54 protein-coding genes, 2 tRNA genes and 1 pseudogene (2 of these 57 cut by a window edge) are annotated in these 55,078 nt (G+C 70.2%); 44 read left to right on the top strand and 13 right to left on the bottom strand.

The genetic code is table 11. The annotated features are described in order from the left end of the window. Nucleotides 1-1,573 carry the 3' portion of a recombinase family protein gene (locus tag M1105_RS17945; protein WP_249581759.1) on the top strand. 119 nt of this gene lie to the left of the window's left edge, so the window shows 1,573 of its 1,692 coding nt (coding positions 120-1,692); its start codon lies beyond the left edge, outside the window; the stop codon is at nucleotides 1,571-1,573. Nucleotides 1,574-1,934: 361 nt separating this feature from the next. Here M1105_RS17945 and M1105_RS17940 read toward each other — a convergent pair. Further along, nucleotides 1,935-2,024, bottom strand: a tRNA-Ser gene (locus M1105_RS17940). Nucleotides 2,025-2,293: 269 nt separating this feature from the next. On the opposite strand from M1105_RS17940, the pseudogene rplU reads away from it, so the two are divergent. The 6 genes and pseudogenes from rplU to M1105_RS17910 all read left to right on the top strand — a co-directional run. Further along, a pseudogene (gene rplU, locus M1105_RS17935) lies at nucleotides 2,294-2,602 on the top strand (50S ribosomal protein L21); the annotation flags it as partial. Between the two features lie 19 nt (nucleotides 2,603-2,621). After that, nucleotides 2,622-2,891, top strand: a complete 270-nt coding sequence (rpmA, locus tag M1105_RS17930; protein WP_249581758.1) for a 50S ribosomal protein L27 — start codon at nucleotides 2,622-2,624, stop codon at nucleotides 2,889-2,891. Nucleotides 2,892-2,992: 101 nt separating this feature from the next. Continuing rightward, complete coding sequence (locus M1105_RS17925) at nucleotides 2,993-3,556, top strand: GNAT family N-acetyltransferase (RefSeq protein WP_249581757.1); 564 nt, start codon at nucleotides 2,993-2,995, stop codon at nucleotides 3,554-3,556. Beyond that, nucleotides 3,543-4,577, top strand: coding sequence for a GTPase ObgE (gene obgE / locus M1105_RS17920; protein ID WP_249581756.1), 1,035 nt, complete (start codon nucleotides 3,543-3,545; stop codon nucleotides 4,575-4,577). The genes M1105_RS17925 and obgE overlap by 14 nt, the downstream gene beginning before the upstream one ends. Beyond that, entirely contained in the window at nucleotides 4,565-5,707 is a 1,143-nt protein-coding gene (gene proB, locus M1105_RS17915) for a glutamate 5-kinase (RefSeq protein ID WP_249581755.1), read from the top strand. The genes obgE and proB overlap by 13 nt, the downstream gene beginning before the upstream one ends. After that, nucleotides 5,707-6,978, top strand: coding sequence for a glutamate-5-semialdehyde dehydrogenase (locus tag M1105_RS17910; RefSeq protein WP_249581754.1), 1,272 nt, complete (start codon nucleotides 5,707-5,709; stop codon nucleotides 6,976-6,978). The genes proB and M1105_RS17910 overlap by 1 nt, the downstream gene beginning before the upstream one ends. 68 nt (nucleotides 6,979-7,046) lie before the next feature. On the opposite strand, the gene M1105_RS17905 is transcribed toward M1105_RS17910, so the two are convergent. Then, nucleotides 7,047-7,592: a YcbK family protein gene (locus tag M1105_RS17905; RefSeq protein WP_264759718.1), complete on the bottom strand. Its 546-nt coding sequence runs from the start codon at nucleotides 7,590-7,592 to the stop codon at nucleotides 7,047-7,049. 334 nt (nucleotides 7,593-7,926) lie between these two features. Here M1105_RS17905 and M1105_RS17900 point away from each other — a divergent pair, with 334 nt between their 5' ends. The 4 genes from M1105_RS17900 (at nucleotide 7,927) to M1105_RS17885 (ending at nucleotide 12,470) form a co-directional block, all read left to right on the top strand. After that, nucleotides 7,927-9,642 carry a L,D-transpeptidase family protein gene (locus tag M1105_RS17900; RefSeq protein WP_249581752.1) on the top strand — a complete coding sequence of 572 codons (1,716 nt, stop codon included), beginning with the start codon at nucleotides 7,927-7,929 and terminating at the stop codon, nucleotides 9,640-9,642. 191 nt (nucleotides 9,643-9,833) lie between these two features. Further along, nucleotides 9,834-10,910, top strand: a complete 1,077-nt coding sequence (lpxD, locus tag M1105_RS17895) for a UDP-3-O-(3-hydroxymyristoyl)glucosamine N-acyltransferase (protein ID WP_249581751.1) — start codon at nucleotides 9,834-9,836, stop codon at nucleotides 10,908-10,910. Between the two features lie 79 nt (nucleotides 10,911-10,989). Further along, nucleotides 10,990-11,253 (top strand): acyl carrier protein, encoded by a 264-nt coding sequence (locus M1105_RS17890; protein WP_249581750.1) that lies wholly within the window; start codon nucleotides 10,990-10,992, stop codon nucleotides 11,251-11,253. A 2-nt stretch (nucleotides 11,254-11,255) separates the two neighbouring features. Then, nucleotides 11,256-12,470 (top strand): beta-ketoacyl-[acyl-carrier-protein] synthase family protein, encoded by a 1,215-nt coding sequence (locus M1105_RS17885; protein WP_249581749.1) that lies wholly within the window; start codon nucleotides 11,256-11,258, stop codon nucleotides 12,468-12,470. A 36-nt stretch (nucleotides 12,471-12,506) separates the two neighbouring features. Here M1105_RS17885 and M1105_RS17880 read toward each other — a convergent pair whose 3' ends face one another. Next, the gene (locus M1105_RS17880) at nucleotides 12,507-13,034 is read right to left on the bottom strand and encodes an invasion associated locus B family protein (RefSeq protein WP_249581748.1); all 528 of its coding nucleotides are present in this window, start codon (nucleotides 13,032-13,034) and stop codon (nucleotides 12,507-12,509) included. Nucleotides 13,035-13,541: 507 nt separating this feature from the next. Here M1105_RS17880 and M1105_RS17875 point away from each other — a divergent pair. The 9 genes from M1105_RS17875 to M1105_RS17835 all read left to right on the top strand — a co-directional run bounded on the left by M1105_RS17875 (nucleotide 13,542) and on the right by M1105_RS17835 (nucleotide 20,995). Further along, nucleotides 13,542-15,095: a helicase HerA-like domain-containing protein gene (locus M1105_RS17875; protein ID WP_249581747.1), complete on the top strand. Its 1,554-nt coding sequence runs from the start codon at nucleotides 13,542-13,544 to the stop codon at nucleotides 15,093-15,095. Further along, a complete protein-coding gene (locus tag M1105_RS17870; RefSeq protein WP_249581746.1) occupies nucleotides 15,092-15,733 on the top strand; it encodes a DUF5671 domain-containing protein in 642 nt (213 codons plus the stop codon). Before M1105_RS17875 ends, M1105_RS17870 begins: the two co-directional genes overlap by 4 nt. Further along, the gene (locus M1105_RS17865; protein ID WP_249581745.1) at nucleotides 15,733-16,167 is read left to right on the top strand and encodes a hypothetical protein; all 435 of its coding nucleotides are present in this window, start codon (nucleotides 15,733-15,735) and stop codon (nucleotides 16,165-16,167) included. The genes M1105_RS17870 and M1105_RS17865 overlap by 1 nt, the downstream gene beginning before the upstream one ends. Further along, nucleotides 16,164-17,204 carry a phosphotransferase family protein gene (locus M1105_RS17860; protein ID WP_249581744.1) on the top strand — a complete coding sequence of 347 codons (1,041 nt, stop codon included), beginning with the start codon at nucleotides 16,164-16,166 and terminating at the stop codon, nucleotides 17,202-17,204. The genes M1105_RS17865 and M1105_RS17860 overlap by 4 nt, the downstream gene beginning before the upstream one ends. Nucleotides 17,205-17,349: 145 nt before the next feature. Further along, entirely contained in the window at nucleotides 17,350-18,852 is a 1,503-nt protein-coding gene (locus tag M1105_RS17855) for a CoA-acylating methylmalonate-semialdehyde dehydrogenase (RefSeq protein ID WP_249581743.1), read from the top strand. A 55-nt stretch (nucleotides 18,853-18,907) separates the two neighbouring features. After that, a complete protein-coding gene (locus M1105_RS17850; protein ID WP_249581742.1) occupies nucleotides 18,908-19,531 on the top strand; it encodes a 5-formyltetrahydrofolate cyclo-ligase in 624 nt (207 codons plus the stop codon). A 263-nt stretch (nucleotides 19,532-19,794) separates the two neighbouring features. Next, a complete protein-coding gene (locus tag M1105_RS17845) occupies nucleotides 19,795-20,103 on the top strand; it encodes a hypothetical protein (RefSeq protein WP_249581741.1) in 309 nt (102 codons plus the stop codon). Nucleotides 20,104-20,212: 109 nt separating this feature from the next. Then, entirely contained in the window at nucleotides 20,213-20,644 is a 432-nt protein-coding gene (locus M1105_RS17840; protein WP_249581740.1) for a YqaA family protein, read from the top strand. A gap of 66 nt (nucleotides 20,645-20,710) precedes the next feature. Next, complete coding sequence (locus M1105_RS17835; RefSeq protein ID WP_249581739.1) at nucleotides 20,711-20,995, top strand: Atg14 domain-containing protein; 285 nt, start codon at nucleotides 20,711-20,713, stop codon at nucleotides 20,993-20,995. A gap of 30 nt (nucleotides 20,996-21,025) precedes the next feature. Here the strand turns inward: M1105_RS17835 and M1105_RS17830 are convergent, their stop codons facing one another. Both M1105_RS17830 and uvrB read right to left on the bottom strand, forming a co-directional pair. Then, nucleotides 21,026-21,379, bottom strand: a complete 354-nt coding sequence (locus tag M1105_RS17830) for a hypothetical protein (RefSeq protein ID WP_249581738.1) — start codon at nucleotides 21,377-21,379, stop codon at nucleotides 21,026-21,028. Continuing rightward, nucleotides 21,376-23,550: an excinuclease ABC subunit UvrB gene (uvrB, locus tag M1105_RS17825; RefSeq protein WP_249581737.1), complete on the bottom strand. Its 2,175-nt coding sequence runs from the start codon at nucleotides 23,548-23,550 to the stop codon at nucleotides 21,376-21,378. The genes M1105_RS17830 and uvrB overlap by 4 nt, the downstream gene beginning before the upstream one ends. A 577-nt stretch (nucleotides 23,551-24,127) precedes the next feature. Between uvrB and M1105_RS17820 the strand changes: the two genes are divergently transcribed. From M1105_RS17820 to M1105_RS17735, 18 genes are all read left to right on the top strand, one after another. After that, nucleotides 24,128-24,439: an ETC complex I subunit gene (locus tag M1105_RS17820; RefSeq protein WP_249581736.1), complete on the top strand. Its 312-nt coding sequence runs from the start codon at nucleotides 24,128-24,130 to the stop codon at nucleotides 24,437-24,439. 79 nt (nucleotides 24,440-24,518) lie between these two features. Continuing rightward, entirely contained in the window at nucleotides 24,519-25,943 is a 1,425-nt protein-coding gene (locus tag M1105_RS17815) for a mannose-1-phosphate guanylyltransferase/mannose-6-phosphate isomerase (RefSeq protein WP_249581735.1), read from the top strand. Nucleotides 25,944-26,099: 156 nt separating this feature from the next. Continuing rightward, nucleotides 26,100-26,510: an MAPEG family protein gene (locus tag M1105_RS17810; protein WP_249581734.1), complete on the top strand. Its 411-nt coding sequence runs from the start codon at nucleotides 26,100-26,102 to the stop codon at nucleotides 26,508-26,510. Beyond that, complete coding sequence (locus tag M1105_RS17805; RefSeq protein ID WP_249581733.1) at nucleotides 26,507-27,853, top strand: TldD/PmbA family protein; 1,347 nt, start codon at nucleotides 26,507-26,509, stop codon at nucleotides 27,851-27,853. The genes M1105_RS17810 and M1105_RS17805 overlap by 4 nt, the downstream gene beginning before the upstream one ends. Beyond that, entirely contained in the window at nucleotides 27,846-28,640 is a 795-nt protein-coding gene (locus M1105_RS17800; RefSeq protein ID WP_249581732.1) for a 3'(2'),5'-bisphosphate nucleotidase CysQ, read from the top strand. Before M1105_RS17805 ends, M1105_RS17800 begins: the two co-directional genes overlap by 8 nt. Before the next feature lie 69 nt (nucleotides 28,641-28,709). Further along, complete coding sequence (locus M1105_RS17795) at nucleotides 28,710-28,958, top strand: DUF4170 domain-containing protein (protein WP_249581731.1); 249 nt, start codon at nucleotides 28,710-28,712, stop codon at nucleotides 28,956-28,958. 7 nt (nucleotides 28,959-28,965) lie between these two features. After that, complete coding sequence (locus M1105_RS17790) at nucleotides 28,966-29,745, top strand: lysophospholipid acyltransferase family protein (RefSeq protein WP_249581730.1); 780 nt, start codon at nucleotides 28,966-28,968, stop codon at nucleotides 29,743-29,745. Continuing rightward, on the top strand, nucleotides 29,742-31,028 hold the full coding sequence (locus M1105_RS17785; protein WP_249581729.1) for a 3-deoxy-D-manno-octulosonic acid transferase: 1,287 nt from the start codon (nucleotides 29,742-29,744) through the stop codon (nucleotides 31,026-31,028). Before M1105_RS17790 ends, M1105_RS17785 begins: the two co-directional genes overlap by 4 nt. Further along, on the top strand, nucleotides 31,028-32,020 hold the full coding sequence (gene lpxK, locus M1105_RS17780) for a tetraacyldisaccharide 4'-kinase (protein WP_249581728.1): 993 nt from the start codon (nucleotides 31,028-31,030) through the stop codon (nucleotides 32,018-32,020). Before M1105_RS17785 ends, lpxK begins: the two co-directional genes overlap by 1 nt. Before the next feature lie 118 nt (nucleotides 32,021-32,138). After that, entirely contained in the window at nucleotides 32,139-33,206 is a 1,068-nt protein-coding gene (gmd, locus tag M1105_RS17775) for a GDP-mannose 4,6-dehydratase (protein WP_249581727.1), read from the top strand. After that, on the top strand, nucleotides 33,199-33,864 hold the full coding sequence (locus tag M1105_RS17770) for a class I SAM-dependent methyltransferase (protein WP_249581726.1): 666 nt from the start codon (nucleotides 33,199-33,201) through the stop codon (nucleotides 33,862-33,864). The genes gmd and M1105_RS17770 overlap by 8 nt, the downstream gene beginning before the upstream one ends. After that, entirely contained in the window at nucleotides 33,861-34,823 is a 963-nt protein-coding gene (gene fcl / locus M1105_RS17765; protein WP_249581725.1) for a GDP-L-fucose synthase, read from the top strand. Before M1105_RS17770 ends, fcl begins: the two co-directional genes overlap by 4 nt. Then, nucleotides 34,820-35,572, top strand: coding sequence for a glycosyltransferase family 2 protein (locus tag M1105_RS17760; RefSeq protein WP_249581724.1), 753 nt, complete (start codon nucleotides 34,820-34,822; stop codon nucleotides 35,570-35,572). Before fcl ends, M1105_RS17760 begins: the two co-directional genes overlap by 4 nt. 4 nt (nucleotides 35,573-35,576) lie before the next feature. Then, nucleotides 35,577-36,422 carry a glycosyltransferase family 2 protein gene (locus tag M1105_RS17755; protein WP_249581723.1) on the top strand — a complete coding sequence of 282 codons (846 nt, stop codon included), beginning with the start codon at nucleotides 35,577-35,579 and terminating at the stop codon, nucleotides 36,420-36,422. A 91-nt stretch (nucleotides 36,423-36,513) separates the two neighbouring features. Continuing rightward, entirely contained in the window at nucleotides 36,514-37,377 is an 864-nt protein-coding gene (locus M1105_RS17750) for a sulfotransferase (protein ID WP_249581722.1), read from the top strand. Beyond that, complete coding sequence (locus tag M1105_RS17745) at nucleotides 37,370-38,668, top strand: lipopolysaccharide biosynthesis protein (protein ID WP_249581721.1); 1,299 nt, start codon at nucleotides 37,370-37,372, stop codon at nucleotides 38,666-38,668. Before M1105_RS17750 ends, M1105_RS17745 begins: the two co-directional genes overlap by 8 nt. Nucleotides 38,669-38,742: 74 nt before the next feature. Further along, the gene (locus M1105_RS17740) at nucleotides 38,743-39,534 is read left to right on the top strand and encodes a sulfotransferase domain-containing protein (protein WP_249581720.1); all 792 of its coding nucleotides are present in this window, start codon (nucleotides 38,743-38,745) and stop codon (nucleotides 39,532-39,534) included. Between the two features lie 6 nt (nucleotides 39,535-39,540). After that, nucleotides 39,541-40,860 (top strand): O-antigen ligase family protein, encoded by a 1,320-nt coding sequence (locus M1105_RS17735; protein ID WP_249581719.1) that lies wholly within the window; start codon nucleotides 39,541-39,543, stop codon nucleotides 40,858-40,860. A gap of 4 nt (nucleotides 40,861-40,864) precedes the next feature. Here the strand turns inward: M1105_RS17735 and M1105_RS17730 are convergent, their stop codons facing one another. After that, nucleotides 40,865-42,643, bottom strand: coding sequence for a glycosyl hydrolase family 28-related protein (locus M1105_RS17730; protein WP_249581718.1), 1,779 nt, complete (start codon nucleotides 42,641-42,643; stop codon nucleotides 40,865-40,867). A gap of 224 nt (nucleotides 42,644-42,867) precedes the next feature. Between M1105_RS17730 and M1105_RS17725 the strand changes: the two genes are divergently transcribed. Further along, nucleotides 42,868-45,081, top strand: coding sequence for a GumC family protein (locus M1105_RS17725; protein ID WP_249581717.1), 2,214 nt, complete (start codon nucleotides 42,868-42,870; stop codon nucleotides 45,079-45,081). Nucleotides 45,082-45,163: 82 nt separating this feature from the next. Here M1105_RS17725 and M1105_RS17720 read toward each other — a convergent pair whose 3' ends face one another. Next, nucleotides 45,164-45,712 carry an LbetaH domain-containing protein gene (locus M1105_RS17720; protein WP_249581716.1) on the bottom strand — a complete coding sequence of 183 codons (549 nt, stop codon included), beginning with the start codon at nucleotides 45,710-45,712 and terminating at the stop codon, nucleotides 45,164-45,166. A gap of 150 nt (nucleotides 45,713-45,862) precedes the next feature. Between M1105_RS17720 and M1105_RS17715 the strand changes: the two genes are divergently transcribed. After that, nucleotides 45,863-47,095: a glycosyltransferase gene (locus M1105_RS17715; protein ID WP_249581715.1), complete on the top strand. Its 1,233-nt coding sequence runs from the start codon at nucleotides 45,863-45,865 to the stop codon at nucleotides 47,093-47,095. A 117-nt stretch (nucleotides 47,096-47,212) separates the two neighbouring features. Here M1105_RS17715 and M1105_RS17710 read toward each other — a convergent pair. Then, nucleotides 47,213-47,289, bottom strand: a tRNA-His gene (locus M1105_RS17710). A gap of 149 nt (nucleotides 47,290-47,438) precedes the next feature. On the opposite strand from M1105_RS17710, the gene M1105_RS17705 reads away from it, so the two are divergent. The 4 genes from M1105_RS17705 (at nucleotide 47,439) to M1105_RS17690 (ending at nucleotide 50,210) form a co-directional block, all read left to right on the top strand. Then, on the top strand, nucleotides 47,439-47,666 hold the full coding sequence (locus tag M1105_RS17705) for a DUF6324 family protein (RefSeq protein ID WP_406600641.1): 228 nt from the start codon (nucleotides 47,439-47,441) through the stop codon (nucleotides 47,664-47,666). A gap of 45 nt (nucleotides 47,667-47,711) precedes the next feature. Continuing rightward, on the top strand, nucleotides 47,712-48,407 hold the full coding sequence (locus M1105_RS17700) for a hypothetical protein (protein ID WP_249581713.1): 696 nt from the start codon (nucleotides 47,712-47,714) through the stop codon (nucleotides 48,405-48,407). Next, entirely contained in the window at nucleotides 48,323-48,751 is a 429-nt protein-coding gene (locus M1105_RS17695) for a hypothetical protein (RefSeq protein ID WP_249581712.1), read from the top strand. The genes M1105_RS17700 and M1105_RS17695 overlap by 85 nt, the downstream gene beginning before the upstream one ends. 139 nt (nucleotides 48,752-48,890) lie before the next feature. Continuing rightward, nucleotides 48,891-50,210, top strand: a complete 1,320-nt coding sequence (locus M1105_RS17690) for a serine hydroxymethyltransferase (RefSeq protein ID WP_249581711.1) — start codon at nucleotides 48,891-48,893, stop codon at nucleotides 50,208-50,210. A 145-nt stretch (nucleotides 50,211-50,355) separates the two neighbouring features. Here the strand turns inward: M1105_RS17690 and M1105_RS17685 are convergent, their stop codons facing one another. From M1105_RS17685 to M1105_RS17665, 5 genes are all read right to left on the bottom strand, one after another. Then, on the bottom strand, nucleotides 50,356-50,793 hold the full coding sequence (locus M1105_RS17685; RefSeq protein ID WP_264759708.1) for an MmcB family DNA repair protein: 438 nt from the start codon (nucleotides 50,791-50,793) through the stop codon (nucleotides 50,356-50,358). A gap of 65 nt (nucleotides 50,794-50,858) precedes the next feature. Beyond that, a complete protein-coding gene (locus tag M1105_RS17680) occupies nucleotides 50,859-52,478 on the bottom strand; it encodes an ABC transporter ATP-binding protein (protein ID WP_249581710.1) in 1,620 nt (539 codons plus the stop codon). 7 nt (nucleotides 52,479-52,485) lie between these two features. Further along, the gene (locus M1105_RS17675) at nucleotides 52,486-53,625 is read right to left on the bottom strand and encodes an ABC transporter permease (protein WP_249581709.1); all 1,140 of its coding nucleotides are present in this window, start codon (nucleotides 53,623-53,625) and stop codon (nucleotides 52,486-52,488) included. Between the two features lies 1 nt (nucleotide 53,626). Beyond that, nucleotides 53,627-54,733: a microcin C ABC transporter permease YejB gene (locus tag M1105_RS17670; protein WP_249581708.1), complete on the bottom strand. Its 1,107-nt coding sequence runs from the start codon at nucleotides 54,731-54,733 to the stop codon at nucleotides 53,627-53,629. A gap of 7 nt (nucleotides 54,734-54,740) precedes the next feature. Next, a protein-coding gene (locus tag M1105_RS17665) for an extracellular solute-binding protein (protein ID WP_249581707.1) crosses the window boundary here: on the bottom strand, nucleotides 54,741-55,078 show its final stretch. Its footprint extends 1,531 nt past the window's final position; 338 of the gene's 1,869 nt are visible here — the last part of the coding sequence; its start codon lies off the right edge, out of view — the gene reads right to left on this strand; the stop codon is at nucleotides 54,741-54,743.

Below are 55,078 nucleotides of genomic sequence, written 5' to 3'. Positions count from 1 at the left end.
TAGCCAGCGCCACGAGGGCTGGCGGCTCGTCCGCGAGGACTATGACGATGGCGGCGTCTCGGGCGGCACGCTGGAGCGCCCGGCGCTCCGGCGCCTTCTCGCCGATATCGAGGCCGGCCGGGTGACCATGGTCGTGGTTTACAAGATCGACCGGCTGACAAGGTCCCTCGCGGACTTTGCGCGGCTCGTCGAGCGCTTCGACCGGGCAGGCTGCTCCTTCGTCTCGGTCACCCAGGCCTTCAACACCGCGACCTCGATGGGCCGGCTCACGCTCAATGTGCTCCTCTCGTTTGCCCAGTTCGAGCGCGAGGTCACGGCCGAGCGGATCCGGGACAAGATCGCCGCCTCGAAGAAGAAGGGCCTGTGGATGGGCGGGCTGGTGCCGCTCGGCTATGACCGGCATCCGGACCCCAAGGTCCGGGGCCTCGTCGTCAGCGAGGCAGAGGCCGAAGCCGTCCGGACGGTCTTCCGGCTCTACGACGAGCATGGCTGCCTGCGGGTCGTCGCCGGGGAGGCCGCCCGGCTCGGCATCCGGTCGAAGCGCCGCCTGTTCGCCGATGGCAGGACGCGTGGGGGCGGCGTCCTCTCGCGCGGGCAAGTCCACTTCCTCCTGACCAACCCGATCTACACGGGCCGGATCCGGCACAAGCGCGAAGTCTGGCCGGGACAGCACGAGGCGATCGTCGACGATGCGCTCTGGCAGCGGGTGCAGGCGAAGCTCGCGGAAGCATGTGGCCGGCCGCGCGCAGCCGCTCGTGGGCCAGGGGTGGCTGGTGCACGAATAACCTCTGCGCCGCTCAGGGGCAGGTTGCGCGACGAGACGGGCGATCGCCTCACGCCGACCCACACCCGGCGCCGTGGCCGGCAGCTTCGCTACTACGTCTCGAACCGGCTGGTCACCGGCAAGGCGCCCGCGGATCCCTCGGCCTGGCGGCTTCCCGGACCGCAGCTGGAGCGGGTCGTCGCGCGGATCCTCGCGAGTCATCTCCATGCTGCTGCGCGGCGCCACACGATGCTGTCCGAGCCGGATGCCCGAAGCGCCGCGGATCTCGCTGTGAAGGTCGACACCCTCTGCGACAGGCTCCGCAGCGACGAACCGGGTCTTCTCCAAGCACTCATGGCCTCGGGACAATTGACCCCGGGCCAGATCGATCTCGCGCTCGACAGGCACGGTCTCGCGGACGCGCTCGGCCTCGATCCGGCGGTGATCGCCGACGAGATCCTGTGCATTCGCGCATCGTTCGACCTGCGCCGCCGCGGCGTCGAGACCAGGATCGTCGCGGGCGACATCGCGGGTGCGGTCGACGATGTACTCGTCCGGCGGCTCGCCGAGGCGCATGGCTGGCTCGATCGGATCCGGGCGGGCCAGCCTCTGACGCGGGTCGCCGCGGAGGCGGGACATTCGCCCGCCTATCTCCGGACCCGGCTGCAGCTCGCCTTCCTCTCGCCCCGCATCCAGCAGGCGATCCTCGATGGCCGCCAGCCTCCCGATCTCAGCCTCGAGCGCCTCGTCCGGACCGGCATCCCGCTCGACTGGGCCGAGCAGGAAACGCGCTTCGGCATCTCCGGCTGACCTGGGCGGCGACGGTTCCATGGATGCCAGGCATCAAGACCTCTGACCTCCCTCGTTTCCCCCCTGGTTCCCTGTTCATCCGCGCAGGGAAATGGACATCATGTCATTGATGTCCTGGGTCCTTTGCCCCCGGCCGAATGCCACATCCACCCAGGAACCGAAAAATTCCCTGTTAATTCCCGCAAAACAGGGAAATCCGGCCTGAGGGAACCGGGCGATGCAGCGAAGCGAGACGCAGGGGGAAAATTGGCCTGACCGTGGCCAGCACGAGTGTCTCAGGCGAGCGGGGAGACCTCTAATAGACGGATATCCCCCGACATTCCGGGAGAAGTCCGAGATGTCAAATCGAGACTGGTCTGGGTGGCGGAGAGGGTGGGATTCGAACCCACGGTACCCGCAAAGGTACAACGGTTTTCGAGACCGCCCCGATCGACCACTCCGGCACCTCTCCGCAGGGGGTATCTTTCGGGTGGGCGGAACCTAGACAGGTCCACGCCGTTCTGCAAGCAGGATTTCCGGGAATCTTTCACATCTCTCGCGCCTTGACTTGGGCGCGAGATCTCAGCATAAACGCGGCTCTCCGGCCCGGCGCGACGTCTGGCCGGTGGTTGGTATCGCCCCTTGGAGGGCGCGCTGTCCGAAGGCGCGGGGTGGTTATATGCCTCGCATCAAGTGCCCCTCGCAGGGCCGCCACAGGGCGCGGCGGAAAAGGACGAGACGATGTTCGCAGTCATCAAGACCGGCGGCAAGCAGTACCGCGTTGCGGCCGGTGACGAGGTGACGGTCGAGAAGCTTGGCGCCGAGCCGGGCGAGACCGTGGAATTCAACGAGGTCCTGATGCTGGGCGGAGACAGCGTCACCGTGGGCGCGCCCACGGTCGAGGGGGCTTCGGTCAAGGCCGAGGTGGTCGAGCAGACCCGCGGCCCCAAGGTGGTGACGTTCCACAAGCGTCGCCGCAAGCACAGCTCGAAGCGCATGCGCGGTCATCGCCAGCACCTCACCACGGTGCGCGTGACCGAGATCGTCGCCGGCTGAGGAGGAATACGAGATGGCACACAAGAAGGCAGGCGGTTCGTCCCGCAACGGCCGCGACTCGGCCGGCCGGCGCCTCGGCGTCAAGAAGTTCGGTGGCGAGGCGGTGGTCTCCGGCAACATCCTGGTCCGCCAGCGCGGCACCAAGTGGTGGCCCGGGCAGAACGTCGGCCTCGGCAAGGACCACACGATCTTCGCGACCGCCGAGGGCAACGTGAAGTTCCACAAGGGCCTCAAGGGGCGCACCTTCGTGTCGGTGATCCCGGCCGCCGAGGCTGCGGAGTAATCCGGCCCATCCCGGACAGGGCGATCCAGGGACCGGCCGGTCGGCCGGTCCTTTTGTTTTTGGGGAAACCTCCCCGGGGCGCTGCAAGGAGGCGCCGCGTCATGAGACCGCAAGCCGTCGCGACCAAGCGCCTGATCCTGCGCCCCCTGCGTCCCTCGGACGCGGGGCCGATGACGCTCTATGCTTCCGACCCCCGGGTTGCGCGCATGACGACTTCGATCCCGCATCCCTATCCGCCGGGCGCGGCCGAGAGCTACATCGACACGCGGATGAACGGGCGGATCGACGAGGCGGTCTGGGCGATCGACGCGACGCCCGAGGGTGGCGCCGAGCTGATCGGCCTGATCGTCCACAGGCCGCGGACGGGCAAGATCGGCTACTGGGTCGGGCCGCCGTTCTGGAACACGGGCTTCGCGTCCGAGGCGCTCGGCGGCCTGATCGCGCATCTGCTGGCGTCGGGCGAGGAGACGCTGACCGCAAGCGTGATCGCCGAGAACGCGGCATCGGCCCATGTGCTCGAGAAGGCGGGTTTTGCCGAGACCGGGACGGGCGAGATGTTCTCGGTCGCCCGTGGCTCGATGGTTCCGGTGCGCCGGTTTGCGCTGGACCGCGCGGGTTGGATGGAGGCCCGGCGCAAGGCAGGGACGAGCGATGAAGTTTCTTGATCTCGCCAAGGTCTATGTCCGCTCGGGCGCCGGCGGGCCGGGCTGCGTCAGCTTCCGGCGCGAGAAGTTCGTCGAGTATGGCGGCCCCGACGGCGGCGATGGCGGGCGCGGCGGCGACGTCTGGGTCGAGGCGGTCGACGGGCTCAACACGCTGATCGACTTCCGCTACCAGCAGCACTTCTTCGCAAGGAACGGCGAACACGGCATGGGGCGCCAGCGCACCGGCAAGGACGGCGAGGACATCGTGCTGCGCGTGCCGGTGGGCACCGAGATCCTCGACGAGGACGAGGAGACCGTGATCGCCGATCTGACCGAGCGGGGCCAGCGGGTGCTGGTCGCCGGGGGCGGCAATGGAGGCTGGGGGAACCTGCACTTCAAATCCTCGACCAACCAGGCGCCGCGGCGGGCGAACCCGGGCCAGCCGGGGGTCGAGCGGACGCTATGGCTGCGCCTCAAGCTGATCGCGGATGCGGGGCTCGTGGGGTTGCCGAATGCCGGGAAGTCGACCTTCCTCGCGGCGGTGTCGAATGCCCGGCCGAAGATCGCGGACTATCCGTTCACGACGCTGCACCCGAATCTCGGGGTTGCCGAGATCGACGGCGTCGAGCTGGTGCTGGCCGACATTCCCGGCCTGATCGAGGGCGCGCACGAGGGCAGGGGGATCGGCGACCGCTTCCTCGGGCATATCGAGCGCTGCGCGGTGCTGCTGCACCTGGTCGACGCGACCTCGTCCGATGTGCTGGGCGACTACGAGACGGTGGTGGACGAGCTCGAAGCCTATGGCGGCGGCCTTGCCGAGAAGCCGAGGATCGTCGTCCTCAACAAGTGCGACGCGATGAGCGGGCAGGAGGCGGACGACCTCGTGACCCTGCTGCGCGAGGAGGGTGTTCCCGTCAGCCTCGCCATCTCGGGCGCGACGGGACAGGGGGTGCGCGAGGCGCTGCGCCTTCTGCGCCGCGAGATTCTGAAGGCGCGCAACCTCGAAGCCGAGCCCGCGGAGCAAGGTGCATGGAAACCCTGAGCGCGGACCTGACGAGGGTGCCGCTCGACACCTGCCAGCGGCTCGTGATCAAGGTGGGCTCGGCGCTGCTGGTCGACGCGGTCACGGGCGCGCTGAGGTCCGAATGGCTTGCGACGCTGGCCGATGACATCGCGGCCGAGCGCGCGGCGGGCCGCGCTGTCGTGGTGGTCTCGTCGGGGGCGATCGCGCTGGGGCGCGGTATCCTCGGCCTCACGGCGGCGGCGCTGCCGCTCGAGCACGCGCAGGCGGCCGCGGCGGTGGGGCAGATGCGCCTAGCGCGCGCGTGGGAGGAGGCGCTGTCCCCGCTCGGCTATCGCACGGCGCAGGTGCTGCTGACGCTCGACGACACGCAGACACGGCGACGCTACCTCAACGGCAAGGCGACGCTCGAGGCGCTGATGGGCTTCGGCGCGATCCCCGTCGTGAACGAGAACGACACCACCGCGACCGACGAAATCCGCTATGGCGACAACGACCGCCTGGCGGCGCGCGTGGCACTGATGGCCGGCGCGGACGTGCTGGTCCTGCTGTCGGATGTCGACGGGCTGTATACGGCGAATCCCCGCACAAGCCCGGATGCCGCGCACCTCGCGGACATCTCGGAGATCACCCCCGAGATCGAGGCGATGGCGGGTGATGCGGGTTCGGGCCTCAGCCGCGGCGGCATGAAGACCAAGCTCATGGCGGCCAAGACCGCGATGCAGGGCGGATGCGCCATGGCCATCGCCGAGGGCGCCAGGATGCACCCCCTGCGCGCGATCCGCGAGGGGGCCCGGGTCACGTGGTTCCGGCCGCGCCGCAGCCCCGCGGCCGCGCGCAAGCAGTGGATCGCCGGCATGAAGCCGATGGGGGTCCTGGTGATCGACCTGGGCGCGGCACGGGCGCTGCGGCGCGGCGGCTCGCTGCTGCCCGCCGGCGTGCGGCGCGTCGAGGGCAGCTTCGAGCGCGGCGATCCGGTGTCGATCGTGACCGAGACCGGCGAGGCGGTGGGCGCGGCGCTGGCGGGCTACAGCGCGGCCGAGGCGCAGCGCATCGCCGGTGTCCGTTCGGACCGCATCGAGGCGGCGCTGGGCCATCCGGGCCGCGCCGCCATCGCGCATCGCGACGACATGGTGATCTGGGGAATGTGATGGACCAGGGCCGGGACGACATCGTGGAGATCATGCACGGCATCGGGCTCCGGGCTCGGGCGGCCGCCGCCGAGCTTGCCTCCGCGGCCTCGGCGGCAAAGACCGCCGCGCTGAACGCCGCCGCCGAGGCCGTGACCGATGAATGCGCCGGGATCATCGAGGCCAACCGGCGCGACATGGACTTCGCCCGCGACAAGGGGCTTTCGGGCGCGATGCTCGATCGGCTGATGCTGGACGAGGCACGGGTCCACGCGATGGCCGAGGGCCTGCGCGCCGTCGCGCGCCAGCCCGACCCGGTGGGCGCCGTGATGGCCGAATGGACGATGCCCTCGGGCCTGCGCATCCGGCGCGTCCGCACGCCCCTCGGCGTCGTCGGCGTGATCTACGAGAGCCGGCCGAACGTGACCGCCGACGCGGGCGGGCTGTGCCTCAAGGCCGGCAACGCGGCGATCCTGCGCGGTGGGTCCGAGAGTTTCCATTCCTCGGGCGCGATCCATGCCTGTCTCGTGGCGGGCCTTGAGACCGCTGGCCTGCCCACGGACGCGATCCAGCGCGTGCCAACCCGCGACCGCGCCGCCGTGGCTGAGATGCTGCGGATGACCGAGTTCATCGACGTGATCGTGCCGCGCGGCGGCAAGGGCTTGGTCGGCCTCGTGCAGGCCGAGGCGCGCGTGCCGGTGTTCGCCCATCTCGAGGGGATCTGCCACGTCTTCCTCGACCGCGCGGCGGATCGCGACAAGGCGCTGCGGGTGATTCTCAACGCCAAGACCCGGCGGACCGGGATCTGCGGTGCGGCCGAGTGTCTGCTGATCGACCGTCCCGTGACCGGCGGGCTGGGCCGCGAGGCGGTGGCGATGCTGCTGGACGCCGGCGTGCGCGTGCACGGGGATTCGGCGGTCCTGGCGCTCGATCCGCGCGTCGTCCCGGCGACCGAGGCCGACTGGGGACGCGAGTATCTCGACATGGACATCGCCGCGCGCGTGGTCGACGGCGTGGACGAGGCGATCGCGCATATACGCCGTTACGGCTCGAGCCATACCGAGTCGATCCTGACCGAGGACGACGCGACGGCCGGGCGGTTCTTCGCGCGGCTCGACAGCGCGATCCTGATGCGCAACGCCTCGACCCAGTTCGCCGATGGCGGCGAGTTCGGCATGGGGGCGGAGATCGGGATCGCGACGGGCAAGATGCATGCCCGCGGCCCGGTCGGAGCGGAGCAGCTGACCAGCTTCAAGTACCTGGTGGAAGGCGACGGCACGGTGCGCGACTGACGCTTGCCGGGTCCGCGGCGCGGGTAGGTGCCGGGATGCCCGATGGCGTCCCCACGCCCGATCCGGGCTCAGCGCCCCCAGTCGCGGACGGGACCCGAGTCGAGATGCACGAACTGCGAGCGGCTGTACTTGCCGACGCCGCCTGCCTTCAGCGACTGGCCCGCGCCCGAGATCTGCCGCACGCTGCGCGACTTGAGGGTCACGTCCACCGCCATGCCCTTCATGTGGTAGGAGTTCGATGCCACGCCCTTGCTGCGGTTGCGTAGCATCTGGTTCGTGTCGGGCGTGCGGTATCCCGAAATGATCTCGAATGGCTCGCTGGTGTCGAGCAGGCCATGCGTCGCGGCGAGGATGTCGAGGACCGTGGGGTCCATGGGCGTTGCCTGGTCCTGCCGCCAGTCGCGGAGGATGTGGTTCATGGCATCGAGGGCTTCGGGGATGTATTCGCCCTCGAGCCAGTATACGCTCTTGATCCACTCGCCGGTTCGGCGGTTCACGAGAGCCAGTGACCGGAAGTCGCCCTTTCCGCGGAGCACGGCCGGAGCGGCGGGGATGGGTGTGGCGCAAAGCCCTGACAGCGCGGCTGCGCCGATCAGAAAGGAGCGACGATCCATTGTCATGGTGCAGAGTCTTGCCTGTTCACTGTCTGCCTCTGTCCGCGGCGCTGTGAGCTTCGTCACATTCCCGCGGCTCGTTTGAAGAAATTTATGCCATACGTGGAAATTCCTTCCAAGTTGCAAAGCTGCAACGAGCTTTTTCCAAACTGTGCAATGGTGGCGCCGAACTGGGCGAGGATTTTTCGAGAGCAAGTCACGGAGATGCTGCAAAATTCACACGAGCGGCCAAAATCGTATGTGCTGCATCCGCGGCTGCCGCGATCCTGCCATGGGTTTGTGATAACTGTTCATACCATGGTGTTTGTAACTTTGACGCAACAGCGGTGATGCGATGAAACGTCCTTTCCTGACTGCGACATGCTGCGCGGCCGGGCTGCTGATGTTGGGAATCGGGGGGGCGGCATTCCCGGCCGCGGCGCAGATGCCGGCGCCGGTGGCGGACAGCGCCATCGTCGCGGACACATGGCTGCGCCCCGCAGTCGAGGCCGAGTTTCGCGACCAGCCCGACCTGTTGGCGGTCTACGCGGCGCGCGGCTTCCAGCCGTTGTGGATCCGGGAGGACGGCGGCGCGACCGAAGGCGGCGCGGCGCTGCTCGCGGCGCTAAGTGACGCGCCCCGCCATGCCCTGCCGGCGGACCGCTACGCTCGGGCGCTCGCGTCTGCGGGGGCGCAGAGTCAGGCGGCCGTGCGCGAGCTCACGCTCACGCGCGCCTTCCTCGATTATGCCCGTGACATCTCCTCGGGCCTGCTGACGCCGCGCGCGGTCGATCGCGACATGGCGCTCAGGCCGCAGCGGCCCGAGCCCGCGGCCTTGCTCGCGGGCATGTCGGCGGCCGCCGATCCCGCGCGATACATCGAGGCGCTGGCGCCGGCCGACGCGGAATACACGGCCCTCGTCGCGCGGATGGCCGAGTTGCGGCGCCTCGCTTCCCAGCCGGGAAGCTGGGGGCCGACGGTCGACGAGGGGCCGACCCTGCGCGAGGGCAGCACCGGGTCGCGCGTCCTGCAGCTTCGCGCCCGGCTCACGGCGCTCGGCGACCATGGTCGGGTGACGCAAGGGCTGGTCGAGGCGCGGGCCGAGGGGACCGTGATCGTCGCCGCGAACGACGTGACGACCGATGCCGTCAGGTCTGATGCCGCGAAGCCCGCCGCCGATCCGTCGGTCTTCGACGCCGCGCTGGCCGAGGCCGTGCGTCGCTTCCAGCGCCGTCACGGGCTGAACGAGGACGGCGCCGTCGGTCCCGCGACGCGCGCTCAGCTCAACCTTTCACCGGCCTTCCGTGCCGACCAGATCGCGGTCAACCTCGAGCGGATCCGCTGGCTGAACCGCGACCTCGGCCGAAGCCACATCATGGTGAACATCGCAGGCTTCTCGATGCGCGTGATGGACGACGGGCGCGAGATCTTCCAGTCGCGCGTCGTCGTCGGCACCAAGCGCCATCAGACGCCCGAATTCTCGGACGAGATGGACCACCTCGTCATCAATCCGACCTGGTTCGTGCCGCGCTCGATCGCGGTGAACGAGTTCCTGCCCAAGCTGCGGGAGGATCCGGGCTATCTCGAGCGCCGTGGCTACGTGCTCAAGGGCGCCGATCCCTGGGCCGTGGACTGGGAGAGCGTGACGCCCTCGACCTTCCCCGGAACGATCCGGCAGGTGCCGGGCGAGGAGAACGCGCTGGGGCGCGTCAAGTTCATGTTCCCGAACGACTACTCGATCTACCTACACGACACGCCGCAGCGCCACTTGTTCGCGCGCGACCTCCGCGCCTACAGCCATGGCTGCGTGCGCGTCGAGAAGCCGCAGGAGCTGGCGCATCTTCTGCTGTCCTACCAGGAGGCCGATCCCGCGGGAGCGTTCCAGCGCTGGCTCGACTCGGGGCGCGAGCGCTACGTGACGCTCGAGGAGCACCTGCCCGTCCATATCACCTACCGCACGGCATGGGTGGGCGACGCGGGCCTCGATCAGTTCCGTGGCGACATCTACGGCCGCGACGAGAAGGTGATGGCGGCGCTGCGGAAGGTGGGGGTCGCGCTGGCGGGCGGCTGACGCGACTGGGCCCGCCCGGCGCGTGACGCCTCCATCGGAGCGTCCGGACATGTTCGCCTGCCGCGGCAGCGTCGCAGCAGGCGTTGTCCCCACCAGGCCAGCGGCCCGACGGCGACCGCACCGCCTTTGCTTGCCACGCGCCGGAGCGGCCGGATAGAACAGGCGCAGTCGAGGCAGTTCCGGGCAGGTTCATGTATCATACGATCGCCGAGATCGCGGAGCGCGCCGGCCTCGACGCCGAAGGCGACCTCACGCTGAGGGTGGGCCGGCCCGCCGAACCCGGGAACGCCGACGCCGGCGATCTGGCCCTCGCGATGTCCCCGGACTATGCCACGAGCCTTCCGGGATGCCGGGCGCGCGCGGCCGTGCTCTGGCCGGGCGCAGACTGGCGCGGGCTCGGCTTCGAGGCGGCGCTGTTCGCGCCACGCGCGCGTGTCGCCCTCGCCGGGATCACGGGGATGTTCGAACCATCGCTGGACCTCGCCCCCGGCATTCATCCCACCGCCCTGATCGACCCGACCGCTAGCCTCGGCGAGGATTGCTGGGTCGGGCCCTACAGCCTGATCGGCGCCGATGTGCGCCTCGGCGTCGGGGCGCGGGTGCAGTCGCACGTCTCGATCGGCCGCGGCGCGCAGATCGGCGATGGCGCGATCATCCGCGCGGGCGTGCGGATCGGGCGCGACGTGCGGATCGGCGCGCGCGTGTCGATCCATCCCAATGCCTGCCTCGGCGCGGATGGCTTCTCCTACGTCACGCCCGAGCCCGGCAGCGTCGAGGCCGCGAAAGCGACCGGCGCCGTGGACGAGGATAGCCGCAACCTGGCGCTGCGGCGCATCGCCTCGCTCGGCACGGTGGTCATCGGGGACGATGTCGAGATCGGCGCCGCAAGCTGCATCGACCGCGGCACGATCGCGGATACCGTGATCGGGCGGGGCACGAAGATCGACAACCTGGTGATGATCGGTCACAACGTCCGCGTCGGCGAGACCTGCATGCTGTGCGGGCATGTGGGTCTTGCGGGCTCGATCACGGTGGGCGACCGCGTCGTGCTGGGCGGCAAGGTGGGGGTCGCCGATCACGTCACGATCGGGCACGACTCGGTCGTGGCTGGCGGCTCGCTCGTGGGATCCGACATCCCGCCCCGCAGCGTGATGCTCGGTGTCCCCGCCTTGCCGCGCGCGAAGGCGCTCGAACAGATCATGGCCTTGCGCCGGCTGCCGCGGGCGCTCGAGCAATTGCGGGAGCTGCGCCAGAAGGTGGGGCTCTGACCCTCGCGGCAACGGGCCGCGAGCAACGGTTTTGATCGGCAATGTCAGCGCCGGCGAGGCGGCTCGGGAGGGCGAGGGAATGAGCGACGAGGTCAGCGCGAAGATCCGGCAGATCATCGCAGAGCAGGCGATGGTGAACGTCGACGACGTCACGCCGGATGCAACCCTGCAGTCGCTGGGGCTCGACAGCCTTGCGCTGGTCGAGGTCGTGTTCGCGATCGAGGAAGCGTTCGACGTGACGGTGCCGTTCAACGCCAACGACCCGTCCGGCTCGGAATTCGACATCACGACGGTCGCCGCCGTGATCGAGGGCGTGAAGTCACTCCTCGCCGGTAGGGGGTGAACATGCATCGCGTGGTGGTCACGGGGCTCGGGGTCGTCTCCGCCCTGGGCGTGGGGCGGGATGCGCACTTCGCGGGCCTGGCCGAAGGGCGCTGCGGCATCGGACCGATCGGGCTGATCGACCCCGCGCGGCTAATGATCAAGATCGCTGCCGAGGCAAGGGACTTTCGCGGCGAGGACCGGTTCGACCGCCAGGATCTTCTGCTGCTCGACCGCATCACGCAGATGGCTGTCGTTGCCATGGACGAGGCGAAGGCGCAATCCGGCATCGAGTTCGACGAGGAACTCGGGCTCAGGACCGCCACGATCATTGCGACCGCGATGGGCGGGCTGCACACCTGCGACGAGAACTACCGCACCGTCTATCAGGAGCAGAAGAACCGCGTTCACCCCTTCATCATCCCCCGCCTGATGGCGAACGCGCCGGTCAGCCAGATCTCGATGCGCCATGGCCTCAAGGGGCCGGCATGGTCGGTCTCGACGGCTTGCGCGTCGTCCAACCACGCGATCGGTCAGGCGTTCCACATGGTGCGCGCGGGCGTCGTCGATGCCGCCGTCACCGGGGGCACCGAGTCCGTGCTCTGCTTCGGCGGCATCAAGGCGTGGGAAGGGCTGCGCGTCATGTCGCAAGACGGCTGCCGGCCATTCTCGGCCAACCGCAACGGCATGGTGCTGGGCGAGGGCTGCGCCATCCTGATCCTCGAGCGCCTCGACCGTGCAATCGCGCGCGGCGCGCCGATCCTGGGCGAGATTGCCGGCGCGGGCGCGACCGCCGACGCCGCCGACATCGTGGCACCCGCTGTCGAGGGAGCGGCGCGGGCGATGACGCTGGCGCTGGCCGACGCCCGAATTGCGCCGGACGAGGTCGGCTACATCAACGCGCACGGGACCGCCACAGCGCTCAACGACAGGACCGAGGCGGCCGCCGTCCGGCTCGCGCTGGGCGAGGCGGCGTCGCGCGTGATGGTCTCGTCGACCAAGTCGATGCATGGCCACGCGATCGGCGCGGCAGGCGCGCTCGAGGCCGCCGCGGTGCTGATGGCGCTGGGGCAGGGGATCGTGCCGCCTACCATCAATCACGAGGCCGAAGACCCCGAAATCGGGCTCGACGTCGTCCCGAACCAGTCGCGCGAGGCGCAGGTAGACGCGGCGCTGTCGAACGCCTTCGCCTTTGGCGGGCTCAACGCGGTGCTGGCCTTCCGGCGCTGGAAGGGGTGAGCGCGGCGGAGGTTCGCCGCGCCGGAAAGGCTCGCGTCACTGGGTCGGGCGCGCGAGGGGCTTGAGCGAATCGTAGGCCCGCGTGAAACCCTTCAGCGAGATCTTGATGACCGTCTCGTTCTGCAGGACGTAGGCGAAGTTCGCGGTCGAGCCCTTCTTCATCAGGTCGACGGCCTCGCCCGTCATCGGCGCGCCGGCCACGCATCCGATGGGCAGGCAGCGCGTGATGTTGAGGGGCGCGGGTTCACCTTCGTCGATCCTGAGGCGCACGCCGTAGGGAATCAGCACGCCCAGTGGCGCCTGCACCTGCAGCGCCGCCGGGATCTCGGTGCCGTTCTGGGTTTTTGCGCCGGAGATGCGCTGGATCGAGACCAGGAGCGCGTCCTTGCCGCTCGCATTCTTCCCGACCTGGACGATCCTGCAATCCTCGGTTCCCTCGAGGCAGCGCACGGCCCAGTCGCCATGGGTCGCCGTCTCGACCTCCTTCTGCTGCTGTGCCAGCGAGGTCGTGGAAAAACCGGCCGCGAGCATTGCCGCCGCGGCAAGGGTGCTCAGAAGTTTCAAGGTCTCTGTCCTGTTTTCGCCGCATGACGTGGCATGCGAGATGAGCCTGTGTTGCCAGCGCGGCATGATGAAATCAAGGGCGTCTGCCTGCGGCTGGCCCGGACCGCGGCAACCTGACTGCGCGCGCCGCTTCCCAATGAAACGCAGGGGCGCAGTTAGCGCCCCTGGCCGCGGATTTCCGCGTATTGTTGTGATCTTGTCTTTTCCCTGTCGAACCGGCCGCGCCGTTCGCGACAGCATCTTTGGCCGCGATACTTCGCCGCGTCAACAGCCGATTTCGCCAATTTTTCGATATCGTTTCGGCCTGCGGAAAGTCGGCGCGGCGAGCGGCGATCGGGGTTAAAAAAGAACCGCGCCAGAGGCGCGGCCAAGTCGACAGGGAGGAGGAAAAACGCAATGGGTTCCGCAGTCTGAAACCCATCGCATGGTCACGATGACCTGAAATGGTTAAGACCAGGCTGACGATACTGCGCAATTGCGGAATTTCCGGGGCGAGACAGGTGCGGAATGTCCAATAACGAGACAATCTTTCTGGGCGGAGGCGGCGAGGGCTATGCGACCCCTTCGGTCCTGAGACTTCGCTACGGCAATCGCCACGGCCTTGTCGCTGGCGCGACGGGAACCGGAAAAACCGTGACGTTACAGATCCTTGCCGAGAGCTTCTCGAAAGCCGGAACGCCGGTTTTCCTGGCCGATGTCAAGGGCGATCTCTCGGGGCTTGCCGAGCCGGGCGATCCCGCGAGCCCGCTGCACGACAAGCTGGTGGCGCGCGCGCAAAAGATCGGCCTCATCGATTACGGCTACGACTCGTTCCCCGTCACCTTCTGGGACCTGTTCGGCGAGAAGGGACACCCGATTCGCACAACCATAATCGAGATGGGCCCGCTTCTTCTCGCGCGCCTGCTCGAGCTCAACGAGACGCAGGAGGGCGTGCTCAACATCGTCTTCCGCCTGGCCGAGGACGAGGGACTGGCCCTTCTCGACCTCAAGGACCTTCAGGCGCTGCTGGTCTTTGCCGGCGAGAACGCCGATGCGCTGTCGCTGCGATACGGGAACGTCGCCAAGGCGTCGGTCGCGGCGATCCAGCGCCGCCTGCTCGTGCTCGAGAACCAGGGAGGCGCGACGTTCTTCGGCGAGCCGGCGCTCGATCTGCACGACATGATCGCGCAGACGCCGGACGGGCAGGGGCGCATCAATATCCTCGCGGCCGACCGGCTGATGCACTCGCCCCGGCTCTACGCGACCTTCCTCCTGTGGCTGCTGTCCGAGCTTTGGGAGACCCTGCCGGAGGTTGGCGACCCGGAAATTCCGAAATTCGTGTTCTTCTTCGACGAGGCGCATCTGCTGTTCGACGACGCCCCCAAGGTGCTGGTCGATAAGGTCGAGCAGGTCGCGCGGCTGATCCGCTCGAAGGGTGTCGGCGTCTACTTCGTGACACAGCAGCCCGACGACGTGCCCGAGGACGTGCTGGCCCAGCTCGGCAACCGCATCCAGCATGCGCTGCGCGCCTTCACCCCGCGTGACGCTAAGGCGCTACGCGCGGCCGCCCAGACCTTCCGCCCCAATCCGCGCTTCGAGACCGAGACCGCGATCCGCGAGGTCGGCACCGGCGAGGCGGTGGTGAGCTGCCTCGAGGACAACGGCATCCCCGCGATGGTCGATCGCGTGCTGATCCGCCCGCCATCGTCGCGGCTGGGTCCCTGTGCCGAGGAGACCAGGACAGCGGCGATGCGCGCCTCGCCCGTGGCAGGCCTCTATGACCGGCCCGTCGATCGCGAATCCGCCTACGAGCTGTTGCGCGCCCGCGCCGAGAAACGCGCGGCCGACGAGGTTGCCGCGGCCAATGCCGCCGCCGAGGAGCGCATCCGCGCCGAGCAGGCCCGCGACGCCGACGGCTACAGCCGCGGCGCCCCATGGGGCGGCGAGCGCAAGACGACGCGGCCGCGCGCGTCGCGTTCGGACACCGCGACCGAGGCGCTGGTCAAGTCGGTGGCGCGCGCCGCCGGCTCGCAGCTCGGGCGCAGCATGGTGCGCTCGCTCATCCGGGGCCTGTTCCGGTGAGCGGGCCGGGCGAGGACCTCGTCGGCTTCGTCCGCGACGCGCTGGCGGCGGGCCAGCCGCGGGGCGCGATCCGGGATGCCCTCACCGCCGCCGGATGGCCGGCCGAGCAGGCCGACCGGGCGCTGGCCGCATTTGCTGAAAGCGAGTTTCCGCTGCCCGTTCCCAGCCCGCGGCCGCATGTCTCGGCGCGCGACACGTTTCTGTATCTGACGCTCTTCACGGCGCTTGCGCTGACTGTCTGGAACTTCGGCGCGCTGCTGTTCACGCTCATCGACATAATGCTGCCGGACGAGGCGGCGATGCGGAATTCGCAATGGCAGCAACACTCGCTGCGCTGGTCGATCGCGGGGCTGGTGGTCGCGGCCCCGGTCTTCGCCTTTCTCACTCGCAAGATGAACCGCGAGCGCGCGCGATCCGTTACGGCGCGTCTTTCCGGCGTCAGGATCTGGCTGGGATATCTCGCCCTCTATGGCGCGGCACTGACGCTGATCGGGGACATGATCGCGCTGATCTACAACTTCCTGAACGGGGACCTGACGCTGGCGGTCGGGCTCAAGATCCTTGTCGTGGCAGGAATCGCGGCTGCGGTCTTTGCCTACTACCTCGCCGATCTGCGAGATACCGAGGGACGCCGGTGATGCGGCGCTGGCTGCCATGGCTTGCGCTCGTGAGCATCGCGGCGGCCTTGGCGGCGGCGCTCCTGGTGCTCGAGGGGCCGGGCACGGCGCGCGACCGCCGGATCGACCAGTGGCGAGCCTTCGCCCTCTCGGCGCTCGCCGACGAGGTGGCCGGCTACCGCGCCGGGCATGACGCCTGGCCCGACAGGGCCTTCCTCGATGCAGCAATCGCGCGCGAGGGGGCGGACGCCCTCGCCGGGGCCGACTGGAGCTTCGAGCCGGCGGATGGGCAGGCGTTGCTCTGTCTCATGCTGCTGGCCGGCGATGCAACGCTCCCGCGGCACCTCCACGCGACCCGCCCGGTTCGCGGCGTCGGCATCGCCGCCGAGGATGCGGGACGGGGCAGGCTGTGCTACCGCATCACCGATCCGGGCGGGGCAGGAGGATCGCAATGACCGCGAGCGAGGTGAGGCTTGGGTTCGACGTGGCGGCGCTCGAGGGGTATCTCGCTGCCCGCGTCGCTGGGCTGGCTGCGCCGTTCTCGGTGCGCCAGTTCAGCGGCGGCCAGTCGAACCCCACCTACCTGCTGACGGACGCGCGGGGCACGCGCTATGTGCTGCGCCGCAAGCCGCCGGGCGAGTTGCTGCCCTCGGCCCACGCGATCGACCGTGAATACCGCGTCATGCAGGCAGTGGCGGGGCAGGGCGTGCCGGTGCCCCGCATGATCGCGCTCTGCGACGACCGTGCGGTGATCGGGACCGAGTTCTACGTGATGGAGCACCTGACCGGCCGGGTGCTGTTCGACACCGGCCTGCCGGGAATGACGCCGGAGGGGCGGCGCGCGACGTATGATGCCGTGCTGGGGGCGCTGGCGGCGATCCATCGCGTCGATACCACCGCCGCGGGGCTGGCCGATTTCGGTCGTCCGGGGGGGTATCTCGGACGCCAGGTGCGGCGCTGGTCCGAGCAGTATCGCGCCTCGGCCACCTCGCGCATCGAGGCGATGGAGCGTCTTGCCGACTGGCTGCCGGGGGCGGTGGCGCGCGTACCGGACGAGACCTGCCTCGTGCATGGCGATTTCCGGCTCGACAACGTGATGCTGCACCCCGAGCGCCCGCAGGTCATCGCGGTGCTGGACTGGGAGCTTTCGACGCTGGGCCACCCGCTGGCGGATCTGGGCTATTTCCTGATGACCTGGGTGTTTCCGGGCGGCCTGCGCTACGGCATGGCCGACCTCGACCTCGCGGGCCTTGGCATCCCGACGATGGAGGAGATGGTCGCGCGCTATGCCGACCTGACGGGCAGGGCGGAGGTGGGGGATCTCGACCTCCTGCTCGCCTACAACATCTGGCGGCTCGCCGCGATCCTTCAGGGCGTCTATCACCGTGGCCTGCAGGGGAACGCCGCCTCGCCCGAGGCGCTGACGATGGGGGCCGATGTGGACCGGCTTGCGACACTGGCGTGGCACTATGCGCGCCGGGCCGGCGCGTGACATCAGGAAGGCGCGGCGCCGGGTGCGTCGAGCCGGCGCTTGACCTCGCCCCCGAAACCGCGAAAACGGGGGCTGACGCCGCGCCGGATCGCCTGCCGCGCGGGCCAGAACATCACGGGCAGCGCCCGACCAAGGGAGACGCGAGATGACCACCGAACTGACCCATTTCATCGGCGGCAAGCATGTGAAGGGGACCTCGGGCCGCTTCGCCGACGTGTTCAACCCCGCCACGGGCGAGGTTCAGGCCAAGGTGCCGCTGGCCTCGCAGGCCGAGGTGCGCGCCGCCGTCGAGAACGCGATGGCCGCCCAGCCCGCCTGGGCCGCGCAGAACCCGCAGAAGCGCGCCCGCGTGATGATGAAGTTCGTGAGCCTTCTGCAGCGCGACATGGACAAGCTGGCCGAGGCGCTCTCGCGCGAGCACGGCAAGACGATCCCCGACGCGCGCGGCGACGTGCAGCGCGGCCTCGAGGTGGCCGAGTTCTGCATCGGCGCGCCGCACCTCCTGAAGGGCGAATACACCGACGGCGCGGGCCCGGGCATCGACATGTACTCGATGCGCCAGGCGCTCGGCGTGGTCGCGGGCATCACGCCCTTCAACTTCCCGGCGATGATCCCGATGTGGAAGTTCTGCCCGGCGCTGGTCTGCGGCAACGCCTTCATCCTCAAGCCGTCCGAGCGCGACCCTTCCGTGCCGCTCATGCTGGCCGAGCTGATGCTCGAGGCCGGCGCGCCCGAGGGCATCCTGAACGTCGTGAACGGCGACAAGGAGGCGGTTGACGCCATCCTCGACGACACCGACATCCAGGCGGTGGGCTTCGTCGGCTCGACCCCGATCGCGCATTACGTCTATTCGCGCGGCACCGCGGCCGGCAAGCGCGTGCAGTGCTTCGGCGGCGCCAAGAACCACATGATCGTCATGCCCGACGCCGACATGGACCAGGCGGTGGATGCGCTGATCGGCGCGGGCTATGGCGCGGCGGGCGAACGCTGCATGGCGATCTCGGTCGCCGTGCCGGTGGGCGAGGAGACCGCCGACCGGCTGATCTCGAAGCTCGCGCCGCGCGTCGAGAGCCTCAAGATCGGGCCGTATACCGCTGGCGAGGATGTGGATTTCGGCCCGCTGGTGACCCGCGAGGCGTACACCCGCGTCAAGGGGCTGGTCGATCGTGGGGTCGAGCAGGGCGCCGAGCTGGTGGTCGATGGCCGCAACTTCCGCCTGCAGGGCTACGAGAACGGCAACTTCATCGGCGGCTGCCTGTTCGACCGCGTGACGAAGGACATGGACATCTACAAGACCGAGATCTTCGGGCCGGTCCTGTGCACCGTGCGCGCCAAGACCTACGAGGAGGCGCTGGGCCTTGCCATGGACCACGAATACGGCAACGGCACCGCCATTTTCACGCGTGACGGCGACACCGCCCGCGACTTCGCCAACCGCATCAACATCGGCATGGTCGGCATCAACGTGCCGATCCCGGTGCCGCTCGCGTACCACACCTTCGGCGGCTGGAAGAAGTCGGTGTTCGGCGACCTGAACCAGCACGGGCCGGACTCGATCCGCTTCTACACGCGGACCAAGACCGTGACCTCGCGCTGGCCCACGGGAACCAAGGAAGGCGCCGAGTTCTCGATCCCCGTGATGGGGTGACGATCGCCGGGCGGGGGCAGCCCCGCCCGCCCCGTCCCGTGCGGAGGACAGCGCGATGACCGACGACGATCCGCGGGACTTCGCCTCATCGCCCTGCATGGCGCACGAGTTCGAGCCCCTGTCGGGGCCAGACCTCGCGCGCTGGCGCAAGGCCGAGCGCGAGCGGCTGATCGCCCTGCGCCTTGCCGTGCCGGCCGAGGCGCGCGCCCGCGCCGCCGAGGCGGTGGCGTGCCGGCTCGATGCCGAGGTCGAGATCGGCCCCGATACCATCGTCAGCGCCTACTGGCCCTTCCGGGGCGAGCTGGACCTGCGCGGCTGGCTTGGCCGTGTGATCGAGCGCGGCGGGCGCGCAGCCCTGCCCGTGGTGGTGGCCAAGGGCCAGCCGCTGGTGTTCCGCGACTGGCACCCCGGCGCGCCGCTCGAGCGCGGCGTCTGGAACATTCCTATCCCTGCCGAGAGTGCCGAGGTGGCTCCGAACGTGGTCATCGCGCCGCTGGTCGGCGTCGATCCGCAGAGCTACAGGCTGGGCTATGGCGGCGGCTTCTTCGACCGCACGCTGGCGGCGATGACGGGTCCGCGTCGGGTGATCGGGGTCGGGCTGGACTGCGCGAACATTCCGACCATCCACCCGCAGCCGCACGACATCCCGATGGACATGGTCGTGACCGAGCCGGCGTGAAGTTCGGATAGGGCTTCAGAATAAAAAAGTTACACTCTAGTAGTTTATCGGAATATTCCAAAAAAATTCTGCGAGCCGTGTCCGCCGCCCCTTTCGCGCGCAAAGCCTGACGTGATCGTGTCATCGGTGACGTTGCGTGCCGCCGCTCCCGTCGCCACCTGAACCATATCAGAGGGCCGGAATGGCCCCGAGCGGTGGAACGGGTGGACGACGTTCGAACTTCGCGCGACCGCTCCGCGTCTCCCTGACGGAAGGAGACGGCCATGTACAAACGCATCGTCACCGCGGCGCTGGTGTTCGGCACGCTGGCCCTCGCGCCGCCAGCCGCGGCGCAGGGTCCCTGCTTCGACCGGGACGCGCTCGCGGCGCAACTGTCCGAGCGCTATGGCGAGTGCCGCGCCGGGATGGGCCTGCAGGACCCCGAGACCCTGATCGAGATCTGGACCTCCGAGGACACGGGCACCTGGACGTTGATTGCGACCCGGCCGAATGGCACCAGCTGCGTGCTCGCCACGGGCGGCGCCTGGCAGGACGCGCCGCCGATGCAGGCAGTCAGGGGCGACGGCGTCTGATCGCTGGGCGGACAGCGCTCCGGGCGCGAGGTCCGATGGCGAGCCGCCCGGCCGGGCGCCATCGTCGGTATGACTCGCACCCGGCGCCACTTCCGCTAACGTCACGGGCATGACGCTCGCGACCCTTGCCGCCCTCGGCACGCTGTTCCTCGCCGCCTTCGGAGCGGCCACCGTGCTGCCGTTCCAGTCCGAGGTGGTCTTTGCCGCGCTCGCCATCGAGAAGGTGGCGCCGCTGTGGCTTCTGGTCGTCGTCGCCTCGGTCGGCAACACGCTGGGGTCGGTGGTCAATTACGGCATGGGCCTGTTCGTCGAGCGCTGGAAGGGCTCCCGCTGGTTTCCCGTGACCGAACGCCAGCTTGCCCGCGCGCAGGACTGGTACGCGCGCTGGGGCGTCTGGACGCTGCTGCTGAGCTGGGCCCCCTTCGGCGACGGCTTCACGGTCGTCGCCGGCATCATGCGCACAAATTTCTGGCTGTTCTTCGGGCTCGTCGCGCTCGCCAAGACGGGCCGCTTCGTCGCGCTCGCCTGGATCGTCGGCTGAGCGCGCGCGACGCAACGGAGCCGCCCCCTCGGTCGTTGATGCTGCGTCAGACGCAAGGAGGTTCCGATGGACCGCAAGGAAGCCATCGAGGCGATGAAGGACCGCCTCGACCGATGGGACGCGCAGATCGACGCGCTGGTGAAGAAAGTCGACGAGGCGAGCGGCGACGCCAAGCGCCAGCGCCGCGAGGCGCTCGAGGCGATGCGCGAGCAGCGTGACAAGGCGGAGGACCAGCTTCACCGCCTCCGCGAGGCGAGCGAGGAGGGCTGGCGCGACATGCAGGCGGGATTCACCGAGGCCTGGACGGCGATGAAGAGCAGCTTCGACCGCGCCTGGAACCGGTTCAGCTGACACCCCGCTGCGCCGCCGGGGACGGCCCCGTCAGGGGCGCATCCGGCATATCCGGATGAAGGCGCGATGCGCGCGGGCCATGGCCTCCGCGCGGTAGCGCACCGTCACGGCCGGATCGTCGCTGCGGGCGATCTCGGCCGCCATCGCGCTTTCCCAGGCCCGGTCCGGGCCGGCGCCCCGGTCGCGGAGTAGGGCGTAGTCCCAGCCGACGCGGTGGTGCTGGGCGTATTCGTCGATTCCGTATTCCCCGGCAAGGCGCCGTGCTGCGCAGGCGCAGGCCTCGGCGCCCGCGCCCTCGGCGGCGCAGAAGGCCAGCACGCCGTCCGCCGCCGTGCCCGAGCCGAGGACCGCGCCGAGGAGAAGGCCGGCGGCGAGACGCCTCACCGCTTGCTCCGCGCCTTGGCCTTGAAGTTGCGCGTGCCGGGCCTGCCCGCGGTCGAGCGCGGCGACACGGCGGCGGCCACCTTGTCGTCGACCGCCGACTGCCGCGCCAGCGGGTCGTCGGCCACCGCCAGCTCCATCGCCTCGAGCCGCTTCACCTCGTCGCGCAGGCGCGCCGCCTCCTCGAATTCGAGGTTCTCGGCGGCCTTCATCATGTCGCGGCGCAGCCCCTCGATCACCGGGGCGAGGTTGCCGCCGCCCCGGGCGGCGATGGCGGGGTCGATCGTCGCCGTCACCCGCGCCATGTCGGCATCGCCCTCGTAGAGCCCCTTGAGGATGTCCTCGACATTCTTCTTCACGGTCGCGGGCGTGATACCGTGCTGGACGTTGTAGGCGACCTGGCGGGCGCGGCGGCGCTCGGTCTCGGCCAGCGCGCGGCTCATCGAGCCGGTCTCGCGGTCGGCATACATGATCACACGGCCCTCGGCGTTGCGCGCGGCGCGGCCGATGGTCTGAATCAGCGAGGTTTCGGAGCGCAGGAACCCCTCCTTGTCGGCGTCGAGGATCGCGACGAGCTGGCATTCGGGGATGTCGAGCCCCTCGCGCAACAGGTTGATGCCGATCAGCACGTCGAAGGCGCCAAGGCGCAGGTCCCGGATGATCTCGATGCGCTCGATGGTGTCGATGTCGGAATGCATGTAGCGCACCCGGATGCCCTGCTCGTGCAGGTATTCGGTCAGGTCCTCGGCCATGCGCTTGGTGAGCGTGGTGCAGAGCACCCGTCCGCCCGCCGCCGCCACCTTGCGGCATTCGTCCAGCAGGTCGTCGACCTGCGCCTTGACGGGCCGGATCTCGACCAGCGGGTCGACGAGGCCGGTGGGGCGGATCACCTGCTCGACGAACACGCCGCCGGTGCGCTCGAGCTCCCACGGCCCAGGCGTCGCCGAGACGAACACCGACTGCGGCCGCATCGCGTCCCATTCCTCGAACTTCAGCGGCCGGTTGTCCATGCACGAGGGCAGGCGGAACCCGTACTCGGCCAGCGTGAACTTGCGACGATAGTCGCCCCGATACATGCCGCCGAGCTGCGGAATGGTGACGTGGCTCTCGTCGGCGAACACCAGCGCGTTGTCGGGGATGTATTCGAACAGGGTGGGGGGCGGCTCGCCCGCCTTGCGGCCGGTGAGATAGCGCGAGTAGTTCTCGATGCCGTTGCAGACGCCGGTGGCCTCGATCATCTCGATGTCGAAATTGGTGCGCTGCTCGAGCCGCTGGGCTTCGAGCAGCCGCCCCTCGCGGGTCAGGTGGTCGATCCGCTGGCGCAGCTCCTCGCGAATCGCTTTCACCGCCTGGTTGAGTGTCGGGCGCGGAGTCACGTAATGGGAGTTGGCGTAGATCCTGACGCGCTCGAGCTTTCCGGTGCGCTCGCCCGTGAGCGGGTCGAACTCGGTGATCGATTCGAGTTCGTCGCCGAAGAAGCTGAAGCGCCAGGCGCGATCCTCGAGATGGGCGGGCCAGACTTCGAGCGCATCGCCTCTCAGCCGGAAGGCGCCGCGCTGGAAGGCCACGTCGTTGCGGCGGTATTGCTGGGCGACCAGCTCGCGCGTCACCGCCTGCAGATCGTGCACGCCGCCCGCCGTCAGGTCCTGGGTCATCGCGCCATATGTCTCGACGGCGCCGATGCCGTAGATGCAACTGACCGAGGCGACGATGATCACGTCGTCGCGTTCCAGCAACGCCCGGGTCGCCGAGTGGCGCATCCGGTCGATCTGCTCGTTGATCTGCGATTCCTTCTCGATATAGGTGTCCGAGCGCGGGACGTAGGCTTCCGGCTGGTAATAGTCGTAGTAGGAAACGAAGTATTCGACCGCGTTGTCCGGGAAGAACGACTTGAACTCGCCATAGAGCTGCGCCGCCAGAGTCTTGTTGGGCGCGAGGATGATGGCCGGGCGCTGAGTCGCTTCGATGACCTTCGCCATGGTGTAGGTCTTGCCGGTGCCGGTGGCGCCCAGCAGCACCTGGTCGCGCTCGCCCGCCGCGACGCCCTCGGCCAGCTCGGCGATGGCGCGGGGCTGGTCGCCGGCCGGCTCGAAGGCCGTCTGCATGACGAGGCGCCGGCCGCCTTCCAGCTTCTCACGCGCCGGGCGATTCGGGACGGGCAGCGTGAGGCTCATCGTCGCTTTCCTCCATTTCGCCGAGAGATATGCGGCAATGGCGCGGCGGGCGCAATCTTCCTCAGGAACATTTACCGAACGTTAACTAATTCGGCTCACGATAACGTTTCAAGGGTGGTCGCTGATTGACGGCGCTCGCGCTATAGGTGTAAAGATGTTCCTGCAAGCAGCAGATCGCCGCCAGCTTGATGCAACATCCACCCCACCCTCGCTCCCTGCATCAGGTTGGCGGCGTGACCTTCTAGGAAGCCTGTAATGCCGACGAGCGCGCCTCAGGCGCGCTCGTGGCGTTTTGCGGCCCAGCGCCATCGGGTCCCGCGGCGAGACTGCCCGACATTCACGATCCAACGCGCCGGGCGGCGGATACCGCTCGGTCGGCGCATTCGGCCCGTGTATCGATTTGCGGGCCTCGCGCGCCAGCTCCGCGCGGCGTTCGGCGTGCGGCCGTCCCCGTTGGTTCCCCGGCAGGTTTTTCGGCGGTTCGCTGCGACGCGATGCGGCTTGCCTTCGGGTGCAAATCCCGCAATACCTTCCGCCCGTCGAGCATTCGGAGCGATCACGCCAGGCGAGGACAGCAATGAGCGCACGCATCTACCAGCCCGCAAAGAGCGCGATGACCTCGGGCGAGGCAAACACGCGGTCCTGGGTCCTCGAGTTCGAGCCGGCCGCGCGCAAGCCGATCGACCCGCTGATGGGGTGGACCGGGTCGAGCGACATGACCTCGCAGGTCAGGCTGCGCTTTCCGACCCGCGAGGCGGCGATCGAATACGCCGTGCGCCACGGCATTCCACACCGCATCGAGGAGCCGAAGAAGCGCGGCAAGACCATCCGCCCGCAGGGCTACGGTGGCAACTACGCCCACAACCGGCGCCTCGCCTGGACGCATTGAGGGCCTGACCGCGCACCTGCGCCGCACGCGTCCGCCGCGAGACACGACACGCCGCAACGTTCGAGCAGGGGAGTGAGCAATGCCGCAGACCGGGCGGATTCACCCCGTCATCATGTGTGGCGGCTCGGGCACCCGGCTCTGGCCGGTCTCGCGCAAGGCGCATCCCAAGCAGTTCACCCAGCTTCTTCCCGGCGGGTCGCTGTTCATGCGCACGCTGGCGCGTGTCGCCGAGGGCGGCTATGCGGGCCCGCTGCTGCTGACGCATCAGGATTTCCGCTTCGTGGTGGCCGAGCAGCTTGCCGCCTCCGGGGTCGCGGGCGGGCGGATCGTGGTCGAGCCCGACGGGCGGAACACGGCGCCAGCGGTCTGCGCCGCTGCCCTGATCGTGGCGCAGCGCGACCCTGACGGGCTGGTGCTGGTCCTGCCGTCCGACCACGTGCTGCGCGACCACGCCGCGTTCCATCGCGCCGTGCGCGCCGCGGGCGTCGCGGCGGCGGCAGGGGCGCTCGTGACCTTCGGGATCCGCCCCGACCGGCCCGAGACGGGGTATGGCTATATCGAGCTTGCCGATACTGCCGGCGGCGGGGTGCTGGACTTCGCGAGGTTCGTCGAGAAGCCCGATGCCGCCCGCGCGGGCGAAATGATCGCGTCGGGGCGTTACCTCTGGAACTCGGGCATGTTCCTGTTTGGCGCGCGGACGATCATCGAGGCCTTCGCACAGCACGCGCCCGCGGTCCTCGCCGCCGCACGCGCCGCCGTTGATGCGGGCCACGAGGATCTCGACTTCCTGCGCCTCGGCGCGGCCGAGTATCTGGCAAGCCCGGACATCTCGATCGACTACGCGATCATGGAGCACACGGCCGGAAAGGTCGTGCCGATCGACTGCGGGTGGAACGATCTCGGCAACTGGCGCACGGTCTGGCAGGAGAGCGCGCCGGACCGCGCGGGGGTCGCAACCTCGGGCGGCGCGATCGCGCTCGACTGCGCCAACGTCCTCCTCCGGTCGGACGATCCCGGCATGCGGCTCGTGGGGCTGGGGCTCAGCAACGTCGTCGCCGTGGCGACGCGCGACGGCGTGCTGGTCGCCGACATGGACCGGGCGCAGGACGTGCGCGACGCCGTGGCGAGCCTGAGCGCCGAGGGCGCGCGCCAGGCCACCGAGTTTCCGCGCCACTACCGGCCATGGGGCTGGTACGAGACGATCGGCCTCGCCGATCGCTTCCAGGTCAAGCAGATCGCGGTGAAGCCGGGCGCCCGCCTCTCGTTGCAGAGCCACGTGCATCGCGCCGAGCACTGGGTCGTCGTCGCCGGCACGGCGCGCGTCACCGTCGACGGCGAGGTCCGGCTCCTGACCGAGAACCAGTCGGTCTATGTGCCGCTCGGCGCCGTCCACCGGCTCGAGAACCCCGGGAAGGTCGATCTTCACCTGATCGAGGTGCAGTCGGGCGTCTATCTGGGCGAGGACGACATCATCCGCTACGAGGACGACTACGCCCGCGGCTGACCGCCCCGCGGCGCCGCCCGGCATGCGCGGACCATAGGCGCAGGGTCGCGAGCGGGCGGCCTTCCATCCCGCGGCAGGCGGCGCTATGTGGCTTGGCAGTGCCCTGCGGATGCCGCGGGCCGGATGCAGCGACCAACCCGAAAGGATGCGCCTGGGATGTCCGCCCTTCCGATCACCGGCCTCTATGCGGGGCTGCTGGCCCTGTGGCTGATGCTGCTTGCCTACGAGGTGGTGCGCCGCCGCAAGCGGCATTCCGTCTCGCTGGGCGCGGGTGGCGTCCCGGAGCTCGAGCGCGCGATCCGCGCGCATGGCAACGCGGCCGAGACGGTGCCGATCGCGCTGATCCTGCTGGGGCTGGCCGAGGGGATGGGCCCGCCCGGCTGGGTCCTGCATCTCGCCGGGCTGGGCCTTCTGGCCGGGCGCGTCATGCACGGGCTGCATTTCGTGGCCGCCGGCGGGAAGATGCCTCTGCGTTTCTGGGGCATGGTGCTGACGGTCACGGTGATCGCGTCGCTGGCGCTCGGGCTGGTCGGCCATGCGCTGGTGCGGATGGGAGCGGGCGCATGAGCGGGGACGGCCACATCGACCTCGCGGCCCGGCTGATCGAGGCCGCGCGCCGCGCCGGGGCGGATCAGGCCGACGCCATGGTGGTGGGCGCCATGTCGTCCGCCGTGGGCGTGCAGGCGCATGCGCTCGAGGAAGCCGAGCGGGCCGAGGCCACCGACATCGGCCTGCGCGTCATCGTCGGCCGCCGGCAGGCGAGCGTGTCGTCCTCGGACCTGCGCGATGCGATGCTGGCCGAGATGGCCACCCGCGCCGTCGCCATGGCGCAGGCGGCGCCCGAGGACCCCTGGTGCGGACTCGCAGACGCCGATGAGGTCGGCGGCGGCGTCGATCCGGCGAGCCTCGAACTGAGCGACCCGGCCGAGATGCCTGATCCCGCCGCGCTCGAGGCGATCGCGAGGGCCGCCGAGGATGCGGCGCTGGGCGTTTCCGGCGTCACGCAGGTCGAGCAGGCGGCCGCGTCCTGGTCGCGCGACCTGGTGACCATCCTCCAGTCCAACGGCTTCTCGGGCAGCTATGCCCGCTCGTCCTGCTCGGTCGCGGTGTCGGCCATCGCCGGCGAGGGGCTGGCGCGCGAGCGCGACTGGGCGTCCGAGACGCGCCGCTTCTGGTCGGACCTGCCGGGGCCCGCGGTGATCGGGAAACGGGCGGGCGAGCGGGCCGCAGCGATGCTTGCGCCGCGGCGTCCGCCCGCGGGGCGCTTCCCCGTGATCTATGACGAGCGCGTCGCCAGCGGGCTGATCGGCCATGTGCTGGGCGCGATCAACGGCGGCGCCGTCGCGCGCGGCGCAAGCTGGCTGCGCGAGGGGATGGGGACGCAGATCCTGCCGCAGGGCTTCGACGTGACCGAGGACCCGCTGATCGTGCGCGGCCGCGCCTCGCGCCCGTTCGACGCCGAGGGGATCGCGGCCGCGCGCCATGTCCTCGTCGAGGACGGGGTGTTGCGAAGCTGGGTGCTCGACCTCGCCACGGCGCGGCAGCTGGGGCTCGCGACAACCGGCAACGCGCGTCGCGGGATCTCGGGGACGCCCGCGCCCGGGACCACGAACATCCGGGTGACGCAAGGCACCTGCTCGCGCGAGGACCTGATCCGCCGGATGGGGCGCGGGCTGATCGTTACCTCGTTCATCGGCGCCTCGATCAATCCGACGACGGGGGCCTACAGCCGCGGCGCCAGCGGCTTCTGGGTCGAGGGCGGCGAGATCGTCCATCCCGTCAACGAGATCACCCTCGCAGGCACGCTGCCCGACATGCTGCGGACCATTGTCCCGGCCAATGACGCGGACCCCGAGAAGGCGGTGTCCGTCCCTTCGCTGCTGGTGGAAGGTCTGACGATCGGTGCGTGACCACGGCGAGGACCGCGATCTGCTGGCCGGGGCGGCGCTCGAGGCGGGGCTCGTCGCGCTCGGCCATTTCCGGCGGCCGCTCGCGGTCGAGGAGAAGCCGGGCGGCGCTGGGCCCGTGACCGTGGCGGACCGCGAGGTCGATGCCTTCCTGCGCGGGCGCCTGACCGCCGCGCGGCCCGATTACGGCTGGCTGTCGGAGGAGAGTGCCGACGGGCCGGAGAGGCTGGGCTCGGGACGGGTGTTCGTCATCGACCCCATCGACGGGACGCGGGCGTTCATCGCGGGCGAGGCGGGATGGTCGGTCGCGCTCGCGGTGATCGAGGACGGCCGGCCCGTCGCCGCGGTGGTGCACCTTCCGGCACGGGGCGAGAGCTTCGCGGCGGCGCGCGGGGCGGGCGCCATGTGCAACGGGCGCGTCATCCGCGGCTCGGCGCGCTCGGCGCTGGTCGGGGCGCAGACGCTGGTCGCGCGCCCGCAGCTCGAGGCGCATCTGTGGCCCGGCGGCGTGCCCGCGGTTGCGCGCGCCTTCCGCCCCTCGATGGCGTGGCGGCTGTGCCTCGTGGCCCAGGGGCGCTTCGACGCGATGCTGAGCCTGCGCGACACCTGGGAGTGGGACGTCGCGGCCGGCGCGCTGATCGCGGCCGAGGCCGGGGTCGTCGTGAGCGACCGCGAGGGCGCGCCGCTGGCGTTCAACCGGCCCGAGCCGCGGCTGCCGGGCGTGATCGCCGCGCCCCCGGCCCTGCATCGCGCATTTCTCGAGCGGCGAAGCCCGCGCCGCAGCGATTGACCGCGGCGCGCGCCGGGGCCAATGTCCGGCGCAACATGACGCCGGGCAGATCATCACGGAGAGTTTGGAATGGCGCAGCGCCTTCATCTGGTCTTTGGCGGCGAGCTGGTGGATCCGCAGAAATCCGTCTTCCGCGATGTCTCGGGGCTCGACATCGTCGGGATCTTTCCCGACTACGCCAGCGCCTATGCGGCCTGGAAGGGGCGGGCGCAGGCGACCGTCGACAACGCGCACATGCGCTACTTCATCGCCCACCTCCACCGCCTGCGCGACGAGGAGAGGCGCGACAGCGCCGAGCCGTCCGCGCTCGAGAACTGAGGGCCCGGTGGCCGGCCCCGGCGCCTCGATCCTGCGCGGCCTGAGACACTCCGCGATCGGGCGGAGGGCGCTGGCGGCGCTCGGCGCGTTCTACATCTGGCTGGTCCTGCGCACGACCCGCTGGCAGGTCGAGGGGGGCGAGCATCTCGACGCCGTCGTCAGCCGCGGCGGGGGGTTCATTCCCTGCCTGTGGCACGGGCGGCTGATGATGTCGCCCACCTGGGCGCCACCGGGCCGCCGGACGGTCGCGATGATATCGAACAATGCCGATGGCGACCTGATCGCCGCCATCGTCGGCTGGTTCGGCGTCCACACGGTGCGCGGCTCGACCTATGACAAGGCGAAGCGGCGGGACAAGGGCGGGCGCGCCGCCTATCACGGCGCCGAGGCCGAACTGACCGAGCATGCGGCGGTAGTCGCGATCACGCCCGATGGCCCGCGCGGCCCGCGGATGCACGCGCAGGCGGGGGCCGCGATGCTGTCGATCGAGACGCGCGCCCCGATCCTCCCGGTTGCCTTCTCGGCCCGCCGCGGCTGGGTGCTGCGAAGCTGGGACCGATTCTTCGTGCCCGCGCCCTTCGGACGTGGCGCGCTGGTCTATGGCGCGCCGCTCGATCCGCCGCCTGCGGCCGGCGGCGACGTGGAAGCCTATCGCGCCGCGATCGAGCATGCCGTGACGGCGGTGACCGATCGCGCCGACGCGCTGATGGGCCGCGCGCGCATCCTGCCGGCGGGGTCGAGCGCCAAGGCGGCGGCGGATCTTCCCGGGGGCGGGCCCGGCGAATGATGGGCTCGCTCGCGCTCTGGGCCTACCTGCTGGCGAGCCGGCTCGCCGATCCGCTGGCGCCCATCCTGCTGCGCCGCCGGCTGGCGCGCGGGAAGGAGTTGCGGGCGCGCCTGCCCGAGCGGCTGGGCCATGCGGCGATCGCGCGTCCCGGCGGCCGGCTGGTCTGGCTTCATGGCGCGAGCGTCGGCGAGGGCCTGTCGATGCTGCCGCTGATCGCGGCGATGCGGCGCGCCGATCCCGCCGTTGCGGTGCTGGTCACTACGGGGACGGTGACCTCGGCGCGGCAGATGGCGAAGGCGCTGCCCGAGGGCGCGTTGCACCAGTTTGCCCCCGTCGATGCCGCGGGGGCGGTGCGGCGGTTCCTCGATCACTGGCGGCCCGACCTCGCGATCTGGGTCGAGAGCGAGTTCTGGCCACGGCTGATGATCGAGACCGGGCGCCGCGACATCCCGATGATGCTGGTGAATGCCCGCGTCTCGGCCCGCAGCGCGGCGCGGTGGGAGCGCATCGGCGGCATGGCGCGCCGGCTGGTCGGGCTGTTCGAGCGGATCGTGACGCAGGACGCGCCGACCCGCGCGCGGCTGATCGCGATGGGCGCCGACCCCGCCCGCGTCCGCGAGGGCGGCAACCTCAAGATGCTGGCCGACCCGCCCGGCGCCGACGCCGATACGCTGGCCGCCCTTCGCGCCGCGCTGGCGGGTCGGCCGGTCTGGCTTGCCGCCTCGACCCACGCGCCGGAGGAGGAGGCGGTGCTCGTCGCCCATCGCGCGATGGCACCGCGGATTCCGGGACTCGTGACGATCCTCGCGCCGCGCCACCCCGAGCGCGGCGACGAGCTGCGGGGCTGGCTGGCGGCCGAGGGCGTGCAGGCCGCGTCCCGCTCGGCCGGCGAGATGCCGGCGCCGGAGATCAACGTCTACCTTGCCGATACCCTGGGCGAGATGGGGCTGTGGCTGCGCCTTGCCCCGGTCGCCTTCGTCGGCGGCTCGCTCGCGGACATGGGCGGGCACAATCCCTTCGAGCCGGCCGCGCTCGACGTGGCCATCCTGCACGGGCCCCATGTCGCGAACTTCGCCCCCGCCTATGGCGCGCTGACTGCCGCAGGCGGCGCGCGGGTCGTCGCCGACGCGGGCACGCTGGCCGCGGAGGCATCCCGGCTGCTGACCGATCCCGATGCCCGCGCCGCGCAGACCGCCGCGGCCCGGGCCGTTCTTTCGCAGGCCCGCCCCGACGCCGACGCCCTCGCCGCCGAGGCGCTCGCGCTGATCGGACGGGCCGCCTGATGCGCGCGCCCGCCTTCTGGTGGACCGAGCCGGGGCGCACGGCATGGCAGGCGCGCCTGCTCGGGCCGGTGAGCTGGCTCTGGCGACTCGGGGCGATGCTGCGCGCGCGCGGTGCCGGCGAGGATGCGGGCGTGCCGGTGATCTGCGTCGGCAACCTGACGGCGGGCGGCGCCGGCAAGACGCCCACGGTCGCGGCGCTGAGGCAGCGCCTGCAGCGGCAGGGGGTCGAGGCCCATGTCCTCCTGCGCGGCCATGGCGGGCGGATCAGGGGGCCGCACCTCGTCGAGCCGGGCCGCGACCGCGCCGGGGATGTTGGCGACGAGGCGCTGATCCATGCGGCGCTAGGCCCGACCTGGGTGGCCCGTGACCGCCTCGCCGGTGCGCGCGCAGCCGCCGCGGCCGGCGCGCCGGTGGTGCTGATGGATGACGGCTTCCAGAACCGCGCGCTGCGCAAGGCCCTGTCGATCCTTGTCGTCGATGCCGATCAGGGCTTCGGAAACGGCCGGCTGATCCCGGCGGGCCCGTTGCGCGAGCCGGTCGGCGCAGGGCTCGCGCGGGCCGATCTCGTGATCCTGATCGGGCCGGAGGCATCGCGGCGCCGCGTGCTGACGCTGTGGCCGGAGCTGGCCGCGCGGCGCCCGGTGGCCGCCCGCCTGCGTCCCGTGCCGACCGGCTTGCCGCTGGCGGGCGAGGCGGTGGTGGCGTTCGCCGGCATCGGCCGCCCCGGCAAGTTCTTCGACACGCTGCGCGAGCTTGGCGCGACCCTCGTGGCGGCCGAGGGATTCCCCGACCACCACGTCTACGGCACGCGCGTGCTGGCGCGGCTCTTGCGGCTCGCGCGCGGGCAGGGTGCCATGCTGGTGACGACCGAGAAGGACGCCGCCCGCCTGCCCGATGCCTTCCGGCGCGAGGTGGTGGTGGTGCAGGTCGCGCTCGAGCCCGAGGACTGGGCGCCGCTCGACGCGGCGCTCGCGCGCGCGCTCCGTTCGTGATGCCTGCCCCGATCCGGCCCTCCGGCCGCCATGTTTTCGCTTGGCCAAGGCGCTTGAACGGGCTGCGTCGATGTGACAAGCCTCGGCCACGGCGGGGGCGGCGCGTGCGAGAGGGGCGATGACCAGGCGGGCACTGATTACCGGCGTGACCGGACAGGATGGCGCCTACCTGGCCGAGTTGCTTCTCGCCAAGGGCTACGAGGTCCACGGCATCAAGCGCCGGTCGTCCTCGTTCAATACGGGCCGGATCGACCATCTCTACCAGGACCCGCACGAGAGCGGCGTCCGGCTGCACCTCCACCATGGCGACATGACGGATGCGACCAACCTCATCCGCATCGTGCAGGAGGTGCGCCCCGACGAGATCTACAACCTCGCGGCCCAGAGCCACGTTCAGGTGAGCTTCGAGACCCCGGAATACACCGCGAATGCCGACGGCCTCGGCACGCTCAGGCTGCTCGAGGCGATCCGCATCCTCGGGCTCGAGGGGCACAGCCGCTTCTACCAGGCATCGACCTCCGAGCTCTACGGCATGGCGCGCGAGGTGCCGCAGAGCGAGACGACCCCATTCTATCCGCGCTCGCCCTACGGCGCGGCCAAGCTCTATGCCTACTGGATCACCGTGAATTACCGCGAGGCCTATGGCCTGCACGCCTCGAACGGCATCCTGTTCAACCACGAAAGCCCCATCCGCGGCGAGACGTTCGTCACCCGCAAGATCACGCGGGCGGTGGCCGCGATCCATCTCGGCTTCCAGGATTGCCTCTGGCTCGGCAATCTCGAGGCGCGGCGCGACTGGGGGCACGCCCGGGACTATGTCGAGGGCATGTGGCGCATCCTGCAACAGGACACGCCGGACGACTACGTCCTCGCCACCGGCGAGAGCCACAGCGTCCGCCGCTTCGTCGAGATGGCCTTCGCCGAGACCGGGCGCAGCATCGCGTGGGAAGGCGCCGGAGTGGACGAGATCGGCCGCGACGCCGACAGCGGGCAGGTGCTGGTCCGCATCGACCCCCGCTATTTCCGCCCGACCGAGGTGGACCTGCTGATCGGCGACCCCACGAAGGCGCGCGAGCGGCTCGGCTGGCGCCACAGGGTGACGCTGGCCGAAATGGTCGCCGAGATGGTGGCCGCAGACCTGAGCACGGTCGCCGAGGAGCGCGCGCGGAGAGACCGGCATGGCTGAGACCATCGACCCGCGGACGGGGCAGGGCGGCTATGCCTACAGCTCGGCCGCACTCAACCTGTCGCATGCCTACCTGCTGCCCGCCGTCCGGCGCCTGCTGGCGCGCTCCGGCGCACGCGAGCGGCGGATCTTCGAGGTCGGCTGCGGCAACGGCTCGGTCGCGAACGCGCTGAGCGCCGAGGGGTGGAGCGTCACGGGCATCGATCCCTCGGCCGAGGGCATCGCCCATGCGCGCGCGGCCTACCCTCACCTGCGGCTCGAGCCGGGCAGCGCCTATGACCCGCTGGCCTCGATCTACGGGACCTTCCCCATCGTCCTCAGCCTCGAGGTCGTCGAGCATGTCTACGCGCCGCGCGACTACGCGCGCGCGGTGGCGGACCTGCTGGAACCGGGCGGGCACGCGATCCTCTCGACGCCCTATCACGGCTATCTCAAGAACCTCGCGCTGGCGCTGAGCGGCCGGATGGACGCCCATTTCACCGCGCTGTGGGATCACGGGCACATCAAGTTCTGGTCGGTCCGCACCCTTTCCGCCCTGCTGGCCGAGGCGGGGCTCGAGGTGGTCGAGGTCCTGCGCGTGGGCCGCGTTCCGCCACTGGCGAAATCCATGGTGCTGATGGCCCGCAAGCACGCCGGCGCGCCCGGTGGCCGCGCATGAGCGGCGCGCCCTACAGCCTTGCCGGCAAGCGCGTCTGGGTCGCGGGCCACCGCGGCATGGTCGGCTCGGCGCTCTGCCGCAGGCTCGCGGGCGAGGGTTGCGAGATCCTGATCGTGGGGCGCGAACGGCTGGACCTCAGGCGGCAGGCCGAGGTCGAAGCCTGGCTCGCCGCGAACCGGCCGCAGGCGGTGTTCCTGCCGGCGGCGCGGGTGGGCGGGATCCTCGCGAACGACACCTGGCCCGCCGACTTCCTCTACGACAACCTGATGATCGCGGCGAACGTGATCCACGCGGCATGGCAGGCGGGCGTCGAGAAGCTGGTCTATCTGGGCTCGACCTGCGTCTACCCGAAGTTCGCCGAGCAGCCGATCGTCGAGGAGGCGCTGCTGCGCGGCCCGCTCGAACCCACCAACCAGTGGTACGCGGTGGCGAAGATCGCGGGTCTCAAGCTCTGCGCCGCCTACCGGCGCCAGCACGGCGCCGACTTCATCGCCGCGATGCCGACCAATCTCTACGGACCCGGCGACAATTTCGATCTCGCGGCCAGCCATGTCGTCCCGGCGCTGATCCGAAAGGCGCACGAGGCGAAGATCGCGGGCGCCGCATCGATGGAAATCTGGGGCACGGGCACGCCGCGGCGCGAGTTCCTGCATGTCGACGATTGCGCGGATGCGCTGGTCCACCTGATGCGGCACTACTCGGACGAGATCCATGTCAATGTGGGCTCGGGCGAGGACATCGCGATCGCCGATCTCGCGCGCCTCGTGATGCGCGTGGTGGGCTTCAAGGGCGACCTGACGCACGACCTGTCGAAGCCCGACGGCACGCCGCGAAAGCTGGCGAGCGGCGAGCGGCTGGCCGCGCTGGGCTGGCGCCCGTCGATCGGTCTCGGGGAGGGGCTGGCCTCGGCCTACGACGCCTTCCTAGCCGGCGAGGGCAGGGGGCGTGCACCGGCATGAAGATCTCGGTCGTGACGGTTGCCTGGAATGCCGCGCCGACGATCGGGCACACGATCGACTCGGTGCTGGGGCAGACGCATCCGGACATCGAGCACCTGGTGATCGACGGCGCCTCGACCGACCGCACCGCCGAGATCGTCCGCAGCTACGAAGACCCGCGCATCCGGCTGGTGTCGGAGCCCGACCGCGGCCTCTACGACGCCATGAACAAGGGGCTGCGGCTGTTCGCGGGTGACGCCGTGGGGTTCCTCAACGCCGACGACCGGTTTGCCGCGCCCGACACGCTGGCGCAGATCGCCGCGGCGCTGGCGACCAATGACGCCGTTCTGGGGAACCTCGATTTCGTCGCGGATCTCACGGGCGGGCAGGTGACGCGGCGCTGGCGCGGCACACCCTTCCGGCGCGGCGCCTTCCGCCGCGGCTGGATGCCGGCGCATCCGACCTTCTATATCCGCCGCGCGCTGGCCGAGCGAACCGGGGCGTTCGATACCGGCTACCGGATCGCTGCGGATTACGACTTCATGCTGCGGGCGCTGGAGCTGGGGCCAGAGGCACCGCGGGTCGCCTTCCTCGACCGCGTGCTCGTGCACATGATGGCTGGGGGCGCCTCGACCTCGGGCCTCGGTGCCTACCTGCGCGGCAATCTCGAGTCGCTGAGGGCGCGCCAGCGCTGGCTGGGCGCGGGCGCGGTCGACCTCGCTCTGGTGGCGAAGCCGCTGGGCAAGCTCGGCCAGTTCGCGAGGCGGTGAGCGGATGGCGCTGGTCTGTCTGATTGTGCTGACGCGCGACGAGGAGGCGAACCTTCCGGCGCTGATCGAGAGCGCGCGCGGCCTCGACGCCGAACTGCACGTCGTCGACTCAGGCTCGACCGACCGCACCGTCGAGATCGCGGCGCAGGCGGGCGCGCAGATCCACCGCAGGCCCTGGAAGACCTATGCCGACCAGTTCAACTGGGCGCTTGGGTCGATCGCGACCGATGCGCCATGGACCATGCGCATGGACGCGGACGAGCGCTTCACCCCGGGCCTCGTGAGCGAGCTCAACGGCCTCCTCGCCACCCTGCCGGCCGAGGTGAGCGGACTGCGGCTGCGGCGGCAGGTGTGGTTCTGGGGCCGCTGGATCCGCCATGGCGGCTATTACCCGATCTGGCTGCTTCGCGTCTGGCGCACCGGCATGGGCCGCGTCGAGGACCGCTGGATGGACGAGCACGTGATCCTGTCCGCTGGCCGCGAGTTCGACCTTGCGCACGACATCATCGACGAGAACCGCAAGGGCCTGGGCTTCTGGACCGCGAAGCACAACGGCTATGCCGACCGCGAGGTCGAGGACATCCTGTCGGGCGCGCCCGACGATCCGGCGGGCCTCAGCGGCCAGGCGCGGCGGACGCGCCTGCTCAAGAACCGGCTCTATCTGCGCCTGCCGCTGTTCTTTCGGGCCTGGGCCTACTGGATGTATCGCTACGTCCTGCGCGGCGGCTTTCGCGACGGCATCCCCGGCCTCGTCTTCCATTTCCTCCAGGGGTTCTGGTACCGCTTCCTGGTCGACGCCAAGCTGGTCGAGCGCCGCCGCCTCGCCGCGCGCGACGAGAGCGGTCGATGACGTTGCATCGGCGTGCGCGATGCGGCGGCAGCGCCGTGGCGGCCGTATCGCGGCCGGGATGCGCTTCGCCTGCGGCAGGGCGGGCGGGCAGATGACCCGTCTCGTGCCGCATTTCCTGATCATCGGCGCAATGAAGTCAGGGACCACAACGCTCCACGACGATCTGCGGAGCAGCGACGAGTTCGCGCTCTCGGACATCAAGGAGCCCGCGATCCTCGCAACGTCGTCCGACGAGGCCGAGGCCGAGCGGCGCTATACCCGCCATTTCGCGCGCCTGCGCGGCGACATTCGCGGCGAGGCGAGCACCGTTTACACGCAGCAGCCGCGTCATCCCGACGTCGCGCTGCGCGCGCGGGCTGTCTGCGGGCCTGAGCTGCGGCTCGTCATGATCATGCGCGACCCGGTCGAGCGCATCCTCAGCCACCTGCGCCACGACCTCGCCGCGGGACGCTTCCGGCCGGGCGAGGAGGCGCGCGTGGTCGAGGAGTTACCCGACTACATCGCCGCCAGCGACTACCCGGCCCGGCTCCGCCCCTGGGTCGCGGCGTTCGGGGCCGAGCGGCTTCTCTGCGTCCCGTTCGACGCGCTGCGCCGCGACCGCGTGGCGGCCGTCCAGGGTGTCGTCCGCTTCCTCGGCGGGGACCCCGCAAGGGTCCGTCCGGGGAAGGAGGTCTCTAACCCCTCGGGCGGCCAGCGTGGCATCGCGCCGGGGCCGGTCGCACGCCTGGTGCGGTCCGATCTCTACCGCTATTCGCTCCGCCACCTGCTTCCCGCGCCGGTGCGGGAGACGGTCAGGCGGTTCGTTGCGGGCAGCCCTGTCGCGGCCGACGTCGGCTTGCCGCCCGACCTGCTGGCCCGCCTGCGCGAGCGCTTCGCGGGGATCGAGGGGGAGCTTGCCGCCCTGACGGGCCAGCGCGTTCGGCTGGGCGCTGGCGAGGGGGCGGGCAATGAGTGAGGCGCGGGCCGAGCCGCGCGGCGGCCGGCTTTCGGACTGGTGGCTCTATGCCGCGCGCGGTCTCGTGGTCGCGCTGCAGGCGCTCGTGTTCCTGCTGTTCGCGGCCCTCATGTCGCCCGACGAGTTCGGCCGCTTCGCCTTCGCGATCGCGGCGTCCCGGATGGTCGCGGCGGTGGTGTCGGGCGGCATGGCGGGCTACCTGCTGCGCGAGATCCCCTCGCGGCTCGCGCGGGGCGAGCGGCCGCTTTTCCTCGGGCGCATCGCGTTGCTTGGGGTCGGCCTGCCGCTCATTGCCACCCTTGGAGCCGCGCTTGCCGTGGGCGAGCTCCCGGTCGAGTTCGCGGCCTTCAGCGGCGTCGAGACCGGCGGCGGGACGCTGGTCACGGCGATCCTCGCGCTTGGTTTTGCCTTTTCGGTCGTCGGCGTGGCGGGAACGCTGGTGCGGGTGGGTGCGGGTTCGCTCGCCGGCATGGCGGTGCAGCAGGCGCTGCCCTTCGCCGCGCTCGCGCTTGCCATGGTGCCGCGGCTGTTCGGGATCGACTACGGGGTTATCGACCTCCTGACGGCCGCCGCGGCGCTGCTCATCGTGATCAGCGGGCTGATGATCCTGTGGCAGACGCGACCGACGATGCCGGGGGCGGCGTCCGGGGGCGCGACGCCGGGCCTTGGAAGGGCGCTGCGCGAGGCAGCGCCGTTCTGGGGCAACGGGATGCTGATCGCCCTCGCCACGCAGCTCGACATCGTGATCGCGGCGCTCTTCATTCCCAGCGCGGAACTGGGCAGCTACGCCCTGATCCGCAACATCGCCAACCTGGTCGCCATTCCGCGGATGATCGCGAACTGGGCGATCGCGACCCGCGTCGCCCGTGCCTGGGCTGCCGGCGATCGCGAAGGGTTGCGCTGCAGCGCCGACGAAGGGCGCCGGCTGTCGGCCCGCCCGGCGCTTGCCGGGGCGGGGGCGATCGCACTGGCGGCGCCGCTGTGGTTCACGCTCTACGGGGTCCCGGCGGGCGCGGCCTGGCCGTGGCTCGTGCTCGGGCTCCTGCTCGCGGCCAATCTCGCGACCGCACTGCTCGGCCTCGCCATCATCTATGCAAGCCAGTGCGGCCTCGAAGCGCTCACGCTGAGGGTCAGGATCGGGGCGCTGGTGCTCGGGGCCGCGGTCTCGGCCGCCGGGGGGGCGATCGCCGGCTCGCCGGGCGTCGCTCTCGGCTCGCTGGTGTTGACCCTTGCGCTCAATGCGACAATGACCGTGGCCGTGCGGGCACGCACCGGCATCGCCACAATCTAGCTTTGATTTGGATGGAGCTTTCGACGCGGGGCCGAGGTGCCGCGGCCGCTTCGGGGAACGGGATGGGCAACGCGATGCTGGCTCGACTGCGCGCTGCGATGGTCATGTCGTCGGCCCGGCTGAACGACATGCTCGCGCAGCATGCGCCGGGGCTCTGCCCGTTCGTCATGCTGGCCGAGTTCCCCCGCTCCGGCGTCAACTGGACGCGCGACCTACTGGCCGACTGCCTGCAGCTTCCCGTCCCGCGCCACGCCATGTTCCCCGTGACCTTCCCCGCGATCCTCCAGACCCACAGCGCGACCCCGATCCGCGGGATTCCCGTGGCCTACGTGCTGCGGGACGGGCGGGATGTATTCGTCTCGCATTTCTGGCACTGCGTCTCGGCGGTCGAGGGGGACGGCGCCTTGGCGCGGCGGGTGCTGCGCTTTCACCCCAGCCTTGGCGACGCGGCGTCCCCGGTCGAGGCGCGGATGACGCGCTTCTACGACGAATGGCGCAGGCGTCCCTCCGGCTCGCGCGCGAACTGGGGCGAGCATGTCCGCAACTGGCTGACGCCGGAGGCGGGCCGGGCGCCCGCAGTGATCCGCTTCGAGGCGCTCCGCAGCGATCCCCACGCGACGCTGCGCCGGGCGATCAGGGATCTCGGCATGCCTGCCCCCGAGAACTTCGTCATCGACTTCGCCGTCGAGCGCAATGCGCTGCACCGCCAGGTCTCGCGGAGCACTGGGCCGGTCGACAACCTCACCCGGCTGCGCCGCAAGGCCAGCGTCGGCGGCTGGCGCGGCGAGATGCCCGAGGCGTTGCAGCGCCGGTTCCGGGACGACTTCGGCGCGGCGCTCGCCCTCGCCGGCTATCCCGAGGTATAGAGGACCATGCTGCGCACGCTCCGCCTCGGCTATCTCTACCTTCTGTTCGCCGCGCTTGGCATGTACTGGATTCCGGCGCCGCTGGTCGAGGACACGCGCCTTTTTCAACTGCTGTTCCTCATCCTGATCGGCTTCACCGCCCTGAGCGCGCGGGCCCTGCTCGAGGTCGGCCGGATCATCGAGAACAACATCGTCATCTTCATGCTGTTTGCCGCCTGGGCGTTAACGGGGTTCCTGGGCGCCGCAACCGCCGCGACGAACTGGGACAGGATCGTCGTCATCCGCTTCACGTTCTACTTCGCCTCGGCGTTGTGCATCGTGGGCAACCTGAACGCGACGATGCAGTCGGGCCGCGCCCCCAGCTTCTCCATGTTCGGCTGGTCGGCGCTGGGCGGCTTCCTGTTCGGGATCTTCGTCCTCTCGGGGCTGTCGCCGCTCACCGTCAGCGGCATCGTCACCGCCGCGATCCAGACCGGGAATCCCGACCTCATCATCTTCAACCTGTTCGGCAATCGTGGCGTGCTCTACGCCGAGGGGGTCGAGTTCGCCGCGGTGCTGCGCCACACGATCTCGATGGTCTTCGTGGTTTGCGCGCTGCTCGCGATCTTCGACATCAAGCTGCATGGGATCTCGACGGCGAGGATCGTCCTCGTCGTCGGCCTGATCTTCATCGTCTTTCTCATGCAGAGCCGCTCGTCCTGGCTCTGTCTCGCGACAGGGGTGACCCTGGTTGGCATCCAGACCTTGCGAATCCCTCGCTTCAGCATTCTCAAGTTCACGATTTTCTTCGTCATTCTGGTTATTTCCGCGGCAGCCTTCATCAAGCTTCTGCCGCTGACCATCGCGCGCCTTAGCGAGGAGCGCTCGTTCGAGTCGCGCTCGGACTATCTCGGCGACTCGATCCTGCTGTTCCTGTCGCATTTCTTCGAGCCGGTGCCGCGCGCCATGATCGACGGCTCGCCGCACAACTTCATTTTCGACACCGCGCTCACTTCGGGCGTCTATGGCTTCCTGATCGCCACCGCGATCATTCTCTGGATCGTCTACACGGCGCTCAAGACCTGGAAGTTCGAGCGCTCCGGCGTATTCGTGGCGCTGCTGCTGATCTTCGTCATCCGCTCGTTCACCGTGGGCTCGGGGATTCCGGGGCCGGGCACGCTGATCGGACTGATGATGTTCTTCTGGTATCAGAAGGAACACGTCCTTCCCCAGCGCACGCGCCGGCAATCCGGGCCTGCCGGCGCCGACGCCGGGCCCGAGGCCGGCGCGGAGGGGCACCCGGACGGCGCGCCGCGGCGCACCGCCTGGGCGGACCCCAATCCCTGAGGCGTCAGACCTCGATCCACCGCGCGACGCCGGCATTGTAGCGCAGCGTCACGAGCTGCGAGCGCGAGGCCAGGGTTGTATCCGACCCGGCCTTGAGCACGATGTTCCCGGTGTTGTGCTTCACCACCACGTCGCGGGTGTCGACGAAGGTGCCAAGGAACACGAGCGTTCCGTTCGGCGCGTTCGTGACGTCGATCGTGTCGAGGTCATCGGTCGCGGCATTGCCCTCGGTGTCGATGATGATCCCGCTGCGGCCGTCATAGGCGATTGTGCCGTTCGCAATCACCTGCCGGTCCGAGGCAAGCGTCCCATGCGGAACCACCAGCGCCGGCGTCTTGATGCCGCTCAGACTGGTGTCCCAGTCACGATGGTTGAGCCGCAGGTTGCCGCCCGATGGGTCGTTGACGACGGTGGCGAAGGTCAGCTCTCGTAGGCTCGTGCGGGTGTTGTTGCCGAGATCGATCCGGAAGCCGCTCGCGGCCGTCTCGGCGCCGCAGCGCTCTATCGCGACGCCGCGTGCCGACGCGGCCGAAATCAGGATGTCCGAGGTGCCCGCAAGCACCCCTCCGGCACGGAACAGCCCGTTCACCGACAGGTTCACGGGTGTCGCCCCTCCGGGGCTGTCGGCGATCTCGACCAGAGGGGCGTCGATCGTGCCGTTGTCGAACGACACCACGTCACGGATGGCGACATGCGCGCATCCGCCCAGCCGCAGCCAGCCGTGATCGCAAAGCTCGAGCTGGAACCCCTCGAAGACGAGGCCCTTGAACCGGTTCGTGTCGGTGGTCTCGATCCGTGCCCAGGGCACCGACACGCCGTCGCAGCGCCGCACGTCGAAGCGGTTGGCGTTGAAGCGGTTCCCCGGGCCCGACCAGTCGATCACGCTCACGGTGTTGGACGCGGCCGCGTCCCAGAACTGCACGCGCCATGTCGCGTGGAACATCTGCGCGGTGGCGGGCGCCGAGGCGTTGGTGATCGTCGCCGCGTTGCTGTTCTGGATGATGTTGCGCACCGTGACGCCGAGGCGGGAGACCACGCCGCGGACGTCGAACATCGCGCCCGCGCCCGAGGTGCAGGTCAGCGACTCGGCCTCGATGGCGCTGTCGAGGAAACTCGCCGACGCGGCCATCACGAACATCGGCGCGCCGTCGCCGAAGTCGTTGACCAGCCGCGCATCGGCAAAGCTCAGCTTGCGGCGCGTGCCGTCGAGGTTAAGTCCGCGCAGACGGTAGGTGCCCGCCGGCCCGTAGATCCGGCCCGACACCGCAAGGGCCGCGGCGAATGCCGCCGTGCTGTCCGCCACGCCAGACGGATCGGCGCCGGCGGCGACCACGTTCACACCCTGCGGGTCCTCGACGATCTCCCACCAGCCGCCATTCGCCGCGTCGGTGCTGCCGTCCGGCAGGTGGCGATCCATGGTGCGCAGCTTCAGCGCGTGCGCGGGCTCGGCTGGCGCTCGGCGGTAGGCCACGGGATGCAGCCCCACGCCGCCGAGATCGAGCCGCCCGATCGTGGCGGGGACCTCGAGGCCGCCCGCCGTCCCGGCAGTGGCGGCGCTCGCCCGGCCGCTGCCCGCGGTCACCAGCAGATCCATCTTGGCGCGGCCCGGCGCGTCCAGAACGCCGGCCAGGCCATCGCCCGCGGTCGGGATCTCGACCGTGTCGCCGCTGTCCGAGATCAGGAACACCGCCTGCGCGTCGCGTTGCAATGCCGTGAAGCCGCCACCGCGCCGCCCAAAACTCACGGCGCAGGGGCGCCGATCGAGCCAGTCCTTCATTCGCATCGAGGAACTCCCTTGCCCAGGTCTCGGCCGGAACCTAGGCGCGCCCCAAGTGGCGTTGCGCGGGAGGGCGAGGAGCGCGCGCCCGGCCCGGGGCGCCCGCCGCGTGCGGCGGTTGTGGCGGCTGGACCTTCATGGTAGTTTCCGGCGCTGTGGGGTGTGGACTGCGGCCGTATCGGTTTCAGCAGGCAGGCGTGGCGTAATCGCTCGTTGGGAGCAAGGTGGGAATGAACGAGAGCAAGCCTTTGAGGGGCAGGGCCGTCAACACGCCCGAGCCCGGTCCTTCGGGCGATCGGTCGGCCGATCTCGACCTGCGCGGCATAACGCTGCTCCTGCGGCGCCGGGTGTGGACCATCGTTCTCATCACCTCGCTGATGGTCGCGCTGGCTGCCTACTACCTCAGCGTGGCGACGCCGTTCTACAGCGCCGAGGCGGTCGTTGCCGTCGACAACCGCAAGGAAAACGTCGTCAGCTTCGATGCGGTCGTGGCCGGCGTGCAGAACGACTTCGCGGGCATCAAGCTCCAGTCGCACATCATCGAGTCGCGCGCGCTGATGGAGCGGGTCGTGACCGCGCTCGATCTGACCAGCGACCCCGAATTCAACCCCCTTCTCGTGCCGCCCGAGTCGCCGGGTCCCATCGCGCTGGTGATCGGCGGCATCCGCAGCCTGATCGCCTTGGTCTCGCCCGCCGAGGAGCCCGAGGCCGTCCCCGAGCTGACGCCCGAGCAGAAGGCCCGGCTGGCGACGATTGTGGCGGTCGACCTGCTGTCCGCCGCAGTGACAGTGACGCCGGACGACTGGGCGCCGGTGTTCGCGATCTCGGTCAGGACGCAGGACGCCGCGAAATCGACACTGATCGCGAACACGGTGGCCGAGAAGTACATCCTCGACCAGCTCGAATCCAAGTTCACCGCCGCCGAGCAGGCCGCGCTGTGGCTGTCGGACCGCGTGGCCGAGCTCAAGGTCCGGCTCGAGAACGCCGAGTCGCGCCTCGCCGACTACACGGCCGGGTCGAGCGTGCTCAGCGAGGAGGCGCTGGAAGCCGAGAGCCGGCAGATCAAGGAGCTGCGCGACCGCCTCGACCGGGCGCGGGCGCTGGTCGACGCCGCCTCGGACGGACGCGCCGGGGTCGAAAGGCTGCTCTCCCAGGGGCAGCCCATCGCGGCGGCCCGCCTGATCGAGGCGCCCTCGCCGGCGCTCGCCTCGCGGCTGCAGCGTCTCGATGGCCTGGCCGAGCCCTATCCTGCGGACCTCGTCGACGCGATCGCGGCCCTCGTGCAGCTCGATCTCGACCGCGCGACGCAGCAGGCGCGCGACGCGGCGCAGAACCTGCCGCTGCTCGAGCGCACCATCGCCGACCTCGAGGCGCGGCGCGAGGCCAAGTCGGCCGACCTCATCAAGGTCAAGGAGCTCGAGCGGGAGACCGAGGCGACGCGGACGCTCTACGAGTATTTCCTCCAGCGCATGAACGAGATCTCGGTGCAGCAGGGTCTGCAGGAGGCGGATGCCCGGGTCCTCTCCGAGGCGGTGGTGCGCCCCATCCCCACCTCGCCGAACAAGATGTCGACCATGCTCCTCGCCATCGCGGGGGGTGGGGTCTTCGCCGTCCTGTTCGTGCTGATCTCCGAGTATCTCAACACCCGGATCCAGACGCGCGAGGACGTGGCCCGCATCACCTCGGTCCCCGTGATCGCCGAGGTGCCGCAATCCAGCGGGCGCGGGCGCCGGCGGCTCGTCAACATGCTGGTCGAACAGCCCGGCTCGCGCTTCGCCGAGGCGGTGGGCAACATGCATGCCACGCTCATGCTGTCGAACATCGACACGCCCCCGCAGGTCGTGATGTTCAACTCTGCGGTGCCCGGTGATGGCAAGAGCTCGCTGTCGGTCTCGTTCTCGGTGATGGCCGCCCGCGCGCGCCGCCGGACGGTGCTGATCGAATGCGACCTTCGCCGCCCGGTGATGAAGGAGTTCTTCGGCGATCCGGCGGCAACGGGCGGCACGAAGTCGGGACTCGTCGCGCTCCTCTCGGGCGAGACGGCGCTCGACGAGGCGATCCATCACGACGAGCGCAGCGGGGTTGACGTGATCTTCGCCGAGCGGACGCGGAACTACACGATGGACGTGTTCTCCTCGGCCGCCTTCGCGCGCCTGATCGCCGAACTGCGCAAGCGCTACGATTTCATCGTGCTCGACACGCCGCCGGTGCTCGTGGTGCCCGATGCCCGGCTGATCGCGAGCCACGCCGATGCGACCGTCTTTGCCATCCGGTGGAACGTCTCGACGCGCGAGGTGCTGGGCTCGGCGCTCCAGCTCTACCGGCAGGCCGACCTGCCCGTGACCGGCATCGTGATGAACCGGATCAATCCCCGGAAGCTGGCGCGCTACGGCTACGGCTATTACTCGTACCGCTCGATCGACAAGTATTATGGTGCGCGCTGAGCCGTTCCCGGCGCCGCCCGCACCAGCCCCTGCAAGCCGCGTGGCAAGGGACCGGCCGCGGCGGAGCCGCGCCGACCGTACGTCACGCTTCCGCCCCGGCGCCGGCGAGCACCGCGACTCCCGGCGGAATCCGGCTGCCCGGCGGGATCCTGAGGAAGGCCGTGATCCAGGCACCTTCGCCGATCTCGACCGGCTCGCAGAAGAACGCGAAGCGCGGGTCGTTCCAGTCGTGATTGCCGGTGAAGATGTAGACGCCCTGGCTCACGCAGACATTGGCGCCGATCCGCACGGTAGTGTGGTTGTCGATCCAGACGCCCTCGCCGATCCAGCTGTGATCGCCGATCTCGAGGAACCACGGCGACTTGATCGAGACGCGCGGCTTGATGGTCAGCCCCCGGCCGACCCGGGCGCCGAAGGCGCGCAGCAGCGTGCATTTGACCGAGGCCGGGATCAGCCCGAGGATCGCCCCCTGGAAGAACAGGGCATTGACCAGATACCACGCCGCACGGCGCCCAAGGCCCGGATTCCCCGGGATCTCGGGCCGCTCGAAGCGGCCAAGGTCGAGGCGCGCGATCGGTCTGAAGCGAAGCCGGTTGTCCGACAAGGCGGGCCTCACAGGCAGGCCGGTCATGGCGCCTCGGGCGGGGAATGGGGCGCAACCGGGGAAGGAACGGAAGTCCATGGCTAGCAGATTCTCCGCATCGCCAAAAGCCGCAAGCCACGCCGGGCGGCACCGTCGTCGCCTGCCCGCCCGATACCGCGTGCCCGCGCCGTGAGGGAGATGCGCGCAAGATCGGGCGAGACAACGCAGGACGGTCAGTTTCGCGGCCGGGAGGGGGCGGGCATCGTCCATGTCATCGCGGGGCTCGACAATCCCACGGCAGGCCCATCCTACTCGGTCGCGGGGCTCGTCCGGGCGCAGGCGCGGCTTGGCGCGGATGTCTCGATCTGCTCGGCCGGCGGCTCCGCGGACCCGGCCTGTCCCTATCCCGACCTCCGCTTCCCCATCGACTTCGCGGGGTGGCCGCTGGTGGGGCGGCTGCGCTTCTCGGCGCCGCTGCGGCGCGCGCTGGTCGGGACGCGCTGGAGCATCGTCCACGATCACGGCCTCTGGCTCATGCCGAACATCTACGCCGCCCGGGCAGCCCACGCGCAGGGCGCGAAGTTCGTCGTCGCGCCGCGCGGGATGCTGTCACCGGTCGCGCTCGGCTTCTCGGCCATGCGCAAGGCGCTGTTCGGGCTGGCCTTCCAGCGCCGGGCGCTCGCGCAGGTCGACATGTTCCACGCGACCAGCGAGGCCGAGGCCGAGGAGATCCGCGGCCTCGGCCACCGCCAACCGGTCTGCGTCGTCCCGAACGGCGTCGCGCTGCCCGACGAAGCCCTGCTCGCCTCGGCCCCGAAGTCCGGACGGACGGTCGTCTCGCTGGGGCGCATCCATCCCAAGAAGGGCCTCGATCGCCTGCTGCGCGCCTGGGGCCTGATCGAGGACCGACATCCCGGCTGGCGCCTGCTGGTCGTCGGGCCCGACGAGGGCGGTCATGCCGCCGAGCTGCGGGCGCTGAGCCGGAAACTCGGGCTCGCCCGGGTCGAGTTGCGCGGGCCAGCGCTCGGCGAGGACAAGGTCCGGCTGCTGGCATCCTCGGACCTGTTCGTTCTGCCCAGCCTGAACGAGAACTTCGCCATGACGGTGGCAGAGAGCCTTTCGGCCGGAACCCCGGTCATCTCGACCAGGGGCGCGCCCTGGGCCGACCTCGACACGCAGGGATGCGGATGGTGGATCGAGCACGGCGTCGACGCGCTCGCCGCTGCGCTGTCCTCCGCGCTCGACCTGCCGGCGTCGGCGCGTACCGCGATGGGACGCAGGGGGCGCGCGTGGATGGAGGCCGACTTTTCCGAGGACGCGATGGCCCGGCGCATGCTCGCGGCCTATGGCTGGCTGTGGGGCGAGCGCGATCGGCCGGACTGGGTTCTGCCCGCCGCGGGCGCGACAGCATCGGTCGGCCGCGCCGCATGAAAGGGGGTGATCGCGTCGCCCGACCGGTCCCTCGGTGCCACACCCAGCGCCAGCGGTTCGGACCGGACGTGCGGGGCCGGGCACGCATGGCGGCAGGAGCGGGCAGGGCGGGAGGAATGGTACCGACGCAGGGACTTGAACCCCGGACCCCCGGATCCACAATCCGGTGCTCTAACCAACTGAGCTACGTCGGCACGTGGAGGCCCCTTTACCGCCGGGCGCGGGAATTTTCAAGGACCTCCGCCGGGGATTCAGCGATCGGGGCTGTATCCATTAACCGAATGGCGTAGCATCTCGCGCAAGCGTCACAATTACAGGGTCGCCGGGGCGTCTTACGATGGGCATGAACAAGGAATCCGATGTCGAAGCGACCCTTTCGGTCGGGCCGACATCGATCGGGATGGTGAGGATCTATGTCGAGGGAGAGGGATTCGAGATCCCGATGGACTTCGACCCGGACGAGGCGCTCGAGATCGCCGAGGAGATCCGCGCCGCTGCCGAGCGGGCCCGCGGCACGCGCGGCGGCGCGAAGCGGGGTTCGCCCGCGCCGCGCCGCGACCGGTCGCGCTGACCGCGCCGCCGCGGACGGCCGGGCCGGTCGGACAGCATGCAGAGCGTGAGCCAAGGGACCGACGCGACGGAGCCGGGCGCCGATCTGCCGATCGCGCTCGCGGCGGTGACCGTGGCCGGCCAGTGCCGCGAGCGCAGCCCCGTCGACATCGCCCTGTTCGGCGATGCGGTCGAGCGGTTCGTCGACCGCTTCGCCGATCCGCTCGCGGGCGAGGCGCTGCTGGCGCGCGCGCTGGCCGAGGGCGCGGCCGAGGGATCAGCAACCCTCGTGACGGCCGCCGGGGCGCGCGCGTTCAGGGTCAGCCTGTGGCGCCAGCGGGGCGGGGACAAGATCCGCCTCCTCGCCGCCTTTGCTGCGCTGGGGCGTGGCGCGGCGCCGGGCGATGGGTCAGTCTCGCCCCACGCCGCCCGCATCGCCCATGACATGCAGGCGCCCCTCGGCGCGCTGATCGCCTCGGGCGATGCGCTGCGGGCCGAGGCGTTGGAGCCTCGCCCCGACCGCGTCGCGCGTCACGCCGCCGATATCACCGCCGCGTCGTGGCGCATGCTGCGGCTCGCGGGGGACCTGCTGGACCTCGCCGCGTCGGGCGGCACGGGGGGCATGCGCGGGCCCTCGTGGAGGTCGATCTGCACCGCCTGCTTGGCCGGGCACGCCGGATGGCGCTGGCCGAGGCGGCGGCGGCCGAAGTCGCGCTCGAGCCGCTGGCGGTGCCAGGCTGCGGCCCGCTGCCGGGGGTGCTGAGCGACGAGTCCGTCCTCGGCGGCGTGATCGACGACCTGTTGCGCCACGCGATCCGGGCGGCCGGCGAAGGCGGCGCCGTCCGCGTCGCCATCGAGGGCACGGCCGAGCAGGGCCTCGCGGTAGCGATCCGCGGGACTTCGGCGGGTGCGCGGGCGGCCCGGCGGCGCGCGCGGTCCGAGATCCGGCTGCCAGGCGCGGCGGCGCCCCGGCCCGACGCCGCGCTGCGAGAGGCGGCCGCGATGGCGGGCGGAACGCTGGACATGCGCTCGGGCAGCGGGGGGGATGTACAGGCGCGCCTGGGGTTCTCGCCCTCGCGCTGCCTCGAGGCGGCTGGCGACGCCTGAGTCACACGCGGGGGCTTAGGCTCAACGCATTGATCCCGAACGGATTCGAAAGCCACCCGCGAGCGCGGGGCCACGGTTGCGCACAGCCCCATCCCCGGCGCATGATCGCGCGGACGAGGTTGGGGAGAGGGGGCAGGGCATGGCCGGACTGGCGCGACGGGATTGGGTCCCGGCACGGGCGGAGACGCTGGTGCAGGAAATTGCCGGAGACGCGGCGCGCCTCGCCCCCGCCGCCGTGGCGGACGAGATCGAGCGCCTCGCCGCCTGGAACCGGCGCATCCACGAGGCGGAGTGCGTGAACCTCAACCCCGCCACCAACATGATGAATCCGCGCGCCGAGGCGCTGATGGCGCAGGGGCTGGGCCCGCGCCCGTCACTGGGCTATCCGGGCGAGAAATACGAGATGGGGCTCGAGGCCATCGAGCGGATCGAGGCGATCGCGGCGGAGCTTGCCTCCGAGGTGTTCCGCGCGCCCTATGCCGAAGTCCGCGTGGCCTCGGGGGCGCTTGCGAACCTCTATGCCTTCATGGCCTGTGCGAAGCCGGGGGACGCGATCATCGTGCCGCCCTCCGAGATCGGCGGGCATGTGACGCATCACGAGGCGGGGGCGGCCGGGCTCTACGGCCTCGCGATCCACCGCGCGCCGGTCGCCGCGGATGGCTACACGGTGGATGTGGAGGGCCTGCGCGATCTCGCGCGGCGGGTGCAGCCCAGGCTGATCACGCTGGGCGGCAGTCTCAACGTCGTGCCGCATCCTATTCGTGAGGCGCGGGAAATCGCCGACGAGGTGGGCGCGCGCCTGCTGTTCGACGCGGCCCATCTGTGCGGCATGATCGCCGGCGGCGCCTGGCCCGACCCGCTGGCCGAGGGCGCACATCTGATGACCATGTCCACCTACAAGTCGCTGGGTGGTCCGGCGGGCGGCCTGATCGTGACGACGCAAGCCGAACTCGCGCGGCGGCTCGACGCCATCGCGTTTCCGGGGCTGACGGCGAATTTCGACGCGGGGCGCGTGGCGGCGCTGGCGGTCACGCTGGCGGACTGGAAGGCCTGCGGCACAGCGTATGCCGCAGCGATGCGCGAGACCGCGGCGGCGCTGGCGGCGGCGCTGGCGGCCGAGGGGGTCGAGGTGTTCGCGCCGGGCGGCGTCGCCACCCGCTCGCACCAGTTCGCGTTGCTGGCGGCACCCCTCGGCGGCGGGCAGGCGGCGGCGCGGCACTTGCGGCGGGCGAGTATCCTGACCTGCGGCATCGGCCTGCCGCTGTCGCCGGTCGCGGACGATCTCAACGGGTTGCGGCTGGGCGTGCCCGAGGTGGTTCGCGCCGGAATGGGGCCGGGCGACATGCCGGAACTCGCGCGCCTGATCCGCCGCGCGCTGGGAAACGACCCGGAAGGCGTGGCGCCCGAGGTGGGCGCGTTCCGCCGGCGGTTCACGGGGGTTCATTTCGTCGCCGCCTGACCGGCAGGTCGGATCGTCAACCCGGCCCCGAGCCGGGACCTTGCGGGACGGGGATGACCCCAAGGAGGCCCCGGGTCGAGCCCGGGGCAACGCGACGTGCCAAGGTCCCGGGAATGCCCGGGGCTGCGTGTCTGGAGCGGCGCTCCTACCGGTCGGTCAGCCGCACGAGCCGCTCGGCCGCCATGCGGGCGAAGCGCAGTGTCACGGCCTTCCGGCGGGCGGCCGCGACGGGGTCGTGCGGGGCCATGCGGATCACCTCGGCGCCCCATTGGTCGGCCAGGATGAGGCCGTGGTCGGGCGGCAGGATCTCGGCCGGGAAGCTTTCGGGAACCGCAAAGAAGAAGCGATCGCACCATGGCAGATAGTCGATCCACTTCGCGTCCGACATGAAGTCGGCGCGGGACGATTTCACCTCGACGCACCAGATCTCGCCCTTCGGTCCCAGAGCGCAGAGGTCCATGCGCCGCCCGTCGGTCGTGGGAAACTCGACGATGGCGGCGAGGCCGCGCTGGGCGAGCATCCGCGTGACACCGCGGGCAAGGGCGATCCCGGGGGCCTCGGGCGTCATTGGGCTAGCGCGCATCGCCTTCCCTCCATCCGAACAAGGCGAGGATGGCGGGAACAGACGGCGAACGTCAAGCCCGGCCGTCAGTCCGCGACGGCGCCCTCGACCGCCTCGAGGTTGAAGGCGGCGGCCATCAGCGCGCGGGCATATTCGGTGCGGGGGCGCTCGAACACCTCGTCGGCGGTGCCGCTCTCGACCACCTCGCCCGCGCGCATGACGATCATGCGGTGCGCCATGGCGCGCACCACCCGCAGGTCATGGCTGATGAACAGGTATCCCAGCCGGTAGCGCCGCTGCAGGTCGCGCAGCAGGTCGACGATCTGGGTCTGCACGGTCATGTCGAGCGCCGAGGTCGGCTCGTCCAGCACGACGAATTCGGGCTTGAGGATCATCGCGCGCGCGATGGCGATGCGCTGGCGCTGGCCGCCCGAGAACTCGTGCGGGTAGCGGTCCATCATCGCGGGGTCGAGGCCGACTTCCTGCATCTGTCGGGCCACCGCCTCGCGCGCCGTGAGCCCCGGCTCGCGCAGGCCATGGACGCCCAGCCCCTCGGCGATGATCTCCGCCACCGACATGCGCGGGCTGAGCGAGCCGTAGGGGTCCTGGAACACGATCTGCATGTCGCGCCTCAGCGCCCTGAGCCCGCGGCCGCGAAGGTCGTGGATCTCGCGACCGAGGAAACTGATGCGCCCGCCCGCCGGGATGAGGCGCATGAGGCCGAGCGCGAGCGTCGTCTTGCCCGAGCCGGATTCGCCCACCACGCCCAGGGTCTCGCCGCGATTGAGCGTGAGGTCGATGTCGGTGACCGCCTTGATGTGGCCCACCGTGCGCTTGAAGAAGCCGCGCTTTATGGGGAACCAGACGCGGACGCGCTCGCCGGTCAGCAGGGGCTCGGCGCCGTCGTCGGGCGGCGTCGCGCGGCCCTTGGGCTCGGCGGCGAGAAGCTTCCGAGTGTAGGGGTGCTCAGGGCGGTCGAACACCTGCGCGACGGGGCCGGTCTCGACGATCCTGCCCGCCTGCATCACCGCCACCCGGTCGGCCACGCGGCGCACGATGCCGAGGTCGTGGGTGATGAACAGCATCGACAGCCCCTCGGCCCGCCTCAGCTCCGCCAACAGCGCGAGGATCTGCGCCTGTATGGTCACGTCTAGCGCGGTGGTGGGCTCGTCGGCGATCAGGAGTTCAGGCTTGTTCGCCAGCGCCATGGCGATCATGACGCGCTGGCGCTGCCCGCCCGAGAGCTGGTGCGGCCAGGCGCCTAGGCGGGTCTCGGGGTCGCGGATGCCAACCTTGGTGAGAAGCTCGACGATCCGCTCGCGCGCCGCCATGCCGGTGAGGCCCTGGTGCAGCGCCAGGCTCTCGCCGATCTGCTTCTCGATGGTGTGGAGGGGATTGAGCGAGGTCATCGGCTCCTGGAAGACGAAGCTGATGTCGTTGCCGCGGATGTCCCTCAGCGTACGGGCGTCGGCGCCGATCATTTCGCGCCCGCGCCACGTCACCGAGCCCGCGACCTCGGCCGTGTCGGGCAGCAGCTTGACGGTGGCGAGCGCGGTGAGCGACTTGCCCGAGCCGGATTCGCCCACCAGCGCCAGCGTCTCGCCCCGCGCGATCGTGAGCGAGACACCGTCCACCGCACGGGTCTCGCGCCCCTCGGCGCGGAAGGTGATCGAGAGGTCGCGGACCTCGAGCAGGGTCTCGATCATCGCGCCCTCACCGGAAGGTCTTGCGGGGGTCGAAGGCGTCGCGCACGCCCTCGAACACGAAGACCATCAGCGACAGCATGATCGCGAAGGTCAGGAAGGCGGTGATCGCAAGATGTGGGTCCTGCAGGTATTTCTTGCCCTGCAACGCCAGCTCGCCCAGCGAGGGATAGCCCTGTCCCAGCCCGAAGCCGAGGAAGTCTAGCCCCGCGAGCAGCCCAATCGAAGCCGTCAGCATGAAGGGCAGCAGCGTCAGCGTCGCCACCATCGCGTTCGGCAGCAGGTGGCGCACCATGATGCGCCAGTCGCCCACGCCCAGCGCGCGCGCCGCCTGCACGTATTCGAAGTTGCGGGCGCGCAGGAACTCGGCCCGCACGACGCCGATGATGGCGGTCCAGCCGAAGGCCACGAAGATGAAGAACATCACCCACAGGTTCGGCGCCAGCACGGACGAGATGATCAGGATCACGTAGAGCGTGTTCATCGACGACCAGACCTCCTCGACCCGCTGGAAGGTCAGGTCGACCCAGCCGCCGAAGAACCCCTGCGCCGCCCCTGCCAGGACTCCGATCATGGCCGAAAGCGCGGTGACTCCGAAGCCGAACAGGACCGAGAGCCGAAAGCCGTAGATCACGCGCGCGAGCACGTCGCGGGCCTGGTCGTCGGTGCCAAGCCAGTGGCGGGCGTCGGGGGACGATGGGGCGGTGGCGACCTCGTAATCCACGGTCGAATAGCTGAACGGGATGAGCGGCCAGAGGATCCAGCCTTTCGCCTGCCCCTCGGCCACCGGCGCGGGGCCGAGGCCATCGGCCTGATCGAGGCAGCCCTCGATGTTGCCGCCCGTGCGGATCAGGCATTGCACCACGGGGTCGGAATAGACGGCCGCGGTCTCGAAATCGCCGCCGAAGAAGGTTTCGGGGTAGTCGGTCATCAGCGGCGACAGAAGCGCGCCCTGGAAGCGGATCAGGATCGGCCGGTCGTTGGCGATCAGCTCGGCGCAGAGGCTGAGCAGGAACAGCACGCCGAACAGGCGCAGGCTCCACAGCGCCCGGCGGTTCGCGCGGAAGTTCCGCACGCGGCGCCGGTTGAGCGGCGAGAGCGTGAACAGGCCGCGCGCAGGGGCGGGGATAGCGGGGGCAGGGGCCTCCATCTCAGCCCTCCCGCCGCTCGAAGTCGATGCGCGGGTCGATCCAGACATAGGTGAGGTCCGAGATCAGCTTCACCACCAGCCCCATCAGCCCGAACAGGTAGAGCGTGCCCAGCACCACCGGATAGTCGCGGTTGACCACCGACTCGAAGCCCAGCAAACCCAGACCGTCGAGCGAGAACACCGTCTCGACGAACAGCGCGCCGGTGAAGAAGATCGACACGAACGCGCCCGGAAAGCCCGCGATCACGATCAGCATGGCGTTGCGGAAGACATGGCCGTAGAGCACGCCGCGCTCGGAAAGGCCCTTGGCGCGGGCGGTCATCACGTATTGCTTGCGGATCTCGTCGAGGAACGAGTTCTTGGTGAGCAGCGTCAGCGTCGCAAAGCCCGAGATCATCATGGCGCTCACCGGCAGCACGATGTGCCACAGGTAATCGACCAGCTTGCCCCACAGGCTGAGGCTCTCCCAGTTCTCGGACGTGAGGCCCCTCAGCGGGAACCACTGCACGTAGGAGCCGCCGGCGAAGAACACCAGCAGGATCACCGCGAACAGGAACCCGGGGATCGCGTAGGCCGCGATGATCACGCCCGAGGTCACCGCGTCGAAGCGCGAGCCGTCGCGCACCGCCTTGGCGATGCCGAGCGGGATCGACACCAGATACGAGATCAGCGTGGTCCACAGTCCCAGCGAGATCGAGACCGGCATCTTCTCGAGGATCAGGTCGATGACCGAGACCGATCGGTAGAAGCTCTCGCCGAAGTCGAAGCGCAGGTAGTTCCAGACCATGATGCCGAATCGTTCGAGCGGCGGCTTGTCGAGGCCGAACTGGCGCTCGAGTTCCTTGATGAAGTCCGGGTCGAGGCCCTGAGCACCGCGATAGCTGCTTTCGCCTGCGCCGGCCGCGGTGCCCGTGCTGCCGCCCGTCCCCTCGCCGCCGCCGGTGAAGCGCTCGGTCGCGCCGCCGCCATGGGCGCCCTCGTCGATCTGGACGAGGATCTGCTCGACCGGCCCGCCCGGCGTGAACTGGATGATCAGGAAATTCAACGCCATGATCCCCAGCAGCGTGGGGATGATCAGCAGCAGGCGGCGAAGGATGTAGGCTCCCATGCGGGCCTCAGCCCCCGATCCGGTCTTTGAGGCGGGCGAACTTCGCTGGATCGACCCACCAAAGGTCGAAATTGCCCAGGCTGAAGTCGGGCTTCACCTCGGGCCGGTCGTAGATGTCCCAGTAGGCGATGTGGTGCGAGGCCTTGGACCACTGCGGCACCCAGATGTGCATCGCCCTCAGCAGCCGGTCGAGCGCGCGCACGGCGTCGGTGAGGGTGTCGCGATCCTCGGCGCGCTCGACGATGTCGATCAGGCGGTCGACGGCGGGGTTGGCCACGCCCGCGGTGTTGTCCGAGCCTGGCGAATTCGCGCTCGAGGAATGGAAGTAGTCCCGCAGCTCGACAC

The organism is Thermohalobaculum sediminis (assembly GCF_023487995.1).
Lineage (GTDB): Bacteria > Pseudomonadota > Alphaproteobacteria > Rhodobacterales > Rhodobacteraceae > Thermohalobaculum > Thermohalobaculum sediminis.
This window is presented reverse-complemented; position numbering and strand designations above follow the sequence as displayed.

Excerpts from the sequence above, each read along its gene's own strand:
- rpmA (WP_249581758.1), top strand. The coding sequence starts at position 2,622 with ATGGCACACAAGAAGGCAGGCGGTTCGTCCCGCAACGGCCGCGACTCG.
- M1105_RS17680 (WP_249581710.1), bottom strand. The coding sequence starts at position 52,478 with ATGATCGAGACCCTGCTCGAGGTCCGCGACCTCTCGATCACCTTCCGC.
- M1105_RS17850 (WP_249581742.1), top strand. The coding sequence starts at position 18,908 with ATGACCGACGACGATCCGCGGGACTTCGCCTCATCGCCCTGCATGGCG.
- M1105_RS17910 (WP_249581754.1), top strand. The coding sequence starts at position 5,707 with ATGGACCAGGGCCGGGACGACATCGTGGAGATCATGCACGGCATCGGG.
- M1105_RS17685 (WP_264759708.1), bottom strand. The coding sequence starts at position 50,793 with ATGCGCGCTAGCCCAATGACGCCCGAGGCCCCCGGGATCGCCCTTGCC.
- M1105_RS17690 (WP_249581711.1), top strand. The coding sequence starts at position 48,891 with ATGGCCGGACTGGCGCGACGGGATTGGGTCCCGGCACGGGCGGAGACG.
- M1105_RS17760 (WP_249581724.1), top strand. The coding sequence starts at position 34,820 with ATGAAGATCTCGGTCGTGACGGTTGCCTGGAATGCCGCGCCGACGATC.
- M1105_RS17840 (WP_249581740.1), top strand. The coding sequence starts at position 20,213 with ATGACGCTCGCGACCCTTGCCGCCCTCGGCACGCTGTTCCTCGCCGCC.
- proB (WP_249581755.1), top strand. The coding sequence starts at position 4,565 with ATGGAAACCCTGAGCGCGGACCTGACGAGGGTGCCGCTCGACACCTGC.
- M1105_RS17720 (WP_249581716.1), bottom strand. The coding sequence starts at position 45,712 with ATGACCGGCCTGCCTGTGAGGCCCGCCTTGTCGGACAACCGGCTTCGC.
- M1105_RS17755 (WP_249581723.1), top strand. The coding sequence starts at position 35,577 with ATGGCGCTGGTCTGTCTGATTGTGCTGACGCGCGACGAGGAGGCGAAC.
- gmd (WP_249581727.1), top strand. The coding sequence starts at position 32,139 with ATGACCAGGCGGGCACTGATTACCGGCGTGACCGGACAGGATGGCGCC.
- M1105_RS17730 (WP_249581718.1), bottom strand. The coding sequence starts at position 42,643 with ATGCGAATGAAGGACTGGCTCGATCGGCGCCCCTGCGCCGTGAGTTTT.
- M1105_RS17875 (WP_249581747.1), top strand. The coding sequence starts at position 13,542 with ATGTCCAATAACGAGACAATCTTTCTGGGCGGAGGCGGCGAGGGCTAT.
- M1105_RS17925 (WP_249581757.1), top strand. The coding sequence starts at position 2,993 with ATGAGACCGCAAGCCGTCGCGACCAAGCGCCTGATCCTGCGCCCCCTG.
- M1105_RS17740 (WP_249581720.1), top strand. The coding sequence starts at position 38,743 with ATGCTGGCTCGACTGCGCGCTGCGATGGTCATGTCGTCGGCCCGGCTG.
- M1105_RS17725 (WP_249581717.1), top strand. The coding sequence starts at position 42,868 with ATGAACGAGAGCAAGCCTTTGAGGGGCAGGGCCGTCAACACGCCCGAG.
- M1105_RS17810 (WP_249581734.1), top strand. The coding sequence starts at position 26,100 with ATGTCCGCCCTTCCGATCACCGGCCTCTATGCGGGGCTGCTGGCCCTG.
- M1105_RS17845 (WP_249581741.1), top strand. The coding sequence starts at position 19,795 with ATGTACAAACGCATCGTCACCGCGGCGCTGGTGTTCGGCACGCTGGCC.
- M1105_RS17715 (WP_249581715.1), top strand. The coding sequence starts at position 45,863 with ATGCGCGCAAGATCGGGCGAGACAACGCAGGACGGTCAGTTTCGCGGC.
- obgE (WP_249581756.1), top strand. The coding sequence starts at position 3,543 with ATGAAGTTTCTTGATCTCGCCAAGGTCTATGTCCGCTCGGGCGCCGGC.
- M1105_RS17795 (WP_249581731.1), top strand. The coding sequence starts at position 28,710 with ATGGCGCAGCGCCTTCATCTGGTCTTTGGCGGCGAGCTGGTGGATCCG.
- M1105_RS17770 (WP_249581726.1), top strand. The coding sequence starts at position 33,199 with ATGGCTGAGACCATCGACCCGCGGACGGGGCAGGGCGGCTATGCCTAC.
- M1105_RS17865 (WP_249581745.1), top strand. The coding sequence starts at position 15,733 with ATGCGGCGCTGGCTGCCATGGCTTGCGCTCGTGAGCATCGCGGCGGCC.
- M1105_RS17785 (WP_249581729.1), top strand. The coding sequence starts at position 29,742 with ATGATGGGCTCGCTCGCGCTCTGGGCCTACCTGCTGGCGAGCCGGCTC.
- M1105_RS17900 (WP_249581752.1), top strand. The coding sequence starts at position 7,927 with ATGAAACGTCCTTTCCTGACTGCGACATGCTGCGCGGCCGGGCTGCTG.
- M1105_RS17890 (WP_249581750.1), top strand. The coding sequence starts at position 10,990 with ATGAGCGACGAGGTCAGCGCGAAGATCCGGCAGATCATCGCAGAGCAG.
- fcl (WP_249581725.1), top strand. The coding sequence starts at position 33,861 with ATGAGCGGCGCGCCCTACAGCCTTGCCGGCAAGCGCGTCTGGGTCGCG.
- M1105_RS17675 (WP_249581709.1), bottom strand. The coding sequence starts at position 53,625 with ATGGAGGCCCCTGCCCCCGCTATCCCCGCCCCTGCGCGCGGCCTGTTC.
- M1105_RS17750 (WP_249581722.1), top strand. The coding sequence starts at position 36,514 with ATGACCCGTCTCGTGCCGCATTTCCTGATCATCGGCGCAATGAAGTCA.
- M1105_RS17835 (WP_249581739.1), top strand. The coding sequence starts at position 20,711 with ATGGACCGCAAGGAAGCCATCGAGGCGATGAAGGACCGCCTCGACCGA.
- uvrB (WP_249581737.1), bottom strand. The coding sequence starts at position 23,550 with ATGAGCCTCACGCTGCCCGTCCCGAATCGCCCGGCGCGTGAGAAGCTG.
- M1105_RS17905 (WP_264759718.1), bottom strand. The coding sequence starts at position 7,592 with ATGGATCGTCGCTCCTTTCTGATCGGCGCAGCCGCGCTGTCAGGGCTT.
- M1105_RS17805 (WP_249581733.1), top strand. The coding sequence starts at position 26,507 with ATGAGCGGGGACGGCCACATCGACCTCGCGGCCCGGCTGATCGAGGCC.
- M1105_RS17695 (WP_249581712.1), top strand. The coding sequence starts at position 48,323 with ATGGCGCTGGCCGAGGCGGCGGCGGCCGAAGTCGCGCTCGAGCCGCTG.
- M1105_RS17820 (WP_249581736.1), top strand. The coding sequence starts at position 24,128 with ATGAGCGCACGCATCTACCAGCCCGCAAAGAGCGCGATGACCTCGGGC.
- M1105_RS17860 (WP_249581744.1), top strand. The coding sequence starts at position 16,164 with ATGACCGCGAGCGAGGTGAGGCTTGGGTTCGACGTGGCGGCGCTCGAG.
- lpxK (WP_249581728.1), top strand. The coding sequence starts at position 31,028 with ATGCGCGCGCCCGCCTTCTGGTGGACCGAGCCGGGGCGCACGGCATGG.
- M1105_RS17885 (WP_249581749.1), top strand. The coding sequence starts at position 11,256 with ATGCATCGCGTGGTGGTCACGGGGCTCGGGGTCGTCTCCGCCCTGGGC.
- M1105_RS17670 (WP_249581708.1), bottom strand. The coding sequence starts at position 54,733 with ATGGGAGCCTACATCCTTCGCCGCCTGCTGCTGATCATCCCCACGCTG.
- M1105_RS17705 (WP_406600641.1), top strand. The coding sequence starts at position 47,439 with ATGAACAAGGAATCCGATGTCGAAGCGACCCTTTCGGTCGGGCCGACA.
- M1105_RS17815 (WP_249581735.1), top strand. The coding sequence starts at position 24,519 with ATGCCGCAGACCGGGCGGATTCACCCCGTCATCATGTGTGGCGGCTCG.
- M1105_RS17855 (WP_249581743.1), top strand. The coding sequence starts at position 17,350 with ATGACCACCGAACTGACCCATTTCATCGGCGGCAAGCATGTGAAGGGG.
- lpxD (WP_249581751.1), top strand. The coding sequence starts at position 9,834 with ATGTATCATACGATCGCCGAGATCGCGGAGCGCGCCGGCCTCGACGCC.
- M1105_RS17745 (WP_249581721.1), top strand. The coding sequence starts at position 37,370 with ATGAGTGAGGCGCGGGCCGAGCCGCGCGGCGGCCGGCTTTCGGACTGG.
- M1105_RS17735 (WP_249581719.1), top strand. The coding sequence starts at position 39,541 with ATGCTGCGCACGCTCCGCCTCGGCTATCTCTACCTTCTGTTCGCCGCG.